This window comes from Thermolongibacillus altinsuensis (assembly GCF_004341205.1).
GTDB lineage: Bacteria > Bacillota > Bacilli > Bacillales > Anoxybacillaceae > Thermolongibacillus > Thermolongibacillus altinsuensis.
Window position 1 is genome coordinate 1 of the sequence record NZ_SLUL01000018.1, and the last position, 48,753, is coordinate 48,753.

General features: G+C 40.5%; 46 protein-coding genes, 11 tRNA genes, 1 rRNA gene and 1 pseudogene. 9 read left to right on the forward strand and 50 right to left on the reverse strand.

Annotated elements, in window-relative coordinates; all coding sequences use genetic code 11:
- The 13 genes from EDD69_RS13335 to EDD69_RS13395 all read right to left on the reverse strand — a co-directional run.
- Positions 1-88, reverse strand: a 16S ribosomal RNA gene (locus EDD69_RS13335); the annotation flags it as partial.
- 58 nt (positions 89-146) lie between these two features.
- Positions 147-220, reverse strand: a tRNA-Gly gene (locus tag EDD69_RS13340).
- A 167-nt stretch (positions 221-387) separates the two neighbouring features.
- Positions 388-464: transfer RNA gene (locus EDD69_RS13345), tRNA-Pro, on the reverse strand.
- 8 nt (positions 465-472) lie between these two features.
- A tRNA-Arg gene (locus EDD69_RS13350) sits at positions 473-549 on the reverse strand.
- 65 nt (positions 550-614) lie between these two features.
- Positions 615-697: transfer RNA gene (locus EDD69_RS13355), tRNA-Leu, on the reverse strand.
- 10 nt (positions 698-707) lie between these two features.
- A tRNA-Lys gene (locus tag EDD69_RS13360) sits at positions 708-783 on the reverse strand.
- Between the two features lie 275 nt (positions 784-1,058).
- A tRNA-Gln gene (locus EDD69_RS13365) sits at positions 1,059-1,133 on the reverse strand.
- Positions 1,134-1,422: 289 nt separating this feature from the next.
- A tRNA-Asp gene (locus tag EDD69_RS13370) sits at positions 1,423-1,498 on the reverse strand.
- A 5-nt stretch (positions 1,499-1,503) separates the two neighbouring features.
- A tRNA-Val gene (locus EDD69_RS13375) sits at positions 1,504-1,576 on the reverse strand.
- Positions 1,577-1,622: 46 nt separating this feature from the next.
- A tRNA-Glu gene (locus tag EDD69_RS13380) sits at positions 1,623-1,694 on the reverse strand.
- 18 nt (positions 1,695-1,712) lie between these two features.
- A tRNA-Ser gene (locus EDD69_RS13385) sits at positions 1,713-1,805 on the reverse strand.
- 2 nt (positions 1,806-1,807) lie between these two features.
- Positions 1,808-1,882 (reverse strand) — tRNA-Asn (locus EDD69_RS13390).
- Between the two features lie 133 nt (positions 1,883-2,015).
- A complete protein-coding gene (locus EDD69_RS13395; RefSeq protein ID WP_132949420.1) occupies positions 2,016-2,462 on the reverse strand; it encodes a SprT family protein in 447 nt (148 codons plus the stop codon).
- Between the two features lie 78 nt (positions 2,463-2,540).
- Between EDD69_RS13395 and cmpA the strand changes: the two genes are divergently transcribed.
- Complete coding sequence (gene cmpA / locus EDD69_RS13400; RefSeq protein ID WP_132949421.1) at positions 2,541-2,654, forward strand: cortex morphogenetic protein CmpA; 114 nt, start codon at positions 2,541-2,543, stop codon at positions 2,652-2,654.
- A 10-nt stretch (positions 2,655-2,664) separates the two neighbouring features.
- Here cmpA and EDD69_RS13405 read toward each other — a convergent pair whose 3' ends face one another.
- The 9 genes from EDD69_RS13405 to EDD69_RS13445 all read right to left on the reverse strand — a co-directional run bounded on the left by EDD69_RS13405 (position 2,665) and on the right by EDD69_RS13445 (position 12,514).
- Positions 2,665-4,812 carry a Tex family protein gene (locus tag EDD69_RS13405; protein WP_132949460.1) on the reverse strand — a complete coding sequence of 716 codons (2,148 nt, stop codon included), beginning with the start codon at positions 4,810-4,812 and terminating at the stop codon, positions 2,665-2,667.
- 86 nt (positions 4,813-4,898) lie between these two features.
- Positions 4,899-5,249: a type II toxin-antitoxin system endoribonuclease NdoA gene (gene ndoA, locus EDD69_RS13410; protein ID WP_132949422.1), complete on the reverse strand. Its 351-nt coding sequence runs from the start codon at positions 5,247-5,249 to the stop codon at positions 4,899-4,901.
- A gap of 4 nt (positions 5,250-5,253) precedes the next feature.
- On the reverse strand, positions 5,254-5,535 hold the full coding sequence (locus EDD69_RS13415; RefSeq protein WP_132949423.1) for a CopG family ribbon-helix-helix protein: 282 nt from the start codon (positions 5,533-5,535) through the stop codon (positions 5,254-5,256).
- A 177-nt stretch (positions 5,536-5,712) separates the two neighbouring features.
- Positions 5,713-6,864, reverse strand: coding sequence for an alanine racemase (alr, locus tag EDD69_RS13420; RefSeq protein ID WP_132949424.1), 1,152 nt, complete (start codon positions 6,862-6,864; stop codon positions 5,713-5,715).
- A gap of 104 nt (positions 6,865-6,968) precedes the next feature.
- On the reverse strand, positions 6,969-7,988 hold the full coding sequence (locus EDD69_RS13425) for a LolA family protein (RefSeq protein WP_132949425.1): 1,020 nt from the start codon (positions 7,986-7,988) through the stop codon (positions 6,969-6,971).
- A 76-nt stretch (positions 7,989-8,064) separates the two neighbouring features.
- A complete protein-coding gene (gene acpS, locus EDD69_RS13430) occupies positions 8,065-8,430 on the reverse strand; it encodes a holo-ACP synthase (protein WP_132949426.1) in 366 nt (121 codons plus the stop codon).
- Positions 8,431-8,493: 63 nt separating this feature from the next.
- Positions 8,494-9,906 (reverse strand): degradosome RNA helicase CshA, encoded by a 1,413-nt coding sequence (cshA, locus tag EDD69_RS13435; protein ID WP_132949427.1) that lies wholly within the window; start codon positions 9,904-9,906, stop codon positions 8,494-8,496.
- Between the two features lie 147 nt (positions 9,907-10,053).
- Entirely contained in the window at positions 10,054-11,427 is a 1,374-nt protein-coding gene (locus EDD69_RS13440; RefSeq protein WP_132949428.1) for a UDP-N-acetylmuramoyl-tripeptide--D-alanyl-D-alanine ligase, read from the reverse strand.
- 16 nt (positions 11,428-11,443) lie between these two features.
- Positions 11,444-12,514 carry a D-alanine--D-alanine ligase gene (locus EDD69_RS13445; protein ID WP_132949429.1) on the reverse strand — a complete coding sequence of 357 codons (1,071 nt, stop codon included), beginning with the start codon at positions 12,512-12,514 and terminating at the stop codon, positions 11,444-11,446.
- Between the two features lie 204 nt (positions 12,515-12,718).
- On the opposite strand from EDD69_RS13445, the gene EDD69_RS13450 reads away from it, so the two are divergent.
- The 3 genes from EDD69_RS13450 to EDD69_RS13460 are packed head-to-tail and all read left to right on the forward strand — an operon-like array spanning position 12,719 to position 16,418.
- Positions 12,719-13,795, forward strand: a complete 1,077-nt coding sequence (locus EDD69_RS13450) for a GerAB/ArcD/ProY family transporter (RefSeq protein WP_132949430.1) — start codon at positions 12,719-12,721, stop codon at positions 13,793-13,795.
- Positions 13,792-15,270: a spore germination protein gene (locus EDD69_RS13455; protein ID WP_132949431.1), complete on the forward strand. Its 1,479-nt coding sequence runs from the start codon at positions 13,792-13,794 to the stop codon at positions 15,268-15,270. Before EDD69_RS13450 ends, EDD69_RS13455 begins: the two co-directional genes overlap by 4 nt.
- A complete protein-coding gene (locus EDD69_RS13460; protein WP_132949432.1) occupies positions 15,267-16,418 on the forward strand; it encodes a Ger(x)C family spore germination protein in 1,152 nt (383 codons plus the stop codon). The genes EDD69_RS13455 and EDD69_RS13460 overlap by 4 nt, the downstream gene beginning before the upstream one ends.
- Before the next feature lie 7 nt (positions 16,419-16,425).
- Here EDD69_RS13460 and EDD69_RS13465 read toward each other — a convergent pair whose 3' ends face one another.
- The 6 genes from EDD69_RS13465 to EDD69_RS13490 all read right to left on the reverse strand — a co-directional run bounded on the left by EDD69_RS13465 (position 16,426) and on the right by EDD69_RS13490 (position 22,186).
- Positions 16,426-17,535, reverse strand: a complete 1,110-nt coding sequence (locus EDD69_RS13465) for an MGDG synthase family glycosyltransferase (protein ID WP_132949433.1) — start codon at positions 17,533-17,535, stop codon at positions 16,426-16,428.
- A 22-nt stretch (positions 17,536-17,557) separates the two neighbouring features.
- Positions 17,558-18,142 carry a DedA family protein gene (locus EDD69_RS13470; RefSeq protein ID WP_132949434.1) on the reverse strand — a complete coding sequence of 195 codons (585 nt, stop codon included), beginning with the start codon at positions 18,140-18,142 and terminating at the stop codon, positions 17,558-17,560.
- 14 nt (positions 18,143-18,156) lie between these two features.
- A complete protein-coding gene (locus tag EDD69_RS13475) occupies positions 18,157-18,795 on the reverse strand; it encodes a polysaccharide deacetylase family protein (RefSeq protein WP_243643125.1) in 639 nt (212 codons plus the stop codon).
- A gap of 88 nt (positions 18,796-18,883) precedes the next feature.
- Positions 18,884-19,390 carry a GNAT family N-acetyltransferase gene (locus tag EDD69_RS13480; RefSeq protein ID WP_132949436.1) on the reverse strand — a complete coding sequence of 169 codons (507 nt, stop codon included), beginning with the start codon at positions 19,388-19,390 and terminating at the stop codon, positions 18,884-18,886.
- A 432-nt stretch (positions 19,391-19,822) separates the two neighbouring features.
- Positions 19,823-21,700, reverse strand: a complete 1,878-nt coding sequence (locus EDD69_RS13485) for a copper amine oxidase N-terminal domain-containing protein (RefSeq protein ID WP_165871799.1) — start codon at positions 21,698-21,700, stop codon at positions 19,823-19,825.
- Positions 21,701-21,835: 135 nt separating this feature from the next.
- Positions 21,836-22,186: a class I SAM-dependent methyltransferase gene (locus tag EDD69_RS13490; protein ID WP_243643126.1), complete on the reverse strand. Its 351-nt coding sequence runs from the start codon at positions 22,184-22,186 to the stop codon at positions 21,836-21,838.
- A 125-nt stretch (positions 22,187-22,311) separates the two neighbouring features.
- On the opposite strand from EDD69_RS13490, the pseudogene EDD69_RS13495 reads away from it, so the two are divergent.
- Positions 22,312-23,490, forward strand: a pseudogene (locus tag EDD69_RS13495) (multicopper oxidase family protein); the annotation flags it as partial.
- A gap of 165 nt (positions 23,491-23,655) precedes the next feature.
- Here the strand turns inward: EDD69_RS13495 and EDD69_RS13500 are convergent.
- The 4 genes from EDD69_RS13500 to EDD69_RS13515 all read right to left on the reverse strand — a co-directional run bounded on the left by EDD69_RS13500 (position 23,656) and on the right by EDD69_RS13515 (position 27,329).
- A complete protein-coding gene (locus tag EDD69_RS13500) occupies positions 23,656-24,633 on the reverse strand; it encodes a F510_1955 family glycosylhydrolase (RefSeq protein ID WP_132949438.1) in 978 nt (325 codons plus the stop codon).
- An 84-nt stretch (positions 24,634-24,717) separates the two neighbouring features.
- Positions 24,718-25,272 (reverse strand): TVP38/TMEM64 family protein, encoded by a 555-nt coding sequence (locus EDD69_RS13505; protein ID WP_132949439.1) that lies wholly within the window; start codon positions 25,270-25,272, stop codon positions 24,718-24,720.
- A 12-nt stretch (positions 25,273-25,284) separates the two neighbouring features.
- Positions 25,285-25,956 (reverse strand): response regulator transcription factor, encoded by a 672-nt coding sequence (locus tag EDD69_RS13510; protein ID WP_132949440.1) that lies wholly within the window; start codon positions 25,954-25,956, stop codon positions 25,285-25,287.
- A 2-nt stretch (positions 25,957-25,958) separates the two neighbouring features.
- The gene (locus tag EDD69_RS13515) at positions 25,959-27,329 is read right to left on the reverse strand and encodes a sensor histidine kinase (RefSeq protein WP_132949441.1); all 1,371 of its coding nucleotides are present in this window, start codon (positions 27,327-27,329) and stop codon (positions 25,959-25,961) included.
- Between the two features lie 289 nt (positions 27,330-27,618).
- Between EDD69_RS13515 and EDD69_RS15435 the strand changes: the two genes are divergently transcribed.
- Positions 27,619-27,795, forward strand: a complete 177-nt coding sequence (locus EDD69_RS15435) for an MFS transporter (RefSeq protein WP_165871800.1) — start codon at positions 27,619-27,621, stop codon at positions 27,793-27,795.
- Between the two features lie 148 nt (positions 27,796-27,943).
- On the opposite strand, the gene EDD69_RS13520 is transcribed toward EDD69_RS15435, so the two are convergent.
- Together EDD69_RS13520 and EDD69_RS13525 are read right to left on the reverse strand one after the other, a co-directional pair.
- A complete protein-coding gene (locus EDD69_RS13520) occupies positions 27,944-28,597 on the reverse strand; it encodes a potassium channel family protein (protein WP_132949442.1) in 654 nt (217 codons plus the stop codon).
- Between the two features lie 19 nt (positions 28,598-28,616).
- On the reverse strand, positions 28,617-29,957 hold the full coding sequence (locus EDD69_RS13525) for a TrkH family potassium uptake protein (protein WP_132949443.1): 1,341 nt from the start codon (positions 29,955-29,957) through the stop codon (positions 28,617-28,619).
- A 242-nt stretch (positions 29,958-30,199) separates the two neighbouring features.
- On the opposite strand from EDD69_RS13525, the gene EDD69_RS13530 reads away from it, so the two are divergent.
- Positions 30,200-30,664 (forward strand): DinB family protein, encoded by a 465-nt coding sequence (locus EDD69_RS13530; RefSeq protein ID WP_132949444.1) that lies wholly within the window; start codon positions 30,200-30,202, stop codon positions 30,662-30,664.
- 104 nt (positions 30,665-30,768) lie between these two features.
- Here the strand turns inward: EDD69_RS13530 and EDD69_RS13535 are convergent, their stop codons facing one another.
- From EDD69_RS13535 to EDD69_RS13575, 9 genes are all read right to left on the reverse strand, one after another.
- On the reverse strand, positions 30,769-32,757 hold the full coding sequence (locus EDD69_RS13535) for an acetoacetate--CoA ligase (RefSeq protein WP_132949445.1): 1,989 nt from the start codon (positions 32,755-32,757) through the stop codon (positions 30,769-30,771).
- 149 nt (positions 32,758-32,906) lie between these two features.
- Positions 32,907-34,463 (reverse strand): acyl-CoA carboxylase subunit beta, encoded by a 1,557-nt coding sequence (locus EDD69_RS13540; protein ID WP_132949446.1) that lies wholly within the window; start codon positions 34,461-34,463, stop codon positions 32,907-32,909.
- Between the two features lie 12 nt (positions 34,464-34,475).
- On the reverse strand, positions 34,476-35,258 hold the full coding sequence (locus tag EDD69_RS13545; RefSeq protein WP_132949447.1) for an enoyl-CoA hydratase: 783 nt from the start codon (positions 35,256-35,258) through the stop codon (positions 34,476-34,478).
- A 14-nt stretch (positions 35,259-35,272) separates the two neighbouring features.
- A complete protein-coding gene (locus tag EDD69_RS13550) occupies positions 35,273-36,190 on the reverse strand; it encodes a hydroxymethylglutaryl-CoA lyase (protein ID WP_132949448.1) in 918 nt (305 codons plus the stop codon).
- Between the two features lie 12 nt (positions 36,191-36,202).
- On the reverse strand, positions 36,203-36,415 hold the full coding sequence (locus EDD69_RS13555; protein ID WP_132949449.1) for an acetyl-CoA carboxylase biotin carboxyl carrier protein subunit: 213 nt from the start codon (positions 36,413-36,415) through the stop codon (positions 36,203-36,205).
- 30 nt (positions 36,416-36,445) lie between these two features.
- Positions 36,446-37,801 carry an acetyl-CoA carboxylase biotin carboxylase subunit gene (accC, locus tag EDD69_RS13560; protein WP_132949450.1) on the reverse strand — a complete coding sequence of 452 codons (1,356 nt, stop codon included), beginning with the start codon at positions 37,799-37,801 and terminating at the stop codon, positions 36,446-36,448.
- Between the two features lie 19 nt (positions 37,802-37,820).
- The gene (locus EDD69_RS13565; protein ID WP_132949451.1) at positions 37,821-39,476 is read right to left on the reverse strand and encodes an AMP-binding protein; all 1,656 of its coding nucleotides are present in this window, start codon (positions 39,474-39,476) and stop codon (positions 37,821-37,823) included.
- Between the two features lie 62 nt (positions 39,477-39,538).
- Positions 39,539-40,681: an acyl-CoA dehydrogenase gene (locus tag EDD69_RS13570; RefSeq protein WP_132949452.1), complete on the reverse strand. Its 1,143-nt coding sequence runs from the start codon at positions 40,679-40,681 to the stop codon at positions 39,539-39,541.
- Between the two features lie 125 nt (positions 40,682-40,806).
- The gene (locus EDD69_RS13575; RefSeq protein WP_132949453.1) at positions 40,807-41,442 is read right to left on the reverse strand and encodes a TetR/AcrR family transcriptional regulator; all 636 of its coding nucleotides are present in this window, start codon (positions 41,440-41,442) and stop codon (positions 40,807-40,809) included.
- A 119-nt stretch (positions 41,443-41,561) separates the two neighbouring features.
- Here EDD69_RS13575 and EDD69_RS13580 point away from each other — a divergent pair, with 119 nt between their 5' ends.
- The gene (locus EDD69_RS13580) at positions 41,562-42,656 is read left to right on the forward strand and encodes an SDR family oxidoreductase (protein ID WP_132949454.1); all 1,095 of its coding nucleotides are present in this window, start codon (positions 41,562-41,564) and stop codon (positions 42,654-42,656) included.
- 265 nt (positions 42,657-42,921) lie between these two features.
- Here EDD69_RS13580 and EDD69_RS15830 read toward each other — a convergent pair whose 3' ends face one another.
- Positions 42,922-43,011: a putative holin-like toxin gene (locus EDD69_RS15830; RefSeq protein ID WP_368857991.1), complete on the reverse strand. Its 90-nt coding sequence runs from the start codon at positions 43,009-43,011 to the stop codon at positions 42,922-42,924.
- Positions 43,012-43,628: 617 nt separating this feature from the next.
- Between EDD69_RS15830 and EDD69_RS13585 the strand changes: the two genes are divergently transcribed.
- Complete coding sequence (locus EDD69_RS13585) at positions 43,629-44,828, forward strand: MFS transporter (protein ID WP_132949455.1); 1,200 nt, start codon at positions 43,629-43,631, stop codon at positions 44,826-44,828.
- A gap of 77 nt (positions 44,829-44,905) precedes the next feature.
- Here EDD69_RS13585 and EDD69_RS13590 read toward each other — a convergent pair whose 3' ends face one another.
- From EDD69_RS13590 to EDD69_RS13610, 6 genes are all read right to left on the reverse strand, one after another.
- Positions 44,906-45,403: a DUF1648 domain-containing protein gene (locus tag EDD69_RS13590; protein ID WP_132949456.1), complete on the reverse strand. Its 498-nt coding sequence runs from the start codon at positions 45,401-45,403 to the stop codon at positions 44,906-44,908.
- 58 nt (positions 45,404-45,461) lie between these two features.
- Positions 45,462-46,346, reverse strand: coding sequence for a helix-turn-helix domain-containing protein (locus EDD69_RS13595; protein ID WP_243643121.1), 885 nt, complete (start codon positions 46,344-46,346; stop codon positions 45,462-45,464).
- 258 nt (positions 46,347-46,604) lie between these two features.
- Positions 46,605-46,751, reverse strand: a complete 147-nt coding sequence (locus tag EDD69_RS15590; protein WP_243643122.1) for a transposase — start codon at positions 46,749-46,751, stop codon at positions 46,605-46,607.
- A gap of 59 nt (positions 46,752-46,810) precedes the next feature.
- Positions 46,811-47,443 carry a transposase gene (locus EDD69_RS15595; protein ID WP_243643123.1) on the reverse strand — a complete coding sequence of 211 codons (633 nt, stop codon included), beginning with the start codon at positions 47,441-47,443 and terminating at the stop codon, positions 46,811-46,813.
- Between the two features lie 536 nt (positions 47,444-47,979).
- Complete coding sequence (locus tag EDD69_RS13605) at positions 47,980-48,342, reverse strand: hypothetical protein (protein ID WP_132949458.1); 363 nt, start codon at positions 48,340-48,342, stop codon at positions 47,980-47,982.
- Positions 48,343-48,382: 40 nt separating this feature from the next.
- Complete coding sequence (locus EDD69_RS13610; RefSeq protein WP_132949459.1) at positions 48,383-48,652, reverse strand: hypothetical protein; 270 nt, start codon at positions 48,650-48,652, stop codon at positions 48,383-48,385.
- Positions 48,653-48,753 lie beyond the last annotated feature (101 nt).

The following is a 48,753-nucleotide window of genomic DNA, read 5'->3' on the forward strand; positions in this document are numbered from 1 at the left end:
AAGCAAGCTTCCATTCGGTCCGCTCGACTTGCATGTATTAGGCACGCCGCCAGCGTTCGTCCTGAGCCAGGATCAAACTCTCCATAGAAAGTTTTATCACTAGCTTTCACGCTTCCGTTTCGTTCAGTTTTCAAGGAACATTCTTATGGAGCGGGTGATGGGAATCGAACCCACGACATCAGCTTGGAAGGCTGAGGTTTTACCACTAAACTACACCCGCACATCATTTTGCTTTACAAACATCATTTTCACTAACGCACCTGTCATGCCTCTTCCTCTACCAGCTTACTCAAAGTTGCTGGATGCGTCGAGGCAACTCGCTGATTTTTCATAGCAGTATTGCTCGTGGCTGAGGTTTTACCACTAAACTACACCCGCATATAGAAATGGTCGGGAAGACAGGATTCGAACCTGCGACCCCATGGTCCCAAACCATGTGCTCTACCAAGCTGAGCTACTTCCCGTCTTCACATGGCGCGCCCGAGAGGATTCGAACCCCTAACCTTCTGATCCGTAGTCAGATGCTCTATCCAATTGAGCTACGGGCGCATTTTTTAGCGACCTCTTAAACATAACATATTTCGTTTTAGAAGTCAATAACTTTTTTACTTCAATGCGGCCGAGAGGACTTGAACCTCCACGGGGTTGCCCCCACTAGGCCCTCAACCTAGCGCGTCTGCCATTCCGCCACGACCGCATGTTATAAATGGTGAGCCATGGAGGACTCGAACCTCCGACCCTCTGATTAAAAGTCAGATGCTCTACCTACTGAGCTAATGGCTCATAACAGTAAAAGATAGCAAATCTATCATTAATTTTCGACACCTTCGACATCCCGCTCTCAGAATGATTTATTCAAGTAGTAGCTCGAGCGGTACGCTGAAGTACACTCACTGAAGCTTATTCGGACGTGCTCTACCTGCTGAGCTAATGGCTCATGATGTGATTTGCTGTGTCCCTTCCTCTTCTAGCTAATCCGAAGAAGATGAATGCGTCGGGACAACTCGTGGTTTGTCCAGCGAAGCATCGCTCGTCGCTAATGGCTCATGATGTTTTATTGGCTGGGCTAGCTGGATTCGAACCAGCGCATCACGGAGTCAAAGTCCGTTGCCTTACCGCTTGGCTATAGCCCAATGAATCAACTTCATGAGTTACTTCTCTGAGTACGCTACGTGAGTTAACATCGCAGGATTATTTTGAGAATTTCTGCAGGAAATTCGCGAAATAATCCGACATTGATTCAGTTTTATCTAATGAAGGAAATTTCGGAAATAATTCGACATTAACTTAATATGACTACCAACAACTTAAATTTCTGAAGGAAATTCGCGAAATAATCCGACACTGATTTAGTTCCAGCTAAGAAAGGAAATCGACGAAATAATTTCGACAATGATTTGGAAGGAAATCCACAAATTTAAATGGCGGTCCCGACGGGACTCGAACCCGCGATCTCCTGCGTGACAGGCAGGCATGTTAACCACTACACTACGGGACCAAAAATGGAGGATGACGGGATCGAACCGCCGACCCCTTGCTTGTAAGGCAAGTGCTCTCCCAGCTGAGCTAATCCTCCTTAGGAAAGAAAAGGGAGGTGATCAAAAACAGACACTCCCAAAAAATGACCCGTACGGGATTCGAACCCGTGTTACCGCCGTGAAAGGGCGGTGTCTTAACCACTTGACCAACGGGCCATAACATTATATTCAAAGTGGCGGAGAAGGCGGGATTTGAACCCGCGCGCCGTAAAACCACGACCTAACGGTTTAGCAAACCGTCCCCTTCAGCCACTTGGGTACTTCTCCAATGGCTCCGCAGGTAGGATTCGAACCTACGACCACTCGGTTAACAGCCGAGCGCTCTACCACTGAGCTACTGCGGAATAAGAAAAGCACTTCTGACTCTTCATATTATATTGATCTCTTATTTCAATGTCAACCGTCTTTTTATTTTTTATTTCTCATTGACGACGGCTTTTATAATTTAACATACATTTCGTTTGCTCGTCAATACGTTTAATCTAATTTTTTTATTTTTCCTCGGCAGCGACCACATACATATCGATTCGTATCTACTTTTCGCTTTCTTACATAAATAAAATGGCATGTCGAGCATATATATCGATGCTGTTTTATTTGTTTCGGCGACGATAAAGGTTTACAAAAACGAGGAGCTTGAACTTGCTTTAACAGTTCTCGAAAATCACGATCGCAATGCCGATAACCTTTTCCTTCTAGGTGAAGATGATAATGACACAATTCATGTTTAATGATTTGAATCAATTCTTCTTGACCGAATTGCTCGTAATACTTTCGATTTATTTCAATGTTGTGAGAAGAAAGGATGTATCTCCCCCCTGTCGTTCGTAACCGATTATTAAATGTCGCTTTATGCTTAAATGGTTTGTGGAAAAAAGTTAAAGACACCTGTTCAACGAGCTTTTGCAGCATGTCGTCGTTCATTTCTCTTTATCTCCCTTCATCACGATCCAAGCGTCAATTTCATAAAATAATTACATAAAAAAATAGAGGGGGAGCATCATGCCTACATGGTTAAAAAATCAAATGAGGCGGGCTTACTACGAAAAAAATCGGCACCAAATTAAATTGCTCAACCAATGCTGGTTTTTTTATCAGAAAACACACTGTTTGTAACAGTGTGTTTTCATACGTCATTTGGAGGAATCATTGTTAAAGCGATCCGCTCCTTCTCTAAATCAACCGATTCAACCCAAACTTTTACAATATCGCCTACCGAAACAATATCAAGCGGATGTTTTACATATTGTTTGCTTAGTTTTGAAATATGGACAAGCCCATCTTGTTTGACACCGATATCGACAAATACGCCAAAATCGACAACATTTCGTACCGTTCCCTCAAGTTCCATTCCTTTTTGCAAATCTTCCAACTTCAACACATTTTTCTTTAAAATCGGCTTCGGTAAATCATCACGCGGATCTCGTTCAGGACGGCTTAACGCATCGACGATGTCTTTTAATGTTAATTCGCCAACTCCAAGTTCTTCTGCTGTTTTTTCAATCGAAATGTTTTCAAGTGCTTGACGAAGACCTTGACTTCCAATGTCATTTGTTGAAAAACCAAGGCGATGTAAAAGTTTTTTCACTTCTTCGTACCGTTCTGGATGGATCGGTGTCCGATCTAACGGTTCATCTCCATCGATAATTCGTAAAAAACCGATACATTGTTCATACGTTTTTGCACCCAATCGCGGAACATCTTTTAATTCCATTCGATTTTTAAACTTCCCTTTTTCTTCGCGGCGCTTGACAATATTTTCAGCTACTGCTTTTGTTAATCCCGATACATATTGTAAAAGCGCAACGGAAGCTGTATTGACATTGACCCCAACTTGGTTGACAACGGTTTCGACCACGAAATGCAAGGACTGTTCCAGTTTCTTTTGCGACACATCGTGTTGATATTGACCAACTCCGACGGATTTCGGATCGATTTTGACTAATTCTGCAAGCGGATCTTGAACGCGCCGCGCAATCGAAACCGCGCTTCTCTCTTCTACTTGCAGATGCGGAAATTCTTTGCGAGCCAGTTCAGAAGCCGAATACACACTCGCCCCTGCTTCGTTCACGATTAAATAAAAAACATTTTCGTTCAATTCTGCGAGTGTATCAGCAATAAATTGCTCTGTTTCTCGAGACGCCGTTCCGTTTCCGATCGCAATTAATTCAACTCCATATTGCTGAAGGAGCTCTTTCAACTTTTCTTTTGCCTCTTGTACCTCACTCTTCGGTGGATGTGGATAAATCACATCAATTTTCAACAATTTTCCTGTTTCATCGACAACGGCTAATTTACATCCTGTTCGATAGGCCGGATCCACCCCTAAAACCACTTTTCCTTTGAGTGGAGGTTGCAATAACAAATTACGCAAGTTTTCGGCAAAAATATGAATCGCTCGTTCTTCTGCTTTCTCCGTTAACTCGTTTCTTACTTCTCTTTCGACAGATGGCGCAATCAGTCTTTTATATCCATCTTCAATCGCCTCAGCCACAATAGAAGCGGCAGGTGAATGTTCGTTTAAAATGACTTTTTTCTGCAAATAATCAATCATTCGTTCAGCAGGGACTTCAATCGAAACGCGTAAAATTCCTTCCTTTTCACCGCGATTCATCGCCAAAATACGATGTGGGGCTGCTTTTGAAACAAATTCTTCATGCTCATAATACATTTCATATACTTTCTTCTCATCTTTATCGATTTCTTTTCCAACCGAAACGATTTTTCCAATTTTAAACGTTTCTGAACGAATCCATTGACGAAAATGAGGATCATCTGAAATTTTTTCAGCAATGATATCTTTTGCCCCTTGCAAAGCTTCTTCAATCGTATAGACTTCCTTTTCTTCGTTTAAAAATTGTGCAGCTTTTTCATCAATGGACTCATTCATCGGAAATGTTAATAACCATTCCGCTAATGGTTCGAGCCCTTTTTCTTTGGCAACCGTCGCTTTTGTGCGTCGTTTTTGTTTATATGGACGATATAGATCTTCAACTTGCTGCAATTTTGTCGCTTTTAAAATTTCTGCTTTTAATTCGTCCGTTAATTTCCCTTGTTCCTCGATTAAGCGCAATACCTCTTCTTTGCGCTGCTCTAAGTTTTTTAAATAATGCCACTCATCTAAAATGGTGCGAATTTGTACTTCATCGAGCGCTCCGGTTAATTCTTTTCGATAACGCGCAATAAAAGGAATCGTATTTCCCTCTTGAAAAAGCTGAATCACATTTTGTACATGCTGCAAAGGAATGTTTAACTCTTTCGCAATTTGCTTCATCAATGAGTCCAAAAAAAATTCCTCCTCTAAATAAAAATAGCTACTTTGAAATCGTAGCTATTTTCTAAATGAATATTCAATCCACATTAAAAGTCAATAAGACCTAGGCTAATTTGTAACGCTTCATCCACTTTATCCATCATTTCATCATCCAGATGGGTAATCTTATCTGTCAGACGTTGTTTATCAATCGTCCGAATTTGTTCAAGCAAAATGACAGAGTCCCGCTCAAACCCATAACGCTTCGCATCGATTTCAACATGTGTCGGCAATTTCGCTTTTTGAATTTGAGCAGTGATGGCAGCAACAATGACGGTGGGACTGAAGCGGTTCCCAATGTCATTTTGGATGACTAATACAGGGCGAATGCCTCCTTGTTCTGAACCAACTACTGGAGAAAGATCCGCAAAATAAACATCGCCACGTTTGACAATCAAAAGATTACCCCCCGCTAACTAAGCGTTCAACGGTGTGGTCCGCCTCGTATTCCGCAAGAAACGCCTCCGATGCAAGCGATAAATTAATCTTCGCCATTTCCATATAGCCTCGTCTCATCGCTTCACGAATTTGGCGTTTTTTTCGCTCACGAATGTACATTTTTGTCGCTTGATAAATTAATTCGTTGCGATTGCCGTTCTCTTGCTTTACAATTCCGTCCAATTCGCTGACTAACGCCTGTGGTAAACGAATAACAATTTCCGTTGTTGCGCTGGATTCAGACACAAACACACACCTCCAACTAAACTACAACCACATAGTTGCTCCCAATTTACATAATAACATTTCATGGTCGTTATGCAAAGCAGTTTCCACATTATTTGCAAATTATTTGAGAGAATTTTTAGAAAATGTTACTTGTCCTTCTTCCATGTTCACCTAAAAACGAGAAACTTCACTTTTTTATAGTAATGCATTTCTCACTTCAATTATACTCTTATTTTTTAAAAAAATACGAGGAACGCGGTAACTAATTGTACAAGGAATTTCGTAGTTAATTGTATTCAAATACGTTGCCACTTCATCAATTGAAATTTTTTCTCCTTGCTGTTCGCCAATGAGCGTTACTTTTGTTCCCACAGGGAGCGGTTCTGGTAAACGAATCATGAACTGATCCATGCAAATTCGCCCAACAATCGGAACACGAGTCCCATTAACGAGTACACAAAAATTTTGTAATTTCCGAAGCCAACCATCTGCATAACCGATCGGAACTGTCCCAATCCATTCATCCTTCTCTGCCGTATACGTAGCACCGTAACTAACTTTTTCCCCCGCTTTTAACTGTTTAACATGAACGAGACGGCTATGAAGAGAAAACGCTTCTTTTAATGGATAAGGCAAAAGCGGTTTCATCTCAAGAGAAGGAGATAATCCGTACATCGCAATTCCTAAGCGGATCGCGTTAAACACTTTATCACGAAATCGCAATGCGGTAGCGCTATTTCCACAATGAACAATCGGCGGTCTTTTCGGCAGCCATTCAAGCATTTGTAGAAACGTTTCATACTGAAATTCAAAATAAGTTGTATTTAGCTCATCGGCAGTGGCGAAATGAGTATAAACCCCCTCAAGAAAAAAATCGTCATTCTCCTCGATGAGTTCGACAATCCGTTTTACTTCTTCTTCTTCTTTGACACCCAGCCTTCCCATACCTGTATCCAGCTTTAAATGAAGGGCAACCGGTCGCGGAAGTGGTCCATATTGAATCGCTTTTTCTAGCCATTCCGTTTGGAAAACGGTGAGCGTAATGTTTTCCTTCGAAGCTAGTACGACATCTTCTGGTCGCACAGCCCCAAGCACAAGAATCGGTACATCGATTCCTTTTTTTCTTAATGAAAGCGCTTCATCTAAAAACGCGACGGCTACACGCGTGGCACCTGCTTCGAGAGCTGTCCGAGCGACCTGTACATCGCCGTGACCATAGGCGTTCGCTTTGACGACCGCAATAATTTCGACATCATCGTCTAAAAGCTGCTTCATGGATTGCACATTGTAAAAAATCGCATCCAAATCAATTTCTGCCCATGTATCTCGATGAAAAGACGATAACATCGCTTCATTCACTTCCTTAATTTAAAAATGTTCATACACGACTGATTATTGCCTTTTCTTTACATTGTGTCAACAAAAAATATAGACTCGCCAAAGCGAGTCTTTTATTTCACTACTTTTCCTTGGACAGAACGGGCAATGGAAATCATTTCTTCTTTCGTTAAATCGTTTGATGCGAGAATAAAGTCAACTCCTTTATAAGACCAAGTAAGCGACTGTTCTGTTAGCGCCCCAACTGCAAAACCTAAATCAACCGGTTCGCCGCTTACCGATGTGGAAACGCTCATGGTTGGAAGTGCATGTGCTTTTTCTTGAACGAGCGTAAATGATTTCTCACCAGTGAACGTCATAATGATTCTTTTTCCGTTTTCTGTAACAAACTCTTTTTCTTCTGCTAGCTCGACACCATCTAACTGATAAAGAGGATACATAACTGGAACCGCTTGTTGATTCGCTTCTTTTGTTGCCAAATTTGCATCATCAAGCTGTGCTCTCGTCATGTTTTTATTGACGTCAAAGGCATTATCGTCGAAATTTGCATTCCATTCCACTTTTGCAAATTCAACGGTTAAAAGCGGATTTAAGTCAACATCCATGACTGTTACTTTTACAGGAGATAAATCTTTTTTACTTAACATAATTTCCTGCTTTGGAAGCATTTTTTTATTTTCATAGTTTGTTTTTGTTTGAAACACATAATGATCTTTTGTCGCCTTAAACATGGCTTTTGAATCCGCTAAAATATCTTTTACTAATGACTCATAAAGGTAGACTTGGCTGCTATTTTGCGGCCAATCGCTTTGAAAACGAAAACTTTTGTTTAACGCTGGAGTGAGAACAAATACTCCTTCATCATTCCGCAAAATCATTTGATGCTGATCACGTTCAGCATTTTTTAAGTTGACGCGATAATAGCTCGGCGACTTATGCCAAATTTCAATTTCGTACACTTGTGGTTCCGTTCCTGTTTGTAATGTCATCTTCGCTTCGGCTTTATAGCCAGACATCTTCTGCACCTTTTCATCCAACGCCTTCAACACATCTTCTTGTGACTTCTCACCGCAAGCAGCAAGCCCGACTAACAGAAAAAGTAGAAAAAAACAAAAAAGCACACGTTTTTTCATTGTTTCAACCCCTTTACCCCATTTGACTTAAACTTTCATAAGTCATCATATGAGGCAAAGTGGACAAATATGCAGACTAGCTTGACAAGCGTTCAATAATTACTTGCGCAATCGCATAATGCTTGCTATGAGAAATCGATACATGGATGCGTTCGTCGGCAGAAGACGCACAGACGATAAACGGCCTTCCGCTCTCGTCATTTTTTACTTCAATATCTTTAAAGCTAAAAGCGGAACCGATTCCTGTGCCTAACGCCTTGGCATAAGCTTCTTTCACCGCAAACCTTCCCGCTAAAAACTCAATTTGTCTTTTTTTCGCCAACTGCAAAAAGATTTGTTTTTCTCCATCGGTCAAAATGCGTTCAACAAATTTTGGCTGCCGCTCGATGATTTCCTCAATTCTTTTTAATTCAACAAGATCAATGCCAATTCCGATAATCATAAAAAATCCCCTTTCTGAACAAAAAAGAAGCTATCCGCGTTTAGGACAGCTTCCATGATATTTTCAGCGTTTACTTGAGCGAACTTTTGATACACGTGAACGAGAATCGCCTTTCCGATGGCGACCATGAATTTGCCGCTTTTTCTCCTTTTTCACTGGCAATGGCGGTTCTTCGGTCAGTTGAACAGGCGTTGTATCCGGTTCTTTTGTGAGCATTTTAATACAAGCTGCCACAAGCGAAACGGAATCATGCTCTTCCAACAGCTGTTCAGCAGCGCGTTTATAAAACGATAAATTGTTGTTTTCAATCGTTGCAAGCAATTTTTCAATCGCCGCTCGCTGTTGTCCTTCGAGCGCCTCATCTAACGTCGGCGGTTTCATTCGTTCCATTTTTCGCTTCGTCGTTCGTTCAATATGATGAAGTTGACCAATTTCTCGCGGCGTCACAAACGTAATCGCAATTCCTGTTTTCCCTGCACGTCCTGTCCGTCCGATGCGGTGAACGTAACTTTCGGGATCTTGTGGAATATCAAAGTTATATACGTGTGTCACGCCTGAAATGTCCAATCCGCGTGCGGCGACGTCAGTAGCAACTAAAATATCAATCGATCCTTCTTTAAACTTGCGCAATACCGATAAACGTTTCGCTTGACTTAAATCGCCGTGAATGCCTTCCGCCGCATATCCGCGCAAATTGAGCGCTTCCGCTAATTCGTCGACACGACGTTTCGTTCGGCCAAACACAATCGCCAATTCTGGAGATTGAATATCGAGCAAGCGCGTCAACGTGTCAAATTTCTTTTTCTCTTGTATTTCAATATAATATTGTTCAATGTTTGGCACTGTCATCTCTTTTGCCTTAACGCGAACAAGTTCAGGATTTTGCATAAATCGCTCAGCAATGCGGCGAATCGGCTCAGGCATCGTCGCTGAAAAAAGCAACGTTTGCCGCTCGCGTGGCACATGTCCTAAAATGGCTTCAATATCGTCAACGAATCCCATGTTAAGCATTTCGTCCGCTTCATCCAATACAACCGTATGCACATGCTGCAAGCGCAACGTTTTACGTTGAATATGGTCAATAATTCTGCCTGGTGTCCCAACAATAATATGCGGATGTTTTTTTAGCGCGCGAATTTGCCGTTCAATATCTTGACCGCCGTAAATCGGTAAAACGCGCACACGTTTGGTCGAACCAATTTTATATAGTTCCTCTGAAACTTGAATCGCTAACTCTCTTGTCGGAGCGATCACGATCGCTTGAACAGCATCGTTATTCATATCGATTTTTTCAACTAACGGGATGCCAAACGCAGCGGTTTTCCCTGTTCCTGTTTGCGCTTGACCAATGACATCGCGATTTTGCAAGCTAAGCGGAATCGTCGCCGCTTGAATCGGGGTTGCTTCTTCAAACCCCATTTTGCTGATCGCTTTCATTAACTCTGAACTTAATCCTAACTCTCGAAATGTAATCAATGTTTTCCTACTCCTTTTATGTTACTTACTAAAAAAGGCATTCCCGTATATACGGAAGTGCCTTGATCGAATCATTCAACGGACAACTCTAGGCTATCATACCATTTTATACATTTATTTTCAACAATTTCAATTATCGTCTTTTATTTAACAAAGGAAATTAACAATTTCTTCTAATTTCATCCCCCGTGAAGCTTTCAACAAAATGACATCATTACTTGAAGCAATGCTTGCTAAATCTCGAGCTAAAGCTTCCTTGTCATCGTATGCGTTGACACGACCAGATGGGAAGCGATCGGCTGCCGCTTTCGCAATATGTTGAGCGAGACGACCATATGTGAATACGTAATCGATTTTAGTCGGTTTTAACATTTGCCCGATTTCTTCATGAAACTGTACTTCTTGTTCGCCAAGTTCAAGCATATCACCAAGTACGGCAATTTTCTTTTCATACCCTGTCAATTCTTCCAGCAATTGAATCGCGGCTTTCATTGACGTTGGGCTTGCATTGTAAGCATCGTTAATAATGGTGAGACCGTTTGCTTGCTTTGTAATTTCTGTACGCATTTTTGTAACGGATACATTTCGTAAACCATCGGCAATCGCCTGCCAATCTAACTGAAAATGACGGGCAACCGCAATCGCCGCGAGCGCATTATACACATGATGGCGCCCCAAGAGCGGCATCAATAGCGAAACATTCGGTGCTTCGTTTACGACAAATGTCGTCCCTTCCGCATTCATAGAAACCGAAAGCGGATAATAGTCGTTTGTTTTTTCTTTTCCAAATGTTCGAACGTTCTCTAACTTCATGGATTGCACACGTTTTGTTAAAAGCGGTTCATCGCCGTTGTAGACAAATAACCCATTTTGGTGCAACCCTTGCACAATTTCGAATTTCGCTTGTGCAATGCCATCGCGTGAGCCGAGTTCTTGCAAATGTGCTTCCCCGATATTCGTAATCACTGCAACATCTGGTTTCGCCAGCTTTGAAAGAAGCTCGATTTCACCGAAGTTGCTCATTCCCATCTCGACGACAGCATACTCCGTATCTTCTTCTAAGCGAAGAAGCGTCAACGGCACACCGATATGGTTGTTTAAATTTCCTTCTGTTTTCTGCACTTTATACGTTGTCGCTAGCAAAGAAGCAATCATGTCTTTCGTCGTCGTCTTTCCGTTGCTTCCTGTTACTCCAATGACACGGATGTTCAACTGTTCGCGATAACGGCTAGCTAATCGCTGCAACGCCTTTAACGTATCATCTACAAAAATAAGCGGAACGCCCGTTGGTGCGTTTGGTTCATCCTTGCTCCAAAGCGCAGCTTTTGCCCCTTTGTTGAACGCATCCATCACAAACTGATGACCGTTAAATTTCTCTCCTTTTAAAGGAACAAACAAATTGCCTTCCGCAATCGCGCGCGTATCGGTCGAAACACCGTGAATGAAAACAGATTCATACGCTTCGTCTAAGCCAAATCCTTGCACCATGTTTTGAATTTCCACTAACGAACGAGTAATCATCAACCTTCACCTAACTTTAAAATGTGTACGTAATTTGCTGTTTTTCTTGATGACGTTCGATCGCCAATTGAATCAGCCGTTCAATTAATTGGGTATACGAAACGCCGCTATGTTTCCAAAGAAGCGGGAACATGCTAAATGGAGTGAATCCCGGCATCGTGTTAACTTCATTAATATAAACCGTGCCATCAGCTGTTAAGAAAAAGTCGGCGCGAACAAGTCCTGATAAATCAAGTGCTTTAAATGCTTTTAGCGCCATCGTTTTAATTGTTTCATACTCTTCTTCCGTAATGGATGCTGGAATGATTAGTTCCGTATCTCCGTCTTGATACTTTGCTTCATAGTCGTAAAATTCTTTTTTCGGTACGATTTCACCGACGACCGAACAAATCGGTTCATCGTTTCCGATTACCCCGATTTCGACTTCGCGGCCAACAATCGCTTCTTCGACAATGATTTTTCGATCATAACGGAACGCCTCAGCAAAGGCCGCTTCTAAATCGGCACGCGTTTTACATTTGTTGATGCCGACGCTGGAACCCGCGTTGGCCGGTTTGACGAAACAAGGATACCCAATTTCATGTTCTACAATTGTATACGCTTCTTCCGCGGAACGCTCCCATTCTTTCTTCAAAAAAGAAACGTATTTCGCTTGGTTTAAACCGGCTTGTGCAAATAAATTTTTCATGATCACTTTATCCATGCCAACCGCAGAAGCGAGCACGCCGTTTCCGACGTATGGAATGTTCAATAATTCAAGCAAACCTTGTACCGTCCCATCTTCTCCGTTCGGTCCGTGCAAAAGCGGGAAAATGACGTCGACTGTTTGCTCATCTTCCGCGTTTGTCGGACGAAGCGCAAGCGTGGATAGAGCCGGTGCGCCTTGTTTTAATTCAAGCTGCTTTACATCTTGAACTTCACCTGTAATCGCTGCTCCCCGCACCCACTGTCCTTCTGTCGTAATGTAAATAGGAATCACTGTAAATTTTTCTTTATCGACCGCATTAATAACCGATAACGCTGTTTGTAACGACACTTTATGTTCAGGCGATTTGCCGCCGTATAAAACCCCAAGTTTCACTTTCATAAAAAAGCCTCCTCTATTTTGTTCACTTTTCTTATTGTAACACGTTCGAGCCGATAAAGCGTCATTTATCTTTTTATTTATATGATTTCATGAACCTGTTCGGCAACTGAAAAAATCTGTATTCGTCATTTGCGCAACTGCGCATACAATTTTCCTTATTTGGTAAAAGTATAAACAATAAAAATTCATAGAAGGTGTGCCCTTGTGAATGCTGTTCAAGTTTTTTTCATCTTAATATTATCAACCGGCTTAATGAATCACGTTATTGTTCTTCCATTTCTTTTGGAAACAGCTCAACGTGACGCTTGGATTTCAGCTCTTGTAACGATCGTCGCATTAGTGCTTTGGTTACCGATCGTCTATTTTATTATGAAACAGTCGAAACAAAAACATCTATTCGTTTGGTTAAAAACAACGTTCGGACGCCCTCTTGCATACGGGATTAGTGTGCTGATGAGCTTATATTTACTTCTCATTAGCTTTGTAACCATAAAAGATACGATTACATTTACAACGACTTCTTACTTAACGTCAACACCAAACTTCGTGATTCTTATCGTTCTTTCGGCATTATGTTTTTGCAATGCGTATCTCGGTCTTTCGTCTGTCGCTAAAACAGCTGGAATGATCTTTCCATTTGTCATCTTACTCGGAATTTTCGTTGCGCTAGCAACGACGCCGTTTAAAGATTATTCGTTGTTAAAACCGGTGCTCGAAAATGGGTGGTCTCCTGTCTTCAAAAGCATGATTTACGCTGGAGCAGGCTACGCTGAGATTTTGCTTATTTTATGGGTCCAACATCAAGTTGATTCGAAAATTTCTTTTTGGAAACTTACGCTGTTTGCTATTTTAGCAGCAAGTTTAACGATTGGGCCGACCATTGGAGCCATTACAGAATTTGGACCGAGCGAAGCTGCATCTTTACGCTATCCTGCTTTTGAACAATGGCGCGTAATTAGCTTAGGAGCCTATCTTGAACATTTTGATTTTCTTTCCATCTTTCAATGGCTTTCAGGGGCCTTTATTCGCATATCCATATTGACGGCGCTCATTCCCGAAATGTTTCATATAACAACGCGGCAATCACGGTTATGGATTTTAATTTTTGTGTATATCGTCATTGGTTTGGCCGTTATGTATCCAATGAGCGATGACGTTTTTTTAGAAAAACTGGCCACGTTTATTTTGCCCATTTCTTGCTTCTTCCTAATCGCGATGTCGCTCCTCATTGCTTTTTGCGCTTTATTGGCTCGTATCAAAGAAAGGAGACGTACAAAATGACTGCGACTTCGACTACTTTTACCGTTTCAGAATCATCGTTGCACGATCATTTCGCTCGTTGTAAAGATGTTGTCATTTTGCCTTCGACGATTCAACCAGCTGATGGCAGTCGCCCGCTTTCGCTTCTTTTCGTTTATTGCGAAGAACTTTGTGATACAAAGCAATTAAAAGAGGTCATTTTTCCGATGTTCACAGAAATGGGGCGGCAATTTCCTTGTCGCTCTGTTACGGATATTGAAAAATATAAACTATTCCCAATGACATTGATTGGAAAAACGATTGCACCTGAACAACTTGATTTTCTTGTTTTTAATGGCGATCTGCTCGTCTACTTTGTCGAAGCGGACGTGCTCTATTCCATCACGCTGGCAAACCCACCCAACCGCAATCCAGAAGAACCAAACACAGAAGTATCGATTCGCGGTCCAAAAGACGGATTTATTGAAGAAGTTGCTAAAAATGTCGCTCTTATTCGCAAACGATTAAAGACGAAGAGCCTACGTTATGAACAAGTGATTGTCGGAAAGCGAAGCCAAACAAAAGTCGCCATTCTTTATATGGATGATATTATTAATCCAACGTTGATCCCAGAATTAAAGCGGAGAATTTCAAATTTAGATATTGATGCGTTAACGGGAACGAACCAACTCGAAGAATTGATTGGCGAAACACGCGTTTCTTTATTTCCACGTTTCAGTTATACGGGAAGACCTGATTTTGTCGTCAATTCCCTCCTAAACGGCCGATTTGCGCTTCTTGTCGATGGGTCACCCACAGCATTAATTGGTCCTGCTAACTTAACCTTTTTGCTCAATACATCAGAAGATAATAGCACATCGTTTTTATTCGTTAGTTTTCAAAGAACGATTCGTTTAATCGGTGTTTCTTCATCCATTTTCTTGCCGGGACTTTGGGTTGCACTCACGACGTTTCACCCTGAACAGATTCCATTCACTTTGCTGGCAACCATCGTTTTGTCAAGACAAGGAGTGCCGTTGCCTGCCGCTTTAGAGATGTATATTATGCTCAGTTTATTTGAAATTTTTAAAGAGGCAGGGATGCGCCTTCCGCTTGCGGTTGGTCAAACACTCTCCGTTGTCGGCGGGCTCATCGTTGGACAGGCAGCCATTAATGCTGGTTTATCAGGACCAGGCTCTCTTGTCATCGCTGCGATTTCCGTTATTTCAACGTTTACGTTAGCCAATCAATCGTTGGCAGGAACCGTGACGTTGCTGCGATTTATTGTTCTTATTTGTTCATCGCTGTTAGGTTTATTCGGATTTATTGTATCGATCTTTTTTATTTTAGTTAACGTAGCTAATATGACTTCCTTTAACATTCCGTATTTATCACCTTTATCCCCTTTAAATCGGGATGTATGGAAAGTGATCATTACAAGCGGTTGGAAATTGTTTAAAAAACGTCCAAAAATATTAGAAACCAAGGATAATACACCAAAAGGGGGGAAAGCATGAACGGACGCATCGCCCTATTTTGTCTTTCTCTCATCGTTTTATCCGGATGCTGGGGGGCAAAGGAAATTGATCATATCGCCTACATTCATGCAATCGGTATCGACTATGAAGAAGAAAAGGACGAACTTATCGTTTACGCTCAACTCATTAGCTTTACGGGTCTAGCCAAAGTAGAAGCTGGCGGGCAAAGAGAACAGTCAATCGTTTCGATCGGTAAAGCAAAAGGGGAAACATTTAACGTTGCGACGGATCGACTTTATGAAACCATTCAACAACAAGTATCATGGGGACATCTAAAAGGAATCATTTTCAGCGAACGAGCTTTAAAGAAAAAAAATATGAAAAACACCATCGATGTCTTGAGTCGATATAATGAAGTTCGCGACACGCTTTGGATCTATGCAACGAATCAACCTATTCGAAATGTTTTACAAACCGTTCCGTTGTTAAACTATTCACCGTACTACTCATTAATCGCAAATCCGGAGGATATTTTTAACCAAAGCTCGTTCATCTCGCCTATTCGTTTACATGCCTTTATTGCAGCTTCAGAAGAAAAAGCAAAAACCGTATACTTGCCGTCTCTTTCTGTCGATAAAAAAGCTTGGGAAGAACAGGAAAAGAAAAAAGACATGTTAAAAATTGACCGAGTTTGTTTTCTACATGCATACAAACTAAAAGCATGCGTCAAGCGAGATCAACTAATCGGATTACGTTGGATGACAGCGAAAACAAAACGTACCCCTGTTTATATCAAAAAGGATGACAAGACGGTCGCTTCGCTGGTTGTCCTCGACCCTAAAACAAACATCTCGTACAAAATTGAAAAAGGAAAACCGCTCTTCACCGTTAACGTTAGCACGAAAGGAAGCATTCTTGAAATGCGCGAAGCTTTAAAAGAAAAAGAACTCATTTCATTGGCAGAAAAAACGGTTCAACAAGAAATCGAATCGCTTTTTCAGCTTGGTTTAGAAAAAAATGTCGATACGTTAAATCTTTCAGAAGCGTTGTATCGACAAAATCCAAAACAATGGCGAAAATACGCCAAAAATGGACAAATCCCATTAACAGAAGATTCCCTGCATCAAGTCAACGTGCAAATTAGCATCGAAACATACGGAAAATCAAAACAAGAAGAAAAGCGGTAAGAACGTCTTACCGCTTTAGCTTCTGTCTTCGTTCACTTTTTTCAATGATATGTTCAAGAGCTTCTTGTGCCGTTTGTTCGATTTGTTTTTCATACTCTTTCATTCGCCGCTCTAATCGATTCATTTCCATTTCATCTCGCAAAATACGCTCTAACTGCCGCTCATAACAATCAGATAAACGATAAATAAGTCCATGACGCATTAAATACCGTAAATTTATATGCTCCTGGCCAGGTAAATACGAAATGGTAAAAGCGGGCAACTTTTTAAGAAGCGCTTCGCTCATGGTCACTCCACCAGGTTTGGTCACAATCGCATCCGCTTGATCATACAATGCATTCATCTCTTTCGGACAAGAAATATACGGAAGAGGACGAACAGAAGGATGGTCCCAACTCATTAACTCGTTATAAAGCTCTTCATTTTTTCCGCATAAAACCGAATACGTAAATATGGCTCCTTCTGTTCGTTTAAGAAAATCTTTCATTTTTCCTAATCCTTGATTTCCGCCAGCTACTAAAATATGCTTCTTTTCTGCCCCTTTTTTCATTTCAGGCACTCGTACAATTTGCTCATGAACAGGAATCCCTGTCACAATCACGTTTTCCTTTGGCACGTTATACTTTTTCACCAACTCTTCCTTTGCTTCTTGATGAGGAACGAAATGATAATCAATCGCCGTTTTTCCCCAAACTCCGTTAATAAAAAAGTCGGTGTAGACGTTCACAACGGGGACTTCAATCAGCCGTTGTTTTTTTAAACGTTCGAGAATATGCGAAGGAAATGAATGCGTACAAATAATGAAATCGGGTTGTTCCTCTTCGATGAGCCGCTTCATCTTTCGTTCAAAATAAAACCGCCACGGTTCAAGATGCGAATGGTCCAATTTTTTCATCCATCGATTGTACATCCATTCATATGAATGAGGATGCACGGAAATCCAACGAAGATAAAAATCGGCCACTCGCTTCTCAATTTGCTCATTACAATAACTAAGGAAATCGAGCTTTTTGCAAACGATATTCGAAAATTTTCGCTGCAAGGAATAAATGAGTGTATCGGCGACTTGATGATGACCAGATTGCATTTGAAACAAAGGTAAAACGAGAATTTTCATATATGGACGAACTCCCTTTTGATTATGTGTTTTTTCTTTTCTTGTTCATATACATTCCGCCGATAAATAAAACAAAAAAGAACAGCGCAATAAACGGGATGACATGTAAAGGAATATGCAGCTTTTCCCCAAGAAACTTTCCTAAACAAAGAAAGAGGCTAATCCAAACAAGTGAACCGAAAAACGACAAGAGAAGAAACAACGGAAAAGGAAAACGAACAACGCCCGCCATATAAGGAGAAATTTGCCTAACCCCAGGAAGATAATAGCCGAATAAGATAAATAATTTTCCATGTTTTCGAAATTGTCGGTACGCATAACGAAAGCGCCTTCGATTCACACCAATATAATGTCCGCATTTAAATAGAAATGGGGAGCCAAACGTATAACCAGCTACATAGGCAGCCACCATCCCAACGGTTGCCCCAACAGTAGCGAAAAGCAAACTTTTTATAAAATGGAGCTGCTCATGCGAAATTAACATGCCTACTAAAAACAACAGCGATTCTTCAGGGGCAGGAATGCCAACGATGCCGAAAAACATTGAAAGAAAAAGAACGATATACCCATGAGATTGAATATACGCCAACATGTTGTTTGCTTCCATCAAAGAAATCCCCTTTACCATTCATCGGCGCTCGTCCAACGAATATCATTGTTTTCTTTTAAAAAGCGTTCTAACGCTTTTAACATATATTTTGGCGCCTCTTCATCTGCCCCGAGCGTTGATCCGCTGTCATGAAGAACAATGATCGCTCCATCTTTTCGGCAGTTTTTTAGCCGCTCATACAATCGGTTTGCTCCCAGCGAGGCTTTCCAGTCGCCAAGAATATACGTCCACATCACCGTTTTATACCTTTTTTGCGTAAACAGCGTAAATAAATTGAAATGTCCCCAAGGCGGACGATAGAGAACAGGGCGTTTTCCAGTAATCTCTTCAATGACATCTGCTGTCTTTTTGAGCTCCCATTCGACAAAAAATGGGAGCAAGATCCAATTGCTAATATGATGATAATGATGTAGTCCGATCGCATGGCCTTCTTCATCGATTCTTTTTATAATATGAGGATACTTTTTCGCTTTTGAACCGACAACAAAAAACGTTGCCTTCACATGATGTTTTTTTAATAAATCAAGCAATTGAGGAGTATAAATCGGATCTGGCCCATCATCAAATGTTAACGCGATTCCATTCATTCCTTTTTTATAAATGCGAAGCGAAAATGAACGAATCATAACGGTAGGAATGACGCCATACATAAGGAACACAATGACAATAAACAAACAGACAAACAAACGATGTCCCCCTTTAACCATCACTCAATTTCCATTATACACAAAAAAGCGGTCATCCTACGATAAAAGATGACCTCTTTCTTTCCAATCGTTTTTCAAGCACGAATTCATCTCGAATCGGAATTCCATCTTCGCTCATTGTCGGAATTTGCGGCTTTATTTTTCGCGCCTTTTCGACTGCATTCGGGATCACGCGCACACATTGATAGCCGCGTTTTTGATAGAAACGGAGCGCGTTTAAGTTGTCATTCGTAGTAACCAAATAAACCCGATGGCAACCTCTTTTCCTTGCTTCTTCTTCCACCACACGTAACAAAACGGTTCCGATGCCTTTTCCTTCATCCATACTATCAAGGGAAACGACTTCACATTCATTGTTATGAACGAAATACGTCACTAAACCAACCCATGCGCCATTATTGTTCACCGCAACAAAACCGTCCAGCTCATCACAGCGAAATACGCCATGGGAATATACCATTTCCGCACTGCCCCAATGTTGCGTAAAAAATTCACGCACCTCTTCTCTCATTTCCTCAACAATCGGAACGATGTTCATACAGCACCTCTCTCGACGGCAATTCCATCAACATCCAACTCGCAGCTGAACATGTTTCTTTATTTCTCTATTGATTATTCATTCTCCTTCAATTACAAACAAAAACGCGTACCCTCTTTTAGTCAATATATATATGATAAGCTTAATTTTTCGACATAAACAAGCTTTTCTGCCACTTTCCCGAACGGAAAACGCCATTGGACAAATGAATTTGTCCGCTATGCGTTTTCCGTTCGGGATCGGCATGCTAGAGGCATGCCGGAGCGGCAAGATTTTTCTTGCCGCCTATGGCGGAAAAGCGATCTTCTTTTCATGACGAGGCATGTCGAAAACACAACTTGAATTTATATTGCACGATTCTGCTAGTTATACTTTTTTACTCCTTATCAAACCTTGTCGATTTCCGGGGAAATTTTACGAACAAAGTCGATTTCATTCTAAAGTAATTAAATCAATTGCCAATGGTAAAGAGGAGCCTCCGCTATGCATAAACTCCAGTTCAATCGTCTCGTGTTCGTTCCTCACTTCATAATCCATAATGTTTGCCACTTCTGTAGCCGGTGCTAAAACAGGGATTAAATAAACAGTTCCATTCACTTTTACAGCTCCGCTATATAAACCTCCTCGACTGCTCACTCTTACCCTTATTTTCTTCACATCACCTGTCGGATTAACAATCGGAATTTTCACTTTGTAAGTTGCCCCATAATGCCCCGGATTGTGTACGCAATGTTCATTGTCAAAAATCGCTTCAGAAATAGACATAAAATGATCCGTAACGCCATTGGAAATGTTATATGCTACTTCTCCACTTCCTACCGTATATGGCGGAATTTCTGTTTCTAGCTGCGAACTGCGCCATACTCCTCGCGGATGCGCAGCGATCGGATCTATCTTTACTGGATCTGATTTAATGGACGCTAACGATGTGCCCGTTTTACTTAAAACCGTTCTAACTTTGTAATGTAATTCTCCTGTTCCCGAAGCTTTTTTGACCGTAAAATCATTCAAAAATCCAATAAGATGCTTATCTTCCAGTTCAAATACTTGGATAACCGCCGTTTTTCCAGGCTTCACAATTGTATTAGACATCTTTCCTGGCACCAAGTGACCACTTAGTACCGCTTCCGCAATCGGCAGACCAACATCATAGTTCACCCATCCGTTCGAACTTGTTCGATATGTTCCTTTTAAACTATGTACTTCAATATCATTCGTAGAAGAAAGGTTTTCGATTGTAATGGCAAGCATTACTTTTTGACCGAGTTGATTGATATGCCATCCGTACACGCGATGATCGACTGATAACTCGGATGAACGAACCTCATCGTGCCAAAGAGTGGCCGTATCAGTCGGAATCGTCTGCGGAGTTAAATTTTCTGGATTGTCGCTCACCATTAATCGTCTATTTCCAACTAAACGAGCATTAGGAACATTGATTGGCCGCGCAATCGATAAACTTTCTTTTTGTAAAAACTCGTTTTTAAATCTTAACCGATTAATGTAAATATACGTCTCTTTTGTTGTTTTTTCTACATAATACGTTCCGCCCAAAGCCTCCGTAATAAAACGAATCGAAACATATACTTCGTCCTTATATTTGATCGGGGCATCTGTGGTCGCAATTTCGATTCCATCAACATTCACATAATTCTTTCCAACGTAAACGGTTAATTCGGCTACATTCAATTGCACTTGCATGACTTCGTCTTCTTCTAGCCAATCTACATCATTATCTAAGTTCACTAAAACTGCTTTTAATGGAACATATACCTTATTTTCTTTCACAATTGGTTTCATATTAGAAACTAACGCTTTATTGTTTAGATAGATTGGATATGACCATTCACGCGCAACTTCTTCAGGAAGCGTAATCGTAATCGTATTATTTTCCCCACTCCATAAAACGGTTCCGTTAAACGATTCGCCTATGAAACGAAGCGGAACGAATACCCTTCCTTTGTAAATAACAGGTATGACATCCAACGTATATTCTTCTCCGTTCACCAACGCTTTGTGAGAAGAAGTAGAAAGGTATATAGAATGATTCAGTCTAGTAACCGTCACCGTTTTCGTTTTTTCATCCCAATTGACAATGGCTCCCATCGATTGAGTAATGGCACGTATTGGAACAAGCATGCGCCCTTGTACAACAATCGGTGGCACATCCGTATACACCTGCTCACCGTTCACCATAACAACAGTTTTCTTCGATTCAACAATTGAACTTTTTGCTTCTACATTTATGCCATGAAAATAAAAACATAACATCGATATTAGAAGCGATAAAGCCATTATGTTTCTTCTCAACATCTTCCCCCCTTTTAATACCTTCTGTCAAAACAGAAATATTATAACAAAAATGATAAAATATTTCAGCTTATGTGCGTTTTACACAAAAAAACAGTGCCTGATCACCATTCGTGAAACAGGCACTTTCACACATTATCGCGGTCTAGCAACAATTCCGTTATGAACTTTAATAAATCCGTGACGCAGAATGTCAAATCCTCCTTCATATACATACAATCCCATTTGCTGAATGTCCATGAGTTCTCGGTAAGTGTGGTTCATGACATCCGCCATGATTTTGTAAAAAAGAAGAGATTTGAGCTGGTATCGAGGTGTGGTCATAATCACATAGCCGCCTGGTTTGAGGAATTTTCGATGCCAATCTAATACTTCATGTTTATGCTCGTCGGGAAAATGTTCAAGCAAACCAACACTAATGACAAGATCGAACTCTTTGCCAAAAGGCAGATTGCGAATATCATCAACGATATAATGAAGAGTCATTTCATCTTTATACCATACTTTCGGTTGACCGGTAGCTGGATTTATGCCTAAAAACGGATAGCTCTCCGGAAACTGTCCAAAGCGGTCGGTACGGCAAAATTCATCATAATCGACAAGAACATCTTCCCACGATGAACGCAATTAAACCGGGGGAAACGTTTACATATGAATTTACAGCTACTGTACCGGGAACGTATTTTTATCATTCCCATCAAGAAAGCGCTAAACAATTGGACAAGGGATTATACGGCACATTAATCGTTGAGCCTAAGACCGGGGAAAAAGTCGATCGAGACTATACACTTGTGTTAGATGAGTGGATGAGCAATCCGGATGAAGGACATATAGATATGAATGGTATGGATCATAGCAATATGCATCATGGAAATCATTCCGATGACGAACAAATGAATATGAGCGGCATGAATCATGATATGAGCATGTACGATCTATTCACGATTAACGGGAAAAGCGGTTCTGCTATCGAGCCTTTAAAAGTGAAGAAAGGGGAAAGAGTGCTACTTCGCCTTGTGAATGCAGGATACATGTCCCACAAACTCCATCTACATGGTCATGATTTTAAAATTGTCGCAACAGACGGGCAACCGTTAAAAGATCCGCAATCAATTAAAGATGAACTTCTGAATATTGCTCCGGGTGAACGTTATGATATTGAATTTGTAGCTGATAATCCGGGTAAATGGTTATTAGAATGCCATGGTGATATGAAAGGAACCGATGGCATGAAAGTGAAAATTCAGTACGAAGGCGAAACGGGAAAAGCTGACAAATTAAATGCAAAAGAAAAGCTTCCTATCGTCGATATAACAAAATACGGAAAAAATGAATTAGGTCCATTTACGTTAGACCAAAAATATGATGTAGAGTACACGATGGATTTAGGAACAGAGATGGGCAAAAACGGCATGATCTTCACGATTAATGGAAAAACATATCCGGAAACAAAACCGATAAACATAAAAAAAGGTGACTTAGTCAAAGTAAAAATGATTAACAATTCACCAACAGATGTACATCCAATGCATTTACACGGACACTTCTTCCAAGTATTAAGTAAAAATGGGAAGCCAATTACAGGCTCTCCACTAATGAAAGATTCCTTAAATTTGGAACCAGGAGAAGAATATGTAATCGCATTTAAAGCGGATAATCCGGGAAATTGGATGTTCCATTGCCATGATTTGCACCATGCTTCTGCGGGAATGGTCACAGAAGTAAAATATCGAGATTATAAGTCTAGCTATACACCGGATCCTAATGACACAACCAATAAAGGCGAATAGTCATTCAAAGCATATCAGACGTTCGGTCACGGCATGCCTTTTGCCGTGACCATATTTTTTCTTACCGCCTATAGCGAATAGCTGTAAGTAGCATTGCTTAATATAACGAAAAAGCTAGATTTTTTTAATTAGACGATGTAAGAGATAAAAACCGACAAAACATATTTATATTTTTCCTTTTGATGCTAGTCTAGTCCAGCTTTTACCGTTATTTTTTGTCATGAAAATATCCCCGCTCATAGTCGCGATCACAATTTCTTGATCATTTGTCGGATTCGAAGCCATATATATGATAAAGTCTTTAGCATCGAGTGCAGGAATTGAAAGAACTTGTTCCTGTTTTGACTCTAATGATTGTTTGATTAGTGCAGGTGTATTGTTTTCTATGGCAGCAAATAAAATTGATTTTTCTTGGAAGACAAAAGTCGTCGTGTTAAACTTCCGAGTAAACCGTTCAAAATTATTCCCGTTGTCTTTTGAAAGAAAAATTCCTTCAGGAGTACTGATTACAACCATATTTTCGTCCGTTGGATGGGCAGCAATCGTTCCCGCTGAAGTTTGCGGAAGGCCGTTTAATTGACTTTGTGACCACGTTTTACCGTCATCTTTACTATAAAATAATCCTTGTCCTAACTTTTCATTTTCTTCTTGATTAACGACATAAATCGTATGGCTCTTATAGCCAACAGCCATATAATGAAAATCAGATTCTTTATAAAATCCTAGGTTCATCAACGTTTGTCCACTATCGACACTTTTCACAAGACCGAGAGGATTCCCTAAAGATGAGCCTTCTTCCGGATGCCCCGATGCATAAAACCCATCATCTGTTGCAGAAAAGCCCATATAATCATGTTTATTTGAAATCGTCTCATACCACTTATTATTTTGATAAACGAGCAAACCTTCATGCGTAGCAAAGTAAATTGCATTTTGATTGCCTGCATAACCAATTCCATGTAAATGTTCAAACTTCCCTTCTTTCTTTTCCTTAAAGAAAGGATTATTTGCAACAGATACGCTGGATTTCGTTTGGTCTTTGCTGGTGACAAAAGACGGTTCTTTTTCTTCCTTTGATGACGAACAAGCGTTTAGAAGAAGGATAGCGGATGTGATTATCATCGCTTTGATCATTTTTTTCATTGCTCATTCCCCTTTTTGTGTATGAAGATTTTATAGCAGAAATACGTGCAAAATTTATGAAGTTGATTTCTTGAAAAGCTATGATCAATCTTTATTTCCATTGGTTTTCTTCCAGGTAAATAGCAATAAAAGAATAGACAGAAATGTTGATATCACTTTGCCTTGCCATGTCCAATTCATTACATGATAAACCGAATAAGCTTCTAATAGTAATGCAGGGATCTTTCCCATTGAGCTAGCAATCATAAAGATCCATAAAGATGTTTTTCCGATTGCGGCAACAAAGGTAACAACTCCCGATGGAACAAAAGGAAGAAGCCGCAATGACAGAACAAGAAAAAAAGCTTCTAAACCTTTTGCTTCAAGCAAACGCCTTGCTTTCGGGTGAGAAAACAACTTCTTTTCGGAAATTTTTCTGAAGCCTTTACGATATAAAAGAAAGGAAACAATGGCCCCGATTGCTTCGCCTGCAAAAGATAAGAAAGTACCTTTCCAAAACCCAAACACAGTCAAATTAGCGGCCGTCAAAAAGAAGCTTGGTACAACGCCTAAAATGCTTATAAAAATATTTATAGCAATACTAATGAGATAAGCAATATTTTCGTATGTGTGGAATAGTGCAATAATTTGTTCTTTCATCCTTTTCCCAACTTATGCCTCCCATTTATATCCTACACCCCAAACTGTTTGCAAAAATTGATCTACCGGGAAGCCAACTTGTCGAAGCTTTTCTCTAATATTTTTCATATGAGAATCTACGGTACGCTCTTCTGTATTTGCGTTATAACCCCATAATGATACAATAATTTGTTCTCTGCTAAACACTTGGTTTGGATTTTTCAAAAAGAGACCTAATACAGCAAATTCTTTAGGTGTCAAAGAAATCAAACGGTTTTTATACTGAACTTTATGTTCCGTTTCATCCCAAACTAAACCTTCAAACTCAATACGTGAGTGTTTTCCTACGGAGCGGCGTAATACCGCCTCTATTCGAGCAATCAACTCGGATTCATCAAAAGGTTTTGTAATATAGTCATCAGCCCCTATATTAAGTCCTTTTACTATATCCGATGTTTGATCTCTTGCGGTTACCATGATAATCGGAATATTGGAAAATTCTCTGATTCGTTTGCAAGTTTCCCAGCCATCCAGTTCCGGCATCATAATATCCAGCAACACTAAATCGGCTTCGTTATTTTCCAAGTACTGGATCGCTGCTAAACCAGACTCGCACTTTACACAATGATAGCCTTTAGGAGAAAGATAAAGCTCAAGTAAATCTAACATTCGCTTTTCATCATCAACCAGTAAAATCGTGTACATGCTCATCTCTCCTGCAATGTAATGATCATTTTTGTTCCTTTTCCATAAATACTTTCCGCATAAATAGAACCTCCATGGGCTTCAATGATTTCTTTTACGATCGCTAATCCTAAGCCCGTTCCACCGCTAGCTCTTGATCGTGATTTATCCACTCGATATAACCGCTCAAAAATATGCGGCAAATCCTCTTCGGGGATTCCTGTTCCTTCGTCTGAAACAATCATCACAACCTTCTTATTCTCAGCTCTTACATCAATTGAAACGGTCGAACCTTCATCAGAATGTTTTAAGGCGTTATCTAACAAATTGATCATGACTTGCTCAAAACGTTTTTGATCGATATGCACAATAATGTTCTGATCACAATCATATACAAGAGACATTTTTCTAGATTGAAAAGCAGGATACATTTTATCGTATACTTTCTTTAAAAAAGAACATAAGTTTGTAGGTTCCTTATGAATTTGAAAAGAATGCTGATCTAATTGCGCTAACTCAAAGAGATCCTTCACTAATTTTTGAATGTGTTCTGCTTCCTCGTAGATAATAGACAAATATCGATTTCTCTCTTCTTCGTCAATATGAGGTCTTCTAGCTATATCGGCATATCCTTTTACATAGGTTAGAGGCGTACGAAGCTCGTGAGAAATACTGGCAATAAATTCTTTTCTTTCTTTTTTCAAGTATTCTAAATCCTTCGCTAATGTTTGAATGGATTTTCCTAATTCAGCTAATTCATCCTCTCCTTTTACTTGCAAACGAACAGAGAAATCCCCTTTACTAAGTTTTTCAGTCGCCTGTTTCATGCGAATAAGGGGAATGGTAATGGCTCTGGATAAGAAAGCAATCGTAATAATAGTTAAAAATATTGAAAGGATTCCTACCACAATGAAATGATGCTTTAGCTTATCAATCATGTTTTGAATCGAATTCGTATCTTGAAACATATAGACGTATCCTTTTATCTTGCCGTCAATCTGAATCGGGCTTACTGTTGAAATATGTGATTCTTTTTGCCAATTTTTTTGTACAATCATCCCATCGCGAGGAATTTTTTTATTTGTTCTTTTTATTATTTTTTTGGCAAATGGCAAAATATGATCTGAAAAATACAATACATCTCCCTTTTCGTCTGTAATCGCGACATCTGTTTCTGCTTCAGACTCCATCATGACGACGTGTTCTAACGTAGAACGATCATAATTTTGCTCTAGCACATCACGGTGACTATTCCCTCTTGCTAGCAACTGTTCGAATTCTTCAACAATCCTAGAATGAACGAGAGTAAAATACAATGATGCAAATAAAACCGTTTCTATTCCGAATATGAATACAAAAAATAATAATCCTAATTTAAAAGAAATTTTCCTCATTTTTGTTCCTTCCTTATTAGCTCTCATTCTAGTTTAAGCGAAATGGACGATCTAAAAAATCGCGGTAATATTTATTGTATAAATGAAATGTGCAGAATTTATGGATTTTATAGTATATATAGATTCAAGTTGAGTTTCCGACATATCTCATCATGAATAGAAGACCGCTTTTCTGACTATGACAACAAAATTTTTCCTTTATTCGTTCTTTTAACATGTTCACCGAGAAGTCTCCCACCTCTAAACAACGTGTAGGTGGGAGAGGTTCATACATCTTTCGGTGGGCGTTGTGATTGGCTGGCTATTCTTAAGTCACCAAATCGGTTCTGCCATCGGTTCGTATATCCCCGGTCTTCTCTATGATGTTACAGGGAGCTATGACATCTCGTTTATTTACTCGATTATTCTGCTCATTGGCGCATCGGTGTTAAGCTTTTTATTGCCTGCGGTTGCCAATAACGAATGAATCGTACAAAATTCATAGGCATGGCCCATAAGTATCTGACCTCACGTGTATTTCACAATCCATCGTTCATTTACCCAATGTCGTGAGGTCTGACGCTTGCTTTTGGGTCATCCCCATTCTATCAGCTCTTGATTTCGCAATAAGCTTATCATTGCAAATTCGCGAACCGTTTCAAATCTTCATTTCTTCCGATTACCACTAGCACGTCATCTTCCTTAATCATTTGATCGGGAGACGGAGAAATATGAATATTCCCCCTGCTGTTGATCGCAATGACACTTAAGTTAAATTTGGCGCGTAAATCCAGTTCCTTGAGGCTTTTTCCCGTCATACTCATCGGCACTTTAACTTCCTCGATGCTGTAATCTTTCGCAAGCTCAATGAAATCAAGGACATTAGGCGACATAAGATGATGTGCGACGCGCTCACCCATATCCCGCTCGGGAAAGACGACCCAATCCGCCCCTACTTTATATAAAACTTGCCCGTGACGCTTGTTGAGAGCTTTAGCGATCACTTGCTTGATCCCTAATTCTTTGAGAACAAGCACCGCCAAAATACTGGCTTGAATATCATTTCCAATCGCGACAATGACCGTGTCGAAGTTGCGAATGCCAACCGCCTTTAACGCCTCTTCTTCAGTAGAGTCAGCGACAACAGCATATGTAACACAATCTTTAAATTTCTCCACCCGTTCTTCATTGATATCTATTCCTAATACTTCATTGCCTGCTTCAAATAAAGTAGAAGCAATACTTGAACCAAATCTTCCTAAACCAATGACTGCATATTGCTTTTTCATCAGTAACACCTCCTTGCAATTAGCCAATCATAATTTTGCCCTTCGGATAACGGAACGGATCCGGTTTTCTGCGCAATGTAACGGCATACGCAATCGTTAATGGCCCTAACCTGCCGGCAAACATCGTTAAAATAATGATGACTTTCCCAATAGGAGAGAGCTCCGTTGTCAGCCCCATAGAGAGTCCTACCGTTCCAAACGCAGAAGTCGCCTCAAACAGAATCATCAAAAAGTCTTTCCCACGCTCTGTAATCGTTAATAACATCGTCATCGTGACTACAATGAATAGACCGCTAAATGTCACCGTCAACGCTTTATAAATCGTGTCATAAACAATGCGTTGCTTAAAGAAGGTCACATCTTCTTTTCCTTTAATTTGCGACCAAACCGCTCCCAACAACGTAGCAAATGTCGTTGTTTTAATTCCGCCTCCAGTTGAACCAGGAGAAGCCCCGACAAACATTAAAAAGATCATTAAAAACAAAGTCGGCTGCGTTAAGTCGGGAATGTTTAACGTATTAGAACCTGCTGTGCGGGGGGTAACCGCTTGAAATAAGGAACCCAGAAATTTTCCGAGCGGAGACAGCGGCTGCAACGTTTTCGGATTATTCAGCTCCAACAAAAATATTGCCAGTGTACTAAGTACAACTAATAACAAGCTTGTAAAAACAGCAATTTTTGCATGCAGAGAAAGACGGCATGTTTCACGATACTCATACACTTCATTCATCACAATAAAACCGATTCCGCCAAGTATAATCAGCGTGCATACGACAAGCGTAACAACAGGGTCCTCGACATAACCGGTGAAACTTCTGAATTCGCCCATTATATCAAATCCTGCGTTATTAAAATTGGAAATGGCGTGAAACAGTCCAAAATAAAGCGCCTTTAATAGCGGCATGTCAAATGAGAAACGAATGGCTAATAAAATAGCTCCAATGAACTCGATCATAACGGTAAAAATAAGAATTCGTTTCACAAGTCTTACAATTCCTTCAATGGTTAAATTGTTCAACGACTCTTGAAGAAGCAGCCGTTCTTTTAGAGAAATGCGTTTCCCTAACAGAAAAGCAAAAAACGTCGCAAACGTCATAAAACCTAACCCACCCACTTGAATTAACAATAAAATCACCAATTGTCCAAACAACGTAAATGTCGTTCCTGTATCAACGACGACAAGCCCTGTCACACATGTAGCTGATGTGGCAGTAAACAACGCATCCAGCCACGGGAGACCTTTTCCGTCATTTGTGGCGATCGGAAGTGTTAAAAGAATCGAACCAATGAAAATAATGAACGCAAATCCGCCCACTAACACTTTCGGAGGATCGAAATGATATTTTGCATTCCAGCGCATCGCTACCCCTCCCTCAATTCAATTTATGTAGACCGTTCAGAAACAAAAAAAGACATGAATCCATTGTCTTAAATATTATGGCTATTGAAATTTTTTGTAATGCATAACCACATCACCAAGTTTATAAATAAATGCGTTATTTTCTCAGCTGTACGTGTTTCAAGCCAATTTTTTGCAAAAAGACATTTTTCATCTTAACATGGAAGTAATAAATATTAATTTTTCTCAAGGAGGAATGGATCATGAGCCGTACAAAGCAGTTTATTCAGTATTTTTTATCTCACCGCAACGTTACGAACGAACTCATTAACAAAATTGAAAAAGAACATTATGATTTCAAACCAACACCGACATCCATGTCAGCAAAAGAGTTAGCCACTCATATGTTATTTACGTTCTACAAGTTCGCAAAAGTCGCAAAAGAAGGAAACCCAACGCTGTTTCAAGAAAAAATTGAAGAAACAGAAACAGATCTTCACAAACTAGCAGAAACATATACAGAAAAGACAATAAGTTTGCTAGAGTCGCTTACAGACGAAGATTTCGATCGTGTGCTTGATCTAACGAAAATCTTTGGAGCGCAACTCTCTGTCGCACAATTTCTTCAATCCGCCATGGACCACGAAATCCATCATAAAGGCCAGCTTTTCGTATACGTGCGCGAAATGGGCCATACAGACCTTCCTTTATTTATTAAGCGCGGCTAAAAAAACAACCAGGTGATTCGCTCACCTGGTTGTTTTATAATTTAATTAATATGCATTTCGGTTGTTGCTTGAACGTCTTCGATGGTATATCCCCTTCAGCCGCTTCAACGACCATCCCTATTCTTCTTAAACTCTAAAAAGTATTGTAACGCCTCCGGATTTAATAATGAGCCTAGGTTTACCGCTTTATCGACAGGTGTGCCCATTAATATTTTCTTAATTGGTATTTCTAACTTCTTGCCGTTCAACGTTTTTGGCAGTTCTTCAACACGAAAAATGTCATTTGGAACATGACGCGGTGAACAGTTTTGGCGGATCGCTTGTTTTATACGTGTTTTTAAGTCATCAGAAAGTTGTACACCTTCTTTTAAAACGACGAATAACGGCATATATGATTGTTCACTTGTTATCGGGAGATCCACTACTAAACTTTCGACCACTTCTGGGATGCTTTCAAGGGCATTGTATATTTCGCTCGTTCCCATTCTAATTCCACCGCGATTAATCGTCGCATCTGAGCGTCCATATATAATACAGCTTCCTCTTGATGTCATTTTAATAAAGTCACCATGTCGCCAAATTCCAGGATATACATCAAAATAACTCTCTTTGTATCGCATTCCATTTTCATCGCCCCAAAAATAGATGGGCATCGATGGCATTGGTTCTGTAATTACGAGTTCACCGATCTCATCAACTACTTCTTCCCCTCGATCATTATACGCTTTAACAGAGGCGCCTAACGCGCATGCCTGTAATTCACCTGCATGAACAGGTAATAATGGCGTTCCGCCAACAAACGCTGTACATAAGTCGGTTCCACCGCTCGTAGAAAACAACCATACATCTTCTTTTACATTTTCATACACCCATTCAAATCCGCTAGGAGGAAGTGGTGAACCCGTCGAACCGATACTTTTTAAATGGGAGAGGTCGAAATGTTCTTTCGGTTTTACTTCTGCTTTCATACATGCCGTTAAAAAACTTGCACTCGTTCCGAGCGCTGTCATTTTTGTCGATTCCACAAACTTCCATAATGTATCATAGTTTGGATACCCTGGATTTCCGTCATATAATAAAATCGTTGAACCCGTTAGTAACCCGCTAACAACAACGTTCCACATCATCCATCCAGTCGTTGTATACCAGAAAAACCGGTCGCCTTTTTTTAAGTCCATTTGGAGGCTCAGGATCTTTAAATGCTCAAGTAAAATACCACCTTGGCTATGAACAATCGCTTTTGGCTTACCAGTTGTTCCGGATGAATATAAAATCCAAAGAGGATGATCAAAAGGAACAGGCTCAAATGTTAACGTTGCTCCCTTATATTTCGCTATAAGATCATTCCACAATGCAGCATTTTTTAATTCGTCTACATTAGGGTGTTCATGTAAGTAAGGAATGATAATCGTTTTTTGTAATGACGGAAGCTCTTCTTGGAGTGTTTTCACTAACTCTAGCCGATCATAATCCTTGCCGCCGTAGCGGTATCCATCAACAGCAAACAATACTTTCGGCTCGATTTGTTTAAAACGGTCAACGACACTCATGATTCCAAATTCTGGTGCACAGCTTGACCAAACTGCTCCAATGCTTGCACACGCCAAAAATGCCGTCAATGTTTCGTGAATATTGGAAGCATACGCTACGACACGATCGCCGCGTTTGACCCCCAACGACTTTAAATATTCGGCAATCGCAGCCGTATTCTTTTTCAGCTCATCCCAGGTTAATTTCCCTTGAGACCGGATCTCTGTTTCATATATAACTGCAATTTCTTCTGAAAGGTCATGTCGGAATATATGCTCGGCATAGTTTAAGGTTGCTCCTGAAAACCATCGCGCTCCCGGCATTTTTCTTTCCTCTAGAACCTCATCATAAGGTGTTTTCGCTTGGATATTAAAGAAGTGCCATAGTGACGACCAAAATCCTTCAATATCTGATACAGACCATTTCCATAATTGGTGGTACGTTTGAAAGGATAGCCCCCGCGTTTCTTCCAACCATGTCATGAATTGTTTAATATTCGAATTCTCTTGTAATTGTCGTGAAGGCTCCCACAATAACTTTCCTTCCACCTTTTCTAAAACCATTCCTACTCCCCCATACGATGATCTTTATTGATATCACCTTGATAAATGTACTGATGACGCACCTGCTTTCGATTCATTGGATCAGTATGTCAAAGGTTTAAAGGTTCATTGCAAGTTTCTTGAAGTTTTTGCACCAGAACGAATTTGCATTAAACAGGATATACACCATGTTTGCGTTCAGAAAACGTTATATACTTAGACATATATGCATCGAATCGTTTTATTAATTCGTTTCGAAGCTCATTCGGCGCAATAATACCGTCAATAACCATTTCGGAAGCAAGACGATAAATGTCAATGTCTTTTCGGTACTCTTCTCGTTTTTGTTCAATAAATGCTTTTCTTTCCTCTTCCGGTAACTCGGCGATTTTGTTCGCATAAACCGCATTCACCGCGGCTTCCGGTCCCATGACGGCAATTTGTGCGTGTGGAAACGCTAAGCAGCAATCAGGCTCAAATGCTGGTCCGGCCATCGCATAAAGACCAGCACCATATGCTTTGCGGACAATGACCGAAATTTTTGGAACAGTTGCTTCCGACATGGCAGAAATCATTTTTGCCCCGTGACGGATGATCCCCGCACGTTCGACTTTTGTACCAATCATAAATCCTGGAATATCCGCTAAGAATAGCAGCGGGATGTTAAACGCATCGCAAAGGGTGATAAATTTCGCCGCTTTATCCGCTGAGTCATGGAACAGCACTCCGCCTTTCATGCGCGGTTGGTTTGCGATGATGCCAATCGGCTGTCCGTTTAAACGGGCAAGACCGGTAATGAGTTCAGGAGCAAACAGCTTTTTAATTTCGCAGAAAGAGCCTTCATCGACTAAGCGTTCAATCAAGTCATACATATTAAAAGGAGCATTTTGGTTTAACGGAATAATTTCTTCCAGTGTTTTTTCGAAAGATTTTGGTAATTTCGGTTCTGCTACAGGCGGCTTTTCGCTGTAGTTTGCCGGGAAGTATGATAAATATTTGCGCGCAAAAGCAATCGCTTCTTCTTCCGTCTTCGCGAGAACATCGCCGCAACCAGAAACCGTGCAGTGCATTCGCGCTCCGCCCATCTCTTCAAGCGTTACTTTTTCGCCAATGACCATTTCCGCCATTCGCGGTGAACCAAGGTACATCGATGCATTGCCTTCGACCATGATCACGATGTCGCAAAATGCCGGGATATAGGCACCGCCTGCTGCCGACGGCCCGAATAACAAGCAAACTTGCGGTACTTTTCCAGAAAGTTTTACTTGATTATAGAAAATGCGTCCTGCGCCGCGGCGACCAGGGAACATCTCAATTTGATCCGTAATTCGCGCACCTGCTGAATCGACTAAATACAAAATGGGACAACGCAGTTTTTCCGCCGTTTCTTGAATGCGAATGATTTTTTCAACCGTCCTCGCACCCCAAGAACCCGCTTTTACGGTTGAATCGTTTGCCATTACGCAAACGGTTTGTCCATTGATTTTGCCAACGCCAGTAACAACGCCATCCGCTGGTAAACCATCCGCTAAACAGTTCGCAAAAAAAGCATCCTCGAACTCCAATCCTTCATCAAATAATAATTTTAAGCGGTCACGTACGAATAGCTTTCCTTGCTCTGCATTTTTTTTGTGATACTTCGGGGCGCCGCCTTGTTCGATTTTTTTTCTTTCTGCTTCTAGCTTTTCTGTCAATGATTGATTCTTGATTACTTCATTTGCGCTCATAATTGCTACCTCCTATTCCCCTTTGTAAACGGGCTTTCTTTTTTCTTTAAATGCTTGTAATCCTTCGAGACGATCTTTCGTCGGAATCGTCACTTCATAAGCCATTTGTTCAATCTTAAGCCCTGTATTTAAGTCGACTTCTAAACCGCGATTGATGGCCATTTTTGCTTGGGCAACGGCAATAGGCGCATTTTCGACAATTTGGTTTGCCATTTGTATAGCTTGATTCAACAATTGTTCTGACGGAACAACATATTCAACCAAACCAATCTTTTCAGCTTCAAAAGCCGAAATCCGCTTTGCGGTATAGATTAACTCTTTTGCTCGTCCTTTTCCAATCAATCGCGGGAGACGCTGCGTTCCTCCTGCCCCAGGAATAATCGCTAACGAAGTTTCTGTTAACCCCATTTTGGCCGTATCAGCAGCTATACGAATGTCACAAGCAAGAGCCAATTCTAATCCGCCGCCGAACGCTCCTCCATTGATGGCGCAAATAACCGGTTGTGGCAGCTGTTCAAACTCATTGATGACTTCTCGTATGAGAGATACGGTTTGGCGCACTTGCGTTTCGTTCATTTGCGCCCGTTCTTTTAAATCGGCTCCTGCACAAAATACTTTCTCTCCAGCTCCTGTGACAATCACACAACGTACGTTTCTATTAAATTTTAATTCTTGTTGGATCGCTCGCAACTCATGAAGCAGGTTTAAAGACAGCGCATTGGCCGCTTCAGGCCGGTTTAATGTAAGAATGGCAATCCCATGATCCAACGTAGAATAGAGCACCGATGCAGACATAGAAAAGCTCCCCCTCAGCTAAGTTGGCATTCAGACTTATTTAAAGTCTGTAAATAATGGCTATTTAGCTTACGCCCAATTTTGTCTTGAATGAAAAACGCTGCTTTTGTCAGTTCTTCCATCTGAACACCTGAAGAAATTCCCATCCCATCAAGCATGTATAATAAGTCGTCTGTTGCCAGGTTTCCGGATGCACCTGGGGCATAAGGACAACCGCCTAAACCGCCAAGCGAACTGTCAAATATTGCAATTCCCATTTCAAGCGACGCAAGGACATTGGCAAGCGCTGTGCCGCGCGTATTATGAAAATGCATCGCTAGCTTTTCTTTCGGAAATCGCTTTAACAATTCTGTCAATACTTCTTGTACTTGGCGAGGATTGGCTACTCCAATCGTATCGCCTAATGATAGCTCATCAATTCCCATTTCAAACAAGTTTTCCGAAACTTTTATCACCTGTTCAATCTGAACCGGTCCTTCATACGGGCAACCGAAAACGGTCGAGATGTAACCTCTCACCGTTTTACCGGCTTTTTTTGCTTCAACCACGACTTCTTTTAAGACCGGAAATGTTTCATCCATCGATTTATTAATGTTTTTACGGTTATGCGTTTCGCTGGCAGACATAAAAACGGCCACCTCGTCCACATTCGCCGCCAGCGCTCCCTCTAACCCTTTGCGATTCGGAACAAGTGCTGCATACGTAATCCCTGGTGCTTTCTCAATGTTTGATGCCACTTCAAGCGCATCCGCTAACTGAGGAATCCATTTTGGATTCACGAAAGATGTAATCTCAATATACGACAATCCTGTTTTGGACAATTGATTGATCCAAGCAATTTTATCTTCTGTTTTTATGAATGTTTTTTCATTTTGCAGTCCATCGCGGGGACCTACCTCTTTAATAGTGACTTGCTCCGGCCATTTGTTCATCGTTCTCTCCCCCTATTCAAGCTCGATTAATACATCTCCTTCGTTTACAAAGTCGCCCTCTTGTACTTTAATTTCTTTGACGATCCCCGATGTTTCTGCAGCAATTGGAATTTCCATCTTCATGGACTCTAAAATCACAACATCTTGTCCTTCTTCGACTTGTTCACCAACGCTAACTACAATTTTCCATACGTTACCTGCCATCGTTGCCATTACTTGACTCATACCATCCATTCCCCCATTCACCGTTTTGTATCATTTTTTAGCGGTTGTTTTTGTTAAATATTGATTCACAAAGTTTGTCGTTGTATTTCCTGCTTGAAATTCAGGATGAGAGAGAACTTCTTTCAACATCGGAATATTGGTTTTAATCCCTTCAACTTGATAGTGATCCAATGCATGTAACATATGTTGAATTGCTTCTTGGCGATTTTTCCCTTTTACAATTAACTTCGCAATCATTGGATCATAGAATGGCGTAACAGCTGATCCGCTCGTAACAGCCGTTTCGTTGCGAACATGCTCTCCATTAGGTGTTTCAAAAACCGTAATGGTGCCTGGAGACGGAAAAAATGTTTTAGGATCTTCGGCGTAAATCCGCACTTCAATCGCGTGACCGTCTCGTTTTATCTCGTCTTGTGAATACCGCAGAGCTTCTCCAGCAGCTATGCGCAATTGCTCTTCGACTAAGTCTAGTCCCGTAATTTCCTCCGTTACGGGGTGTTCTACTTGCAAACGTGTATTCATTTCAAGGAAGTAAAAGTTTTTTTGTTCATCAACAAGAAACTCGATGGTTCCGGCGTTTGTATAACCAATGTGCTTGGCAGCTTGAACAGCCGTTTCCCCCATTTTTTTACGCGTTTCTTCGTCTAAGAACGAAGATGGCGCTTCTTCAACGACTTTCTGATGACGGCGTTGAATCGAGCATTCTCTCTCCCATAAGTACAGACAATTTCCATGCTTGTCAGCTAAAATTTGAATCTCGATATGCCTTGGATTTTCAATGTATTTTTCCATATACATGGCGCCATCACCAAAGAAAGAGGCAGCACGTTTTTGATTGCCTTCAAACGCTTTTCTCAATTCTTCTTCGTTATGGACAACTTGCATGCCAATGCCGCCACCGCCAGCAGACGCTTTTAGCATAATGGGATAACCAATCTCGAGCGCCGTTTTTGCCGCTTCTTCCACATCCGCCAGCGGGAAGGAGATTCCCGGTACAACAGGAACTCCCGCTTCCGCCATTGTTTTTCGCGATTCGATTTTGCTTCCCATTCGTGCAATGACATCCGCTTTTGGGCCAATAAAAACAATTCCTTCTTCTTCACAACGACGGGTAAAGGCTGAATTTTCCGACAATAATCCGTATCCAGGATGAATCGCTTCCGCTTTTGTTTCTTTTGCCACTTCTATGATTTTTTCAATGTTTAAATAGCTTTCATTCACGCGCGGCTTTCCGATCAAATACGCCTCATCCGCGAGTTTTACATGCAAGGAGTCAGCATCTACTTCTGAATACACAGCAACGGTTTGAATTCCCAATTTCTTGCATGTGCGAATCACTCGCACAGCAATCTCGCCTCGGTTCGCGATTAATATTTTTGAAAACATATGGAGCACCTCCATGCCTTTAAACTAAATTTTGTTTCCGCTGTTCAATCCGTTCTCTCGCCTGTTCGCGCAGCTTAAACTTTTGTATTTTCCCTGACGCAGTCATCGGATAAGATGTTGTAAATTCGATATAACGCGGAATTTTATGGCGTGAGATTTTACCTTTGCAAAACTCGCGAATTTCTTCTGCCGTAGCCGTCTGACCTTCCTTCAAAATTACCCACGCCATCACTTCTTCACCGTACTTTTCATCCGGCACTCCGACTACTTGTACATCTAAAATTTTCGGATGTTTGTACAAAAATTCTTCGATTTCACGCGGATAAATATTTTCTCCGCCTCGAATGATCATATCTTTTAATCTGCCAGTAATGCGGCAGTAGCCGTTTTCATCCATGACGGCTAAATCTCCTGTATGCAGCCAGCCGTCTTCATCAATTGCTTCTTTTGTTGCATCAGGGTTGTTATAATATCCTTTCATGACATGATAACCGCGCGTACATAACTCCCCTTGAACACCGTACGGAACTTCTCGATCGGTTCCTGGTTCAACAATTTTCACTTCAACGTTTGGAAGAGCTCGGCCGACGGTTTCCACGCGCAATTCAATCGGATCATCGGTTCTTGTTTGCGTAATCACAGGAGATGATTCGGTTTGACCGTATGCGATTGTAATCTCTCTAGCCCCCATTTTTTCCATCACTGCTTTCATCACTTCAATTGGGCAATTAGAGCCAGCCATAATTCCCGTACGAAGCGAAGACAAATCATATTGATCGAAGTCTGGATCGTTTAACTCAGCAATAAACATGGTCGGCACTCCATGCAAGGCGGTGCACTTCTCATCTTGTACGGTCTGCAACACTTGTTTTGCATGAAACTCTTCAATCGGAAGCATCGTTGCTCCAACTGAGACGCAAGCAAGCGTACCGAGAACGCAGCCAAAGCAATGAAAGAACGGTACAGGAATGCATAAACGATCTTCTTTTGTTAACTTCATGCATTCCGCGATATTGCGGGCATTGTTTACGATGTTGTAGTGTGTTAACATGACTCCTTTCGGAAATCCCGTTGTGCCGGAAGTATATTGCATATTGATGACGTCATGCGGATCTAATGAGTTCATGCGTTCGTCCAGTTCTTCCTCCGATACTTCTTCCGCCATTTTCAAGAGGTCGCTCCACGAAAATGTTCCTGGATAGCGGTTTTCACCTAAAACGATGACATTGCGCAGATAAGGTAGCCGTTTGGACTTAAGTTTTCCTGGTTCACATTCTTTTAATTCTGGCGCAATTTCGTAAATCATATCGATATAGGAGGAATCACGGTATCGCTCCATGAGAATGAGCGTCGTAGAATCCGATTGTTTTAATAAATACTCCAGTTCAGCAGTACGATAGTTCGTATTGACGGTGACAAGCACCGCTCCCATTTTTCCGGTTGCAAATTGACAGGCTAGCCACTCTGGCTTATTCGTTGACCAAACAGCGATATGTTCTCCTGTGTTGATCCCAAGTTTCATCAATCCGCGGGCAACGACTCTGCAATAGTCGTCAAACTGCTTGTATGACATACGAAGTCCGCGGTCGGCATAGACGACCGCTTCATGCTCTGGATGCAATTTCGCTTTTTCCTCCAATAATTTTCCAACCGTAATATTTAATAAATCCGCCATATTTTTCCTCCTTCATAGTACAATTCAATCTATACTAAAAAACTATGCTTGGATGACGGAATTTAGCATCCTAATTGACGAGCAATGACAATTCGTTGCACCTCAGAGGTCCCTTCACCGATTTCCATTAGTTTTATATCACGGAGATGTCTTTCTACTTCATATTCCTTCATATAACCATAGCCGCCATGGATTTGAATCGCTTGATTGCAAATTTGGAACCCCATTTCAGAAGCAAATAATTTCGCAAAAGAGGCTTCTTTTGTAAATGGTTTGTTATTGTCTTTTAACCATGCTGCTTTATAAACCATGTTCCGAGCCAATTCAATTTGCATCGCCATATCCGCCAATTTGAATTGAATGGCTTGGAATTTTGAAATGGATTGACCAAATTGCATACGTTCTTTTGAATACTGCAATGCTTTTTCAAACGCAGCTTGAGCAATCCCGACCGCTAAAGCAGCAATGGAAATGCGGCCGCCGTCAAGCGTATATAAAAATTGCTTAAATCCTTTTTTCGGATCCCCTAATAAGTTTTCTTTCGGTACGCGCACATCTTCTAGAACAAGTTCGCATGTGTTCGACGCACGAACACCCATTTTGTCATAGTTGCAGTTAATCGTGAATCCAGGCGCATCTGTTGGAACAATAATGGCTGAAATGATATTTTTTCCGTTCTCGTCTTTCCCCGTTACCGCCGTTACAATCACTTGTCTTGCATAGCCCGCATTCGTAATCCAACATTTTTCCCCGTTAATAACATATTCGTCTCCATCCAACACCGCTCTTGTCCGAGTACCTCCTGCATCCGAGCCAGCATTCGGTTCAGTTAAGCCAAATGCTCCAAGCGTTTCTCCCTTTGCCATCGGGACCAGCCACTTTTGTTTTTGTTCTTCAGTGCCAAAATAATAAATCGGACTTGCTCCTAATGAGATGGCAGCTGCATAGCTAAGCCCTGTTCCACCGCATGCTCTTCCAATTTCCTCTACCGCAATCGCATATGAAATGGTGTCTCCGCCTGAGCCGCCATACTCTTCAGGAAACGGGATTCCAAGCAGTCCTAGCTCCCCCATCTTTTTAAACGTTTCAATTGGAAATGCCGCCGTTTCATCCCATTCCGCTGCATGTGGCTTAATTTCTTTTTCGGCAAAATCTCTTACCATTTCTTTAATCATTTGTTGTTCTTTCGTTAATTCAAAATTCATGTGTTTCTCCCCCTTTGTTTGAGTGAAAAATGGTATTTATACCGACTAGTCGGTTTTTTTCGACATCAGACCGACTAGTTGGTCTGTTATTTCGACAAATCCCAACAAAATTCAAAAGCTATTTTTTAAGAATGAGAGAAATTTTTTAAAAAGAATGCCGAAATCTCTTCTTTTTGTTTCGCTTGCTCCGTAAGTAAGGAATGCAAAATTAAATCCGTAAAAACTTTCGCTATTTCTTCAATGGTCATAGAGCCATGTGGCTTATACCATTTATACGTCCAGTTGATCATGCCGATAATCGACATACCGGTAATTTCGACAGGAAGTTCAGACCGAAATTCTCCTGCTTCAATTCCTTCACGAATGACTTGGAAAATGACTTGTTTAAACTGCTCACGCTTTTCATTAATTTTTTCGGAATACTCTGGTTTGAGGTAGGTGCTTTCTTGGTAAAAGACTGTGATATGAGGCTTGTATAGGTCAAATACTTTTACAAACGATTGTATAATGGCGCATAGTCGCTCCGTCGGAGTCTTATATTTTACATATGCTTCTTGAGCTTTATTTAGTACATACGTAATAAATACATCGTGGATATGATAAAGGAGTTCGTCTTTCGATTTAAAATTGTGGTAAAATCCCCCCTTTGAAGCGTTACATTCCGTCACAATGCGATCAACAGTGACACCATGATAACCATATCTCTCAAAAAGTTTTAGTGCCGTTTCGATAATTCTTTCTTTTAATTGCTTCTCTGCCATCATGAATCTCCTTTATTTTCATATTATCATAATTTTCTAAAAAGTGATACAATTTTTATATAAAAAATTCAATTTTTTATATATAATTTACAATGATTATAAAATACAGGAGGTTTATTATGTCAAATATATACTTCATTACTGGTTTTCCTGGTTTTATTGCCAGTTCCTTGACCAATCAGTTGATCCAACAGCATCATCCGAAAAAAATTTATTTTCTTGTTCTCGCCAATATGATCGAACAAGCTCGTCAAGAGATTGAAAGAATTTCAAAAACAACGAACTACCCAACAGATCAACTAATCCTTCTTGCTGGCGATATTACAAAATTCAACTTATCTTTAGACGAATCCATTACAAAAGAATTAAGCGAATCTGTTACTCATGTTTTTCATCTCGCTGCTGTCTATGATTTAGCCGTCCCCGAAAAACTTGCGCATCAAGTAAATGTCGAAGGCACTCGAAACGTCAATCAATGGCTCACATCACTCAATCGCCTCAAAAAGTATATTTATTTCAGCACAGCCTATGTTTCCGGAAAACGAAACGGGAATATTTTAGAAACGGAATTGGAAATGGGCCAATCCTTTAAAAATCATTATGAGAAGACAAAATATGAAGCAGAAGTGCTAGTACGCCAGGCGATGGAAACAATCCCTACCATCATTATTCGTCCGGGTATTGTAGTGGGACATTCAAAAACAGGAGAAACGATCAAATTTGATGGCCTTTATTTTATGCTGAACGTGTTTGAGCGTTTAAAATTTTTACCGTGGATTCCTTACTTAGGTGATGGAAACGTTCCTGGAAACTTTGTACCCGTTGATTACATCGTAAACGCGACTCTATATTTGGCACATCTTGAACAGGCGGTTGGAAAAACGTATCATTTGACAGACCCAGATCCCTATACGATGAGACAAATTTATCAAATGTTAATGAAAGAATACTTAAACCGAGAACCAAAAGGAACCATTCCCCTTTCATTAGCAAAATGGTTCTTCTCCATCCCGCTTATTCGAAAATGGTTGCATGTAGAAAAAGAGGCACTCGATTACTTTACGTATAACGTAAACTACGATTGTACAGAAGCGATAAAAGATTTAACAGGTTCAAATATTTCTTGCCCTGATTTCAAAGAAATCATTTCAACGATCGTTCGTTTTTATCATATGAATAAAAATGACTTAACCAAACAAGTGAAAATTCGATAGATAACAACTGTTTCTTCATTACGCCCCATCGGATGAAAATAACGCATCCTATTCTTTCGTTTAAATTTGAATGCACCTTACGAAAGACATGGTAAATCATCTTTATTTCTAACTAAAAGATATGGTATGATATGCATAGAAAGGGCATAATCATAAATAGACCGAAAGTGCGGCAACACTTCCGGTCTTTTGCAATAGCAGACTCAAAGGAGTCGGCCTATTGGTAAAATAGACCTCGTCCTAGAATTGGCGGTTCAAGGGAGGTCTATTTTTTATTCTTATAATTGAACGACAGTACCGCTATCACAAGCATCCCGAAAGAAATCATAAGAGAAAGGGACTCAAATACTGTCATTATGCTCACCCCCTTTTAAAAGGAAATAGGGGCAAGCCGACCACCCTTGAACTTCTGCTATTGATGATTGTATTATAACATTTTCCTTACCAGAATCTTGTCAAAAATTCTGCATGAGTATCTTCTTTTCCGCCTCCATTTATTTTCAAAACTATAACTTGGCAGTCGCAATGCCCTCTCCTAGATCCATTAGCTGTTGGGCATAAAGTTCGTTTTCAAGTATCACAATATTTGTGTTTAAAACTAGTTGTTTAATTATTCGATGTATAGCTTAAATATTCCTATTTGATAATGATAAAAAATTTTTTATCAATCCCTTGTTTAGATAAAATTGATCCGTGCATCGATTTTATTTAACAATCCATCTGCTTTTTCGTGTTATAACTCATGTTTGTAAGAAAATATTAATTCTTTTTGATGAACCTCTCCCACCTATACTTCAGGCGGGAGACTTCTCGGTGAACATGTTAAAATAGAAATACTCGGTGAAACCGATTATTTGGACGAGCAAGGATTCTTCAGTATTATGCAATAGGAAAGTGATCCTCTTCTATTAGCTAAAATACAGGACTGTAGTTTCCGTAAAGAAACAAAATGAATGTTGAGAGGCAAAAGCGATGTGGAAAAACAAAAATGTATGGATTTTATTAACAGGAGATTTTATTGCGGGTCTCGGCTTGTGGCTTGGCATCATTGGGAATTTAGAATTTATACAGGATAAAGTGCCATCAGACTTTTTAAAATCGATCATTTTAGCCTCCGGACCGCTGGCCGGTATTATAGTGGGCCCCTTAGCTGGGCGGATTACCGACCAAACGAACAAAAAAATGGTGATGTTAATAGCCGGATTTCTCCGGATTGTCAGCGTTATCTTTATGCTGATCGCGATCCAAACAGGCTCAGTCTGGTGGATGGTTATCTTTCTCATCTGTACCCATGTTTCCGCAGCCTTCTATTTCCCTGCTCTTCAAGCTGCGATTCCTCTTATAGTAGATGAAAAAGATTTACTACAGTTAAACGGTATCTATATGAATGTCTCTACTCTTTCGCGCATATTTGGAACTGCGGTTGCCGGCATTTTTTTAATCATTATGTCATTGTCTATGCTCTATGCCGTTTCATTAGTTGCCTATCTAGGATTGTTCATCCTCACTTGTTTTTTGAGCATCGACGAAACGAAAGAAAAACAAACGTCAAAAGAAGCGAATTCTGGCAAAACAGGCTTTAAAGAACTATTTCCTGTCATCAAAGGACTTCCGATCGTCTTTATGACCTTGTGGATGACGTTGATCCCCCTCCTATTCATCGGAGGATTCAATTTAATGGTCATCAACATCAGCGAGCTCCAAAACAGCTCTGCCATTAAAGGATGGCTCTATACAGCAGAAGGACTGGCCTTTATGATCGGTGCTTTTTTTGTCAAACAAATCAGACAAAAAATCTCATCTTATTCGATCTTATTTGCCTGCTCATTTATGATTGGTCTGTCACATCTTTTTCTCTATTTAGCTGACATTCCAATCATAGCTGTTTTCGCTTTTATTCTATTCGGCTTTTCGGTTGGGTGCTTCTTTCCAACAGCCGCTACTATTTTTCAAACAAAAGTGCCGAAAAGCTATCACGGCCGGTTCTTCTCATTCCGAAATATGCTAGATAGTCTTATCTTTCAAGTAATCTTGCTGATTACAGGCTTCCTTCTAGATTCAATCGGTCTACAGCTAATGAACGTCCTATTTGGCAGTCTGTCGATCGCTATGACTGCCGCCTTTTACGCTAAATACCGACAGCTGCGCGCAAACAGTCAGCAGAAGGAATAACCCTTGCATATAGATGAACTCTCATTCATATTACGGCATGAAAAACAACCAGATGATTAACTCATCTGGTTGTTTGATTATTCCTTTCTATACATCCTTTGCCCGCGAACCGTAAAATAAATAATGGTTCCAAATATGATAAATAAGAAGATTGGAAGTACATAAATTCCTAATCCACTCGCTTTTCCTAAAGCCACTTGAGCTGTTTGCCAGACACCGTATAACAAAAAATAAATGATTTGCGTTTGCAAAAAGCTCATACAAATCCGCCCATGAATATAAAGCCGCTGTTTTTGTTCTTCGGTCACACGATCCGGATCGTTAAACGCGTTCGGAATTTGACTTAACAAGGTAGTTAAGATAAAAATTCCTAATCCTACAAAGGGTAGCACAAGGATCGAACCTTTCCCACCAAATCCGTCCGGCTCTCCCTTAGAATTAAAATGGCGAGGAATGGTTTCAGGCAGCTCCGACCAAATAAGCGTGACATAAACAAACATCGCCACAAGCCCGAAAATCGATAACATTAGAAGAACCTTTTCTGATTTTGTTTTTTCTTTTATACTGGCCAGCAAAATCTCCCCCTCTCCACCCACCGATTTTAATCAAATATATAGTTCGCTAAATGAAAAGTCATTCCTCCTCAAAAGATAAGTTGATCGGTTCATCAAGAACATCATGGACTATTTCGAGGTTGGTAGTCGGCACACTTTTATCCACTTCCTCAAATTTAAATTGATCGACCCAAACATGTCCTTTTCCAGAGAGTAAAACACCAAAGGAAATAAAGGCGCTATTTTCCGGAACATCAAGAACGATGGAGTACAAGTTCCAATTCGTATCTTTCACAATGGGCCGATCGCTCATGTTATCGAATTGAAGAACATCATGCAGAGCGTTATCGACTCTCATCCATAAACCGCAAAAACCGTCCACATTTTTCGTTTTAATAAAAGCAGAAAGCTTTATTCGCTTCCCTAAAAATTTGTCTGCTTTGAACTGCTGCATCATTGTCGCGAATTCATCGGCTGATTCAACTGTTACAGACTTTAAATAGCCTGAACATTTTCCTTGATGGACTTCTTTCGTATCAATCCCCATTTCATAATTGAATGGATGGCTTCCGCTCAAAAACCATCCTTTTATTTTTTTCTGTTGTTTCATATTTTCCCCTCCATTTTTATTAATAATTGAGTTCATAATCCGGCGGTATTGTCCCGGCGGCATATGATAAACTTTCTTAAAAGCTCTTGTAAAAGATTCTTGCGTTCCAAATCGAAAATGATAAGCGATGTTAATGATGGACTCATCGGTATAAAGCAGCATGCTGGCAGCCCCAGCCAGCCTTCTCATTCGCACGTAATCGCCAACTGTCATTCCGGTTTCCTTCTGAAAAATTCTAAGAAAATGATACTTTGAGAAGCCTGCATAGGAAGCCACGTTTTCTAATGTAAGAGATTCGTGTAAGTGATCCTCAATATAACTAATGGCTTTCTGTAATATTTGTTGGTAATTCACCGTCCGCACCTCCTTTGCTTATAGAGTACTAAACATGAAAAAGGAAATCTTGACTTTTTTTGCTAAAAATATGAACCTCTCCCACCTACATGTTGTTTAGAGGTGGGAGTTTCTTACCAACTCCATCGAAGAAGCTTCAACGCAGAAGAAGGCTGTCTTCTCCTGCTCGATGAACTCATCGGAAGCCTTTTCGATCGATGAGTAAGCAACATCGGCTTTCCACCGATGGGGCGGAACAACCCATCTACTACTTCTTGCTTACGCAATCCGTAGATACGTCAGCTTGGTCGGCACCTTCCAAGGAATGATGTTTTGATGCACCGCCTTGCTTAAGATGTTTCGCGCACCATAAATATCCCGATGTTCTTCGTATCCACAGGAACAAGCAAAGATTCGGGTGGACACTTTTCTTCTCTTCTGGCAGACAGGGCATGTCTAACTTGTATACGCTTCCTCTACTTCCTTCAGGCGATGCCGTGCTGTGCCAATTTGTACGCAAGATATTGCTTCACTTTCCCGAACGACCAATTCGAGATCTTTTGCGCTTGTTTCCGGTTGGCCCGCTTTTTCTTTCTTGTGTTTCGCTGGACTCCCTCGACTTTTCCGATGTACACGTCCGATCCAGATTGAGCGAGGCACCAGTCGACAAACTGCTTCGTTGTTTTATGAAGCGCATCCCAAAGCTGCCGTTCTGATTTCGATAAGACATACCGTTTCGCCCGCTCGTACTTCTTCCATTGACGGGAACCTTTTTGACACTTGGATGGACAGCGCTGAATCTCGGCGAGTTTTTTATTCCGAAGCCGATGAAGAGAGCGCACTTTTCTTCCGGTGATGAGAAGGGCTTGGCCGTTTTCACAAAACGCTCCCATCGTATGAATTTCACCTAGGTCCACACCGACCGAACGCCCCGGTTGATAGGCTTTCGCTTCCCGGCTATCTTCATAAGTGACGGCCAAATACCAACCGTTATCGTAACAACATTCGATTTCTTTGATCATTCCTTGAGGTAAATTCGAAGCATAGGCGATGATAGGTTTTTCTCTCTTTCCATTATGGATGCCCATCGACAGTTCGGTTTTTCCATTTTCATACACTTTGAAACCGTCTTTCGCCCATTTTGTGTTGAAGTGCTTCTTTTTCCTGTAGGGATAACGAGCCTGGCGAAGTCCTTGTTAGATGGCTTTTTGAGCGGATTGTCGAGCGAAGACATATTTGTGGCATACCGCTTGAATGGACTGGCTGTGAAGATGGAACTTTCCTTTTGTTTGTTTTTGCAGTTCGTTTTTCGAGATCCATCGGCCATACTGAAGGAAGGATTCCTTCGCTAATCGGAGGCACTCATTCCAAACAAGAGCGGACTCACGATTGCAGGCATAGAGCCGCTTGAGATCCGTTTTCGATGCACGAAAGGACACTTTTTCCCACGGAGCATAGAGATTCCTTCTTTCATCAAATTTGTAATGAAAGTATTATAGCACATATGTTCGATTTTTGAAAAAAATTACCGATTCATCTTCCACCCACACTTCGCTTAGAGGTGGGAGACTTCTCGGTGAACATGTTAAAATAGAGTACATAATCCCACTTCCTAAGATTACAAATCAATGCAATATATCCCACTAAAGATTGCTTACAGTTCTCTTATACATTTTCGAATATCTGACGCCACACGAACAGGGTCATCTATCTCAAAAATCACATACTTATATTTTTCATGTCCTTCCAACTCAATGATTACTAGAGGGACTCTGTTTTCATAGGAAAGAAAATACCACTCATCAGCATATTTAAAGCTTCCCTCAAAAATATGAAGAGCAGAAATAGATGTTCCTGGCATCCGAAGCATCCATTGTGGAGCATCAAAATAATCAACATATACACTCTTTATGGTGTTATAAGGCATTTTTAACTTTAGTTTGAATGCAAAAAAACGTGCGACTCCAGTCAATTTCAAAATGACACCTTCATCATCAAACTGTACTTCTCTTCCCATCATCTTCCTCCTAATATACGCTATTTCAACATTCCAAAAATTAAAGATGTTTCATAATAAGATTTATGAACTCTCGTTGGGTTTCAGGATCATTTAATAATTTTTTATATTCACTTGTGAAAATGAGATGTTTTCTTATTTCATGATCGTTGATCATCTTTTTTAAGGTATCTTTATCTTTAGGGTAATAACTAGTAAACCACTGTTCTTTTCTTAATTGTTTTAATCTTCGTTTAACCATTACTCCATCCATGCCGAATAATGCAAAAATTTCAACTAAACTACCTAATAGTTCAAATAATACCTCCATTTCTCCTCCTCCCTCTATAAAATAACGATTTTCTCGTTTTTTCTTTGAATTTCTTCGATTTTCATGAACATAGACGTTTTGTAGACATCAGAAATAAGGAT

Coding starts and splice junctions, on each gene's coding strand:
- EDD69_RS13470 (WP_132949434.1), bottom strand. CDS start 18,142: ATGGAAGCAAACAACATGTTGGCGTATATTCAATCTCATGGGTATATC.
- EDD69_RS13425 (WP_132949425.1), bottom strand. CDS start 7,988: ATGAAAAAACGTGTGCTTTTTTGTTTTTTTCTACTTTTTCTGTTAGTC.
- EDD69_RS13605 (WP_132949458.1), bottom strand. CDS start 48,342: ATGGGAAGAGAAGTACAGTTTGATGATGAAGGTGTCATTTTGAAATTG.
- EDD69_RS13585 (WP_132949455.1), top strand. CDS start 43,629: ATGTGGAAAAACAAAAATGTATGGATTTTATTAACAGGAGATTTTATT.
- EDD69_RS13580 (WP_132949454.1), top strand. CDS start 41,562: ATGTCAAATATATACTTCATTACTGGTTTTCCTGGTTTTATTGCCAGT.
- EDD69_RS13525 (WP_132949443.1), bottom strand. CDS start 29,957: ATGCGCTGGAATGCAAAATATCATTTCGATCCTCCGAAAGTGTTAGTG.
- EDD69_RS13575 (WP_132949453.1), bottom strand. CDS start 41,442: ATGGCAGAGAAGCAATTAAAAGAAAGAATTATCGAAACGGCACTAAAA.
- EDD69_RS15830 (WP_368857991.1), bottom strand. CDS start 43,011: ATGACAGTATTTGAGTCCCTTTCTCTTATGATTTCTTTCGGGATGCTT.
- EDD69_RS13555 (WP_132949449.1), bottom strand. CDS start 36,415: ATGAGTCAAGTAATGGCAACGATGGCAGGTAACGTATGGAAAATTGTA.
- EDD69_RS13440 (WP_132949428.1), bottom strand. CDS start 11,427: ATGATTACTCGTTCGTTAGTGGAAATTCAAAACATGGTGCAAGGATTT.
- EDD69_RS13455 (WP_132949431.1), top strand. CDS start 13,792: ATGACTGCGACTTCGACTACTTTTACCGTTTCAGAATCATCGTTGCAC.
- EDD69_RS13515 (WP_132949441.1), bottom strand. CDS start 27,329: ATGAGGAAAATTTCTTTTAAATTAGGATTATTATTTTTTGTATTCATA.
- EDD69_RS13570 (WP_132949452.1), bottom strand. CDS start 40,681: ATGAATTTTGAATTAACGAAAGAACAACAAATGATTAAAGAAATGGTA.
- EDD69_RS13545 (WP_132949447.1), bottom strand. CDS start 35,258: ATGTCTGCATCGGTGCTCTATTCTACGTTGGATCATGGGATTGCCATT.
- EDD69_RS13505 (WP_132949439.1), bottom strand. CDS start 25,272: ATGAAAGAACAAATTATTGCACTATTCCACACATACGAAAATATTGCT.
- EDD69_RS13500 (WP_132949438.1), bottom strand. CDS start 24,633: ATGAAAAAAATGATCAAAGCGATGATAATCACATCCGCTATCCTTCTT.
- EDD69_RS13540 (WP_132949446.1), bottom strand. CDS start 34,463: ATGAGCGCAAATGAAGTAATCAAGAATCAATCATTGACAGAAAAGCTA.
- accC (WP_132949450.1), bottom strand. CDS start 37,801: ATGTTTTCAAAAATATTAATCGCGAACCGAGGCGAGATTGCTGTGCGA.
- EDD69_RS13535 (WP_132949445.1), bottom strand. CDS start 32,757: ATGGTTTTAGAAAAGGTGGAAGGAAAGTTATTGTGGGAGCCTTCACGA.
- EDD69_RS13510 (WP_132949440.1), bottom strand. CDS start 25,956: ATGTACACGATTTTACTGGTTGATGATGAAAAGCGAATGTTAGATTTA.
- EDD69_RS13610 (WP_132949459.1), bottom strand. CDS start 48,652: ATGGAGGTATTATTTGAACTATTAGGTAGTTTAGTTGAAATTTTTGCA.
- EDD69_RS13405 (WP_132949460.1), bottom strand. CDS start 4,812: ATGAAGCAAATTGCGAAAGAGTTAAACATTCCTTTGCAGCATGTACAA.
- EDD69_RS13395 (WP_132949420.1), bottom strand. CDS start 2,462: ATGAACGACGACATGCTGCAAAAGCTCGTTGAACAGGTGTCTTTAACT.
- EDD69_RS13550 (WP_132949448.1), bottom strand. CDS start 36,190: ATGAACAAATGGCCGGAGCAAGTCACTATTAAAGAGGTAGGTCCCCGC.
- alr (WP_132949424.1), bottom strand. CDS start 6,864: ATGTTATCGTCTTTTCATCGAGATACATGGGCAGAAATTGATTTGGAT.
- EDD69_RS13530 (WP_132949444.1), top strand. CDS start 30,200: ATGAGCCGTACAAAGCAGTTTATTCAGTATTTTTTATCTCACCGCAAC.
- EDD69_RS13565 (WP_132949451.1), bottom strand. CDS start 39,476: ATGGCGGATTTATTAAATATTACGGTTGGAAAATTATTGGAGGAAAAA.
- EDD69_RS13460 (WP_132949432.1), top strand. CDS start 15,267: ATGAACGGACGCATCGCCCTATTTTGTCTTTCTCTCATCGTTTTATCC.
- EDD69_RS13475 (WP_243643125.1), bottom strand. CDS start 18,795: ATGTATGGCGTCATTCCTACCGTTATGATTCGTTCATTTTCGCTTCGC.
- acpS (WP_132949426.1), bottom strand. CDS start 8,430: ATGATTATCGGAATTGGCATTGATCTTGTTGAATTAAAAAGAATTGAG.
- EDD69_RS13445 (WP_132949429.1), bottom strand. CDS start 12,514: ATGAAAGTGAAACTTGGGGTTTTATACGGCGGCAAATCGCCTGAACAT.
- EDD69_RS13480 (WP_132949436.1), bottom strand. CDS start 19,390: ATGAACATCGTTCCGATTGTTGAGGAAATGAGAGAAGAGGTGCGTGAA.
- EDD69_RS13465 (WP_132949433.1), bottom strand. CDS start 17,535: ATGAAAATTCTCGTTTTACCTTTGTTTCAAATGCAATCTGGTCATCAT.
- EDD69_RS13490 (WP_243643126.1), bottom strand. CDS start 22,186: ATGACTCTTCATTATATCGTTGATGATATTCGCAATCTGCCTTTTGGC.
- EDD69_RS13520 (WP_132949442.1), bottom strand. CDS start 28,597: ATGAAAAAGCAATATGCAGTCATTGGTTTAGGAAGATTTGGTTCAAGT.
- cmpA (WP_132949421.1), top strand. CDS start 2,541: ATGCCTACATGGTTAAAAAATCAAATGAGGCGGGCTTACTACGAAAAA.